Raw genomic sequence first — 57671 nt, 5'->3', positions numbered from 1 at the left:
GATCACTTTCCTGTCCAGCTTCTCCACAAACGCCGCTACATTGGACACCCTGGAGTTCGTCACAAATACCACCCTGATATTCGGATGATCTTTGAACATACCCGCCATCCCCTTTTCGATGGATTTCGGGTCGGTTTTATTGATATTGATCTTTAGTATCTGGTTGTCCCAGCGGTGCGTCCTGAAATAATTCCTGAAACCTTCTTCCTTTTTGAGCAGGTGATGCTGATCGTCCAGTTCCCTGGAGATATTCACGATCAGGATGCTGTCGTCTTTTCCCACGAGATAACTGATCAGGTGTGCAGCCAGGCTGCCGCTGGCATTCTGGTTCGGGCCAATGTAAGCCAGGCTGCCTTCGCCGGGCAGGTCTGAATCCATCAGCACGTAGGGAATCCCCTGCTTCTCGCATTTCTGCACAAACAATACGGATTCATCCATAAAGGCCGGGGCGAACAACAGCCCGTCCGGCTTGGATTTCAGTAACAGGTTGGCCTGCTGCTGGAAGGAACTCACCGATTCCTGGTCATAAAAAAACTTCTCCACCGTAGCGCCGTACTGGCTGATCTCCGCGGACGCCGTTTCGATGCCTTTCAGTGGCCCTTCCCAGAAACTCGTCTCTTTCGACCTCACAGGGATGAGCGTTGCGATCCTGAACTGCCGGGCAAGGCTCAGGCGGCGCGCGTGAATATTGGGCTGATAGTTCAGTTCCTTGATGATCTTCAGCACTTTTTCCTTCGTACTTGGGGCAAGACCCGGCCTGTCGTGAATCACACGGTCCACCGTAGCGATGGATACGTTCGCCCTCCTGGCAATCTCCTTGATCCCGGACAGTTGCTGATCCTTTTTTTCGTTATTGGATGATTTCATGGCTTTTTAGCGGTTACGGATTATTATCCCGGCCCGAAAATATGAAAAATTATCCCGGGAAGGCATACCTAGAGCTTCAGGAACTGCTTTGCGTTCAGGTGCCTGAACAATTCCCTGTCCGCCTCATCCGCCTCTTCTTTCCGCAGTGATTCTATCCGCAGCAGCCCGGTATAATAATCGAAAACAGGGAAATGCGTTCCGAACGCAAATTTATTCTTCCCGAACCTTTTGACATAATTCGCAAAGTGTGTAATGTACCTGCCGGACGTATCCATCAGCACATTCCCGTTTTTGATCGTCTTTTCGTCTCCTTCCGAAATTGCCAGGGGCGTGCTCAGGTTCAGCAGCATAAACCTTGCATCCGGCACGGAGCGCAGCAGCGGCACATAATCTTTCAGGCCCCATTCCGTGGAAAGGTCCATCCAGGAGCGCTGGCGGCTATCTACCACCCGCATGGTGAGCGCTACGGCTACATCCGCGTCCCTTGCCATTTTCACCAGTTCAACCAGGTTAGGATCGTCTATGGTGTAGTCGTGGTAGTTTGGGAAAACGCGGATGCCTTTCATGCCGTAGTTTTTCACACAGGTATTAAAATCATCTTTCCAGCCGGCATAAATGGGATTGATAATACCGAAAGGAAGAAAACGGTCGTTGAATGCCCTTTTGGAACGCACTTCCCCGTACAGCTCATCGTTCGCGGATTGTGTGTTTTTGTAAAACACGCCATTCAGGTTGGTGATAACAGACATATCCGTGCCGTACTCTTTCATCCTGGAGAGCAGGCCTTCGCAGCTATTGCCATGCAGCTGCTTGAATGGCCAGTGACCGGTATAAGCATTGATGTCAATCAACATGATAGCCTCCTTTCTTCAAAATGTTATGGTAATTGTCAAAGAATATTTTCTTTTTCTGCTCTTCTGTCAGGCGCGCGTCCATGATCTTACCGACGGACTGGTAATACATATTGTCCGAGCCGAACAGTACCCGGCCTTCGCCCAGCGTTTTCACGGCAAACTCCACCATATTGTTTTCATTGTTGCTGCCGGATACATCCACGTACACATTCGGGCTGTTGCGGAGCGCCTTGCAGGCATATTCCCAATCGGGGCCGCCGCCGGTATGCGCGTACTGAAGCATCGCTTCGGGATACCGCGCCGCTGCTTCGATAAAATCTTCGGGGATGGAAGCCAGCGGTTTGATCTTCTGATCGTATTTCATTCGATAGCCGCCAATGCCCAGCGAGGCTTCGGCATGCATCAGGATGATCATTTTCATCTCCGCCGCCTTCTCGATGATCGGGTAAAACAGCGGGTCGTTGATCTTCACCTGGTAATACACTTTGATGCCGATCATGCCCTCTCCTGTACAGCGTTTTATTTCTTCCAGCGATTCCTTTTTGTAGGTCGGGTTCAGCGTGAGCATGCCCGAGAGTTTACCGGGATAACGTTTCATTGCCGCCAGGATCACGTCGTTGCAGGCCCTGAAGTCCTCCGGAGCGCCGGGGCCGCGGGTAACGGGTTTGGAAAGAAACATCCGGTCTATGCCCAGCCGCTCCGCAAAATCCACGTTCAGTTCCGGCGGGTCGTTAGAAAGCCCAAGATGCACATGGGCGTCCAGCTTGCGGTAACTCATCATTTTTTTGATACGGCCTTCCGCCCCTGCATTGGGCGGTATCTGCGCATCCGCCTCCGTTGCCTGCAGCAGGCCGCTGCCCAGGATGATGCCTGAAGCGGAGGTAGCCATATTCCGGACGAAATTCCTTCTGTTCATGCGATGGTTTTATCAGGGCGTAATGGTAAGGTCCAGCTGGCGCACTACCGTTTTTACCCCGTCGATATTATGGTTTGTTGCTACAAAATAGACTTTATACGTACCCGGCGTTTTGTACGTGTAACTGTAATTGTCCAGCACGTCCAGGTTGATGCCTTTGATAGAAACCGCCTTGTCCGGGCCGAGGTTCACCTTGTCTTCAAAGACCGGTTTGGAGATCACCCAGGTTTCCGTCTCGGGATCATTGTACGGGCTGTTCGGATCGTATGGTACAAATACGGGGACCTTGGCAGTGGGTTTATAATCCGGACTTTTCGGATCATAGATAGCACTTTTTGGATCGTAAATAGAATATGCCGGATTGTAAATTGAATCCAGCGGGTCCTTGTATTTATTGCCTGCCAGCGTTACCCTCGTAGCCGTGATAGTAGTAAGTGAAGGCGCATCCGCCGGGTATTGGTTGATAGTTCTGAATCCACTGCTCTCCTGGTCTGTAAGCAACAGTTCTTTTGTCCCCAGGAATTCCGCCTTGCTTCTTACGGCCAGGCTCTGTATCCACCACACGCGGGCCAGGCCGTTCACAGCCTGCGGTTTGGTGATATATTTAAACCCGATATACAGCGGCTGTTCTTTGGATACTCTTGTGCTGACGTCCAGCTTGCCGGAAGCAACGTTCGTGGCCGCGGTGGCAAGCTTGAAGCTGCTGGTCACTTCCGTCCAGGTGGCGGCTTTTACGCTGGGCAGGTCACCCTTCCCGTTGTAGTTGTTGGACAGCCAGACGGTTACCTGCCCGGCTTGTGTACCGGTACCGGACAGTTGGGAGAAAAAATCCAGTGTGGCGCCCTGGCCTGTGAGGTCTATGGTACGGCCGTCTTTGAAAGCGTAGTCGTTGAAGACTTCGCCGGAATAAAAAGAAATATTGTTCTGATTGCCGGAAAAGGTAAATACAACCGGTTCGTTTACTTTAAAAGTTGTTTTATCCACCGTCACTTCCAATTGCGGCTCGTTCAGCTCTCCCAGCTCTTTGGAGCAGGCGCCCAGCATGAGCGTGAGGCATATCAGCCATATGAATTTGTACTGCATAGAATTACTTTTTATACATGTTTACCAACCAGGGTTCTGCAACATTTTATTGTTCGTCACCATTTCCGCGCTGGGAATGGGGAGCAGCAAGTGTTTCGGAACTTCCATGTTGGAATAGTAAGTGATAAATATAGACCCGGGAATATCGGTCGTCATGATCGCCGCCATATCCCTGTTCACCTGTTCATATATCCCCCAGCGTACCAGGTCCGCCCGGCGAATGTTCTCGAAGTTGAACTCCCGTAGTCTTTCATCCTGGATGAACGCGCGGAAAATTTCTTTTGAAGCGGTGAAGGCTGGTTTTACATCTGCATCCTGGAGCGTGAAGACCGCTGCTGTGGCCTGTGCGCCGGTGCCTCCGCCGCCACTCAGACTAACGGTGGGGGCTGCGGTATAACTTCCCGCCAGTGAGAACGTAACGCCGGTCAGGTCACGGTCCAGTTCAATGCTGGTCACAACGCCGTTGGTCAACACCGCCTTTGCGGAAGCGCCGCCATTGCCGGAAATAGCAACCGTGGGCGCAGTGGTATAGCCGCTGCCTTCGCTGGTAACGGTGAAGCTTTTAATGCCGGTGGACCAACTTCTGCGTCTCACCTGGTTTACCAGGTCCACGGCTTCCTGTACGGGGCCCTGCATTTCATTTAATGCTTCCGCATACATCATCAATACATCCGTATATCGCAGCAGCGGTACATTGATGGGAGAACGCGTGCCCATTTTAGGGATCAGAGTTTCATATTCCCTTCTGAATTTACCGGGCGTACGGGAGTATTTCGTCGCTTCGGTCATGTTTTCCGCAACCATGGTTTTGGTGCCGCTGGCCGCGGGAAGCGCCGCGTAGTTAAAGAACGGGATACACCAGTATTTACGCAGGTCCCCAGGCTCATAACTGTTGAACAGCTTAGCCGTCCATGTCATATAAGCATCAGCTTTCCCGGTATTGGTATTGGCCGTGGCAATACCGTTGATCCAGCCATTGCGGCCGGTTTCGGAGTATGCTTCCGTTCCATTGCCGATAAATTCCGCCTCCCATATGCTTTCTTTGATATCGTATTTCTCCTGCGCCATCGTGATAAAAATATTGGAGAAGCTCGGGTTCAGCGCATGACCGGACGCTCCGTCCTGCATGATCTTTTTACCCCAGTTGATCACCTCCTGGTAACGGGCGGTTTCTTTCAGCGGGTAACCGGCCATGTAGAGGTTCACCCTCATCAGGATGCCGCGCACGGCCGATTTGGACACTCTTCCGCCAAAACCTAAAGCAGCAATATCCTGCACCAGTCCTTCCGCTTCGGTCATATCTTTGATGATCTGGTCATAGGTTTCTTTTACGGAAGCTCTCGGGATGTGTACATCCACGGCGGATTTGCTGGAGGTAAGTTTGAGCGGCACGCCGCCATAGTTCTGCACCAGCAGGAAATAAAGATACCCGCGCAGGAAAAGCGCCTCGCCACGCACAGTCTGCCTTTTCGCCGCCGGAATGGACTCGTTGCTGTTCACATTCTCCAGCAGGATGTTCGCGCGGTTGATACCGTTGAAACATTCTCTCCAGAAGGCGGTCACATAGGTATCTCCGGGGGAATTGTTCAGCCTGAAAGCGCCTGTGGCAATACTGCTGCGGTTCATAAAACCCTCGTCCGCGGACCAGCCGAGGAGATACAGGGCATTGTTGCCATAGGTAGGATCGGAGCCTAATGTATGATATACCGCGGTGAGCGCAAAGTCAAGCTCTTCGGCGGTTTTATAATAGTTACCGGGAAAAAGTGCATCCTCCGGTTTGGTATCCAGGAAGTCTTTGCAGGAACCTGAAGTAAGGATGATAAAACCCAGTAAAATGAAATATCTGATTTTCATACCTGAAGATTTTGAGCGATTTAGAAATTTGCTTTCAGACCGAAAGTGATGGTTCTTGCCTGCGGATAAGCCGAATAGTCATACCCGGGCGTAAGAATGTTGCCACGCGTTGAAACCTCCGGGTCCAATCCTTTGTATTTCGTCCAGGTAAAAAGATTCTGCATCGCTACGTTCAGGGAGAGGTTTGTCATATACACTTTCTTCAGCAGTTGCGAAGGCAGCGCATAGTCCAGCGAAAGGGTCTTCAGGCGCAGGTATGATCCGTCTTCCAGGTATTTCGAAGAATGATACCCGATCACGCCTTCACCGCCTGCCCTGAAATGTTCGTTGGTCTGGTTTTCTGGCGTCCAGCGGTTAGCATAACTGGCAAACTGGTTCATGTTGCGGCGCCCGTTTGTGTTTCCTTCAAACGTGATACGGTTCGCATTATAGATATCCGCGCCGTATGACCATTGAAAAAATACATTCAGGCTGAAACCTTTGTACCTGAAATTATTGACAAAACCACCGGTATGAATTGGCTGGCCGCGCCCGATAATGGTTTTATCATCCGCGTTCACGTTGCCGTCGCCGTTCAGGTCGCGGTATTTGATATCTCCCGGCAGGATCGTATTGCGGGCCTTCCCGTTCGCGGGCACTTCTGGCTTCAGTACATACACACCGGGTGCGGGATTGTCAAAATCCGTGTACTGGTAGTTGCCTTCCCAGATATAGCCTACCATCATACCCGAAGGTTTCCCGATCTCGGAAGTGTACAGGTTATCGGAATAATTCACGTCGGTAGATACCGCATTATCCAGTGAGCGTTGGCCCTCGGTAAGGGCGAGCACTTTGTTTTTGTTGAAAGAAATATTGATACTGCTTTCCCAGTTAAAATCTTTTGATTCTATCACGCGGGCGTTCAGCGTCAGTTCCAGCCCTTTGTTCTCGATCTTCCCGATGTTTTTATATGCCGTACCAAAACCGGATGTGGGCGGAAGTTGTGCGTTCAGCAGGAGGTTATCCGTGGTGCGTTTGTACACGTCCGCCGTCAATTCGATCCTGTTGTTTAAAAGCCCCAGCTCATAACCGATATCGGTGGAAGTGGTGCGCTCCCAGGTCAGGTCTTCGTTTCCGAGGTTCGACTGGTACACCATCAGCAGCGGTGTTGCATTCTGGAAAGAGTACCCGTTGATATTGGTGGTGAGTGTGGAAATGTAACTGAAGTCGCCCACGCGGTCGTTGCCCACCACGCCAAAACTACCCCTGAGCTTTGAAGTGCTGATCAGTTTCTGACCGCCGAAGAATTTTTCGTTGTGCATGTTCCAGGCTACAGCAGCGCCGGGGAAATACCCCCAGCGATTACCGGGCGCGAACTTGGATGATCCGTCCGCTCTGAAAGTGAGCGTCAGCATATATTTCGATGCATAGTTATAATCCAGCCTGCCGCCATAAGACTGCCGGGTGTTCACAGACCGTGTTGCCACGGGGTTGTAAGAGATCCCATCATTCAGGCCTGCAATACCGATCTTTTCGTTCGGCAACAGTCGGCCGGAATAACCGTCGGATTCGAGATCGTTTTTCTGAAAGCTGAGTAATCCCAATGCGGTGAGTGTATGTTTCTGGCGGAGTGTTTTTGTATAGGTCAGGGTATTTTCGTTGGACCAACTGCTGGTTTCTGTATGCAGTATGGAGCCGTTCACGCCGTCCGGGTTGTTCGGATTGGTGGGGCTGCCTTTGGTGGTTTTGGTATTGAAGAACTTGTCGTACTGGTAGTTGTTCTTCCGCACGCCGCCACTCACTTTCAGCACAAGATCATCCAGGATGTTGATGCTTACATTGCCGAGGCCTTCAAACAGCTTATTGTAATTGTACTGGTATTGGTTCTGGAGGTCCACTACCGGGTTGATGCGGTAATCGCTGCCGTTCACGGCGGTTTCGTCCGCCGGGTCTTCCACGAGATTTTCGTCTGAGTCCGGGAAACCGATGGGGCGGTAAGCCCAGGTGCGGAACATCACATAGCTGGAAGTACTGTTGGTAGGCGTACTGCTCACCTGCTGGCCCCAGGTGGTCACATCGGAATAACCCGTTGTGAAGCCCACTTTGATGCGCTGGCTCACAGTATGGTCGATGGACATCCTGGCGGTGTATCTTTTCAGGCCCGTGTTGATGATGATCCCTTCCTGGTCGAACAGGGAGCCGGATATGGAATATTTCGTCTGTTCATTCCCGCCCCTGATGGCCAGGTTATAAATGTCCACCTTTCCTTTGGTGAACACGTGGTCCTGGAAGTCTTCTCCTTTTACATTTTTGTAATCTTCCAGCGACTTGCCATCCGCCAGGTAACGCCAGCCTTCGCTGGTGGTGGGGAACCTTTCCAGCTGATATCGGATGTACTCATAAGGGCTCATCAGTTCCATCTTCTTCCGTTCCAGCTGAAAGCCGGTGGAAACGCCGAAGGAAACAGAAGCCTTTCCGGCCTTCCCCCTCTTCGTCTGAATCAGCACCACACCGTTTGCTGCGCGGGAGCCGTAGATGGCGGTAGAAGATGCGTCTTTCAGGATAGACAGCGATTCGATGTCATCCATATTCAAAGTGGCCGGGTCCAGGTCTTCCACGGGAAAACCATCTATTACATACAGCGGGGCTACATCCTGCGTAAGTGAGCCGGGCCCGCGTATTACGATGTTCACCCCCGCTCCGGGCTGCCCATCCGCACTGCCTACCTGTACGCCCGCCACGCGGCCGGCCAGCGCTTCGGCAAAACTTGCCACAGGCGCTTTGGACATGTCTTTGACATTAGCCTGGCCCACAGCGCCCGTCAGGTCACCTTTGCGCACGGTGTTGTAACCTATCACCACCACTTCGCCCAATGCGGATTCTTTCGTCTGCATGGTGATGTTTACAGTGGCCCTTCCGTCCACTTTCACTTCCTGCGGCTCCATGCTGATGAAAGTAAATACAAGAATGTCTGCCGGACCGGCATTGATAGAAAACCTGCCGTCGTCCCCGGTATAGGTTTTACGGTTACTGTTTTTGACAGTCACTGTCACTCCCTTCATTGCACTGTTTGTACCTTTTTCTACCACAAGTCCTGTAACCACTGGCTGGGCCTGGGCATAAGACGTGATCGGGAGTATTAGGGTAATACACATTGCAAGGAGAAGTGCAGCAAAAAAATGAATAGACTTGCGTTCCATAGCAGAATAGTTATGATTGATAAAATTTTACCTACTACGGGTACGTACACGACAATGGAATAGGCAGTAGTTGAAAAACCTCTCTAAAATGACCCTCAGCGCTGATTAAATCCTTCTTTGATGATATTGTATTTTGCGGCGGACTTTACCGGGTCCTGGTGACAGTATATCAGCACCCCGTCAGCATATATTTTGCTGAATTCAAGCACCTGCTTCACATATTCGGGAGAAGAAGCCCCCAGCCTTGAATGTGCTGTGGCATAGATATCTACAAACACGGGCATGCCCGGTTTAAACAGTTTTCGGATAGACGCCACTTCGCTTTCCACCATGGAAGGGTCTTTCAGGTTAGAACCTGCCGATTCCGCCCTGTAAGGGAAAAGCAATCCGTCCAGCAGGCTGCCGTAAGCGGCGGCGAACTGTGGCGTGATCTGCCGGTAATACACGCAGGGCACAAATGACAGGCGTGGATTGATGCCTCTTGCCGCCTGGAGGCAGGAGTCCGTATAAGACGGTGTGAATTTTTTCAGGTTGTGTGCAAAATCATCAACACTCCAGGCTACGAGATTTGTTTCTTTCAGGCTCAGCCGTGCGAATTCCTCCGCCCAACGTTTGTAGTCCATCTGGTATGGCTCGGACGACCATCTTGCGATAGGTTTTGATTCGGTGGGCGGCACTACCGTCACCCAGACTTTGATATGTTGTTTGCGGGCCAGCGGCAGGAATGTTTTAAGATCATCCCAATCATTTTCACTCTGCCAGATCAGCCAGTGGTAAACCGTTACGTTCAATTCCTTCAGTTCGGCCAACAGCTGGTCCATATTCACATGACCGTTGGCAAGCCTTGGCGGTGCACCGTAAGTGCCGTAAGTATCTTTCAGCAGCTGCGTCTTACCGGCGGCAGCGTCCTGTTTGTGCACCTTGCTGCCGGAGCAGGATGTGAGCCAAAGCAGGCAGGAGAAAAAGAGCAATCGTTGTAACATTGCGTTATTTTTTATGAAGTCCGACCTTTTGCATAACTGTGCTTATCGCCGCGTTCACTTTTACTTCCACGCTTTTTTCGAACGGGCCGGGCATGCCGTAATACATCTGGCTGGACACCGGCTCGTAACCGCCTTCTTCAATGATCCTTTCCGTCGGGATATAACATACCACCTGGTTGCAATAGCCGGCTACAAAAAGATGTTCACCGGGATATTGTTTTTTCGCGTTCAGCGAATAATCTACTACCACTTCCCCGCTCAGGGAAAGAATGGTGAGTTTGTTGCCAATGCGCATGGCCTGCACCGGGTAGTTGTGATTGGATAAGTCCCAGCCCTTGTCCCTCGCCTCCATGATGAGTTTCGCCCTTCGTTTTTCGTATTTTGTGCCTTCCTGCAATTCCTTCTGAAATGTCTCTACCGTTACCGGCTGATAAGGCAATTCCGTTCTGACAAAGGCGCTGCGCAAAGGCGCGCCGATGTTTTCCATTTTTCCATCCACTACTTTTTCCACCGCGGCCGCCAGTTCTTTCCCATGTTGTTCTGTGTATTCCAGCGTGCCTCTCGGCATCGGGTTCTGATCGCCGGCACAACCTAATACGAACAGCGCCGTGGCATCAGGATATTTTTTCTCCACTTCGATCTGCGCAAACCCGGCATAGTCACCGTTGACGCTGTTGTGCTCGCCGGTCATCGTCGTATTGTGACAGGCATAACCGAACACTACTGCTTTCACCACACCTTTGGCATCCCTGGCCAGCAACACCGGCACATCATGATCGGACCGGTTGCTTCTTTCTTTACCGGTGGCGGCATCCGGGCCGGGCTTGTAGCGGCGGTTCAGGGCAAATCCCGCATTGCCGGTGCCATGACTGAGCTGCATGGGCTCCAGGCTTTGCATTGCCATATCCACCGCCGCTACCAGTTTGTCCGTCAGGCTGACCGTATAACTTGTAAATCTTTTTATCGTTTCCGCATCATAGTCCCCGATCACACTCAGCGCGGGCCAGATCATAGGCCCTGAATGCGTATGCGAAGAATTAAACATGATCTGCGATCTTGCGATACCATATTTTTTTTTCAGCCGCTCCGCCGCCGCCTCTGAAACAGCCGGCGTAAGCCCCAACACATCCGTAGTCACAATCACGATCCTGCTGGACGGGTTTTCTTCTATCACGATGGCTTTGGCCCAGAGGTCATGCACTTTGGTGGTAGCCATGGAATCCCTTGCGGCATAGCCCGTGAGGTAAAAAGGCAGCTCCGGCGTGATCACCATCCTTCCTGTTCCTACTTTCACAAATGCCGCGGACAGATCCAGCTGCAGCATCACCAGCAGCGCGAAGAGTACATATTTCAGTTTGATTGCCATCCGTTTTGATTTAAATCCTGCCAGGAAATGTATCCGGGCTTTTAGCATTCACATTTTTTATACCCGGCGCTCTTTCATTTTTACACCTGCTTTGCAAACGGGTTAGGAATGCGGATCAGGTCTGTGATCGTTCTGCCGTTCCGTTCTATTCTTGCCAGCGTGTAAACGGTCCCATCAGCGGCTACCGCTATCGAGTTCACGTACAAAGGCCGGTCGCCGTTTTCATAAAAGATCGGGCCATGGTCCCTGTAGGCGCCTGTCGGGATGTGATAGGTGACCAGGTGCAGGTTCTCCAGCCCTTTTGCCGCTCCTTTCCCGATCTCGTCCAGCCCGCCGAGGCGTTTGCCGTTGATGTAGATCGGGCCGCCGGTGAGATAATAAACCGTTTCATTGTCAGGTCCCAGCTGGAAACCAAGGTAGCCGTAGCTGAACTGGTCGAACATCCCGCTTTTCCGGGAAAGGCTTGAGGTGATCCTTTCAATCAACTCTATTTTCTGCGCCGCAGGATCGAATTTGAAGAGATACCCGGAATTCCCGTGAACGCCGTATGCCACTTCATCTTCTTCGTGCCAGCATATTTTCCGCCAGTTGTATCCCATGCTGCCAGGCTGCTCCGGCGTATATTTCCCGAAATAGTCAATGCGCAGGTTCACATCCTCCAGTTTCCCTAACTTTTTATCACCGGGAGCATACGAATAGATATCGCCCGCGGAGGTAGAGAAATACACCGTGCCTGTACGCCGGTCTACAAAAAGCGAACGGCAGAGCGAACGGAAATCTTTCCCCGGCGTACCGCCTTCGCCACGGCCCGCTGTAGGCCCAAAGCCTTCCATCTCCCGCGTATCCACGTTGAAGGCGATAAAATTGCCCAGCGGCCAGGAGATGCAGAAAATATTTCCTCTTTCCACATCCATCGTCATCGATACGGCTCCTTCACCACCCGGAAGTATCCCGAGATCTTCAAATGCGCCCGTTTTCATATCATAAGCCAGGATGTGCCCGCCGCTGTACAGTTTGTACCCTTCCGGCGCGTTCACCGGCAGGCGGTCCATCCCGTCAATCAACTCGTAATATCCCACGTGCGTGGAGAAATACAGTTTGCCTTTTCTTTCAAAGAACTCCACATGGCTCTTGCCCTGCGAGATATAATTTTTCCCTTTTTCCCCGCATATCTCCGTAAGATCGCCCAGCAGCTTTATGCTGTTGGCGCGCGGGTCGTACGAGTACATCCTTCCTGCCACATCGTGTTTGTCCGAAGACAATACATAATAAACCCTGCCGTCGCTGGCCACTGTAATGGCGTTGTAAGAATCGTGGGCCAGCTCAAAGCCGGAATCAAAAGTTTTTGCTATCAGTTTCTCCGTGTGTGGTGTATATGTCTCCAGAATGGTCTGCTCACCTTGCTTTTCTACTTGCATGAATATGTTATTCGACTATAATTTTTTTAGATCTTACCGGCATTTTTGCTGATGTTCCTGATGGCTTCAGCAATGCCTTCCATGTCTTTCCGGGAGCCCAGCAGCACGTTCTGCGTCATCCATACCGCATCGTTGCAAAGGGCGGCGTTTTCCGGGCAGTTGTTGCGTTGTTTGTAATCTTCAAAATCCAGCATTTTTTTGGAGTAAAAACCCTTGTACACCCGCGAATTGAATGTTTCGCGCATGAACTCCTGCGTATGCATCACCTTGTATCCGCCGGAGCAGGGCACTCCTTCTTTTCTCAATGCATCCAGGAATTTTGTCCTGCTCATGCCTTTGAACCCTTCCGGATTGTAGCGGAAGGAGTAGAGATGATACGCTCCGCGTGTCACTTTATCGTAGAGTTTGATCGGTTTGACGCCGTCTATGTCTTTGATCAGGGAACTGAGATAGGCTGCGTTTTCGTGCCGGGTATTCGTCTGGTCTTCCAGGCGTTTCAGCTGCGCAAGGCCAATGGCGGCCGCATATTCCGTAAGCCTGATCTTGGATGCCCGCATGAAACTGTCTCCCGCTACAGCCCCGGTGGAGGTGCCGTAAGCGTAACCCAGGTTGTGCGCAGCAAAACAATTGTCGATAAACTTGTCATCATTGGATACGATGGCGCCGCCTTCGCCGATGGGCAGGTTTTTTGAATTCTGGAAGCTGAAGCAGCCGGTCCTGCCGATGGAGCCCACCACTTTATGATCATACACCGCGAGATGCGCCTGGCAGGCGTCTTCGATCACGATGAGATTGTGTTTCTTCGCGACGGCCATGATGCGGTCCATATCCGCGGGCAGGCCCAGGATGTGTACCACCAGAATGGCTTTGGTTTTTTTGGTGATCTTGCTTTCAATCTTGTCAGGGTCTATCTGGTAGGTAGCCGGATCGATGTCCGCAAACACCGGCATGGCGTTGTTTGCCAGGATGGCCTGCACGGAAGCGATAAAGGTATAAGGGGTCGTGATCACTTCGTCGCCCGCGCCAATGTCCAGCTGATTAATAGCGGTAATGAGCGCATTGGTGCCGTTCACTACGGTGAGGCATCTTTTCACGCCAATGGCGGCGGCCCACTTGTTTTCAAATTCATCCACCAGTTTAGCCCTTGACCAGACTCCGCTCCGTACGCTTTCTATCAGCGTTTTTTCATCTTCCGACTGTACCCACATGGGCCATTTCACCCAGCTGGTCTCGTTGAAGAGCGGCTGTCCTCCGAGAATGGCGGGAGTACGGGACGGGGAGAATACGGAAGATGAGGCAAATGAGCTGTTTACAAGTCCGGAGGCGAATAAGTAGCCCGCGGCCCCTAATGAGCTTTGGCGGAGGAACTTCCTTCTTGAAGAGTGACCCATTGAATGATGTTTATACGTTGATAATATATAAGATACGAGTGTGGAGCCAGACGGCGTAATATCCGACTGTTGTCTTTGGTTGATCGGTAACGTACCCGAAAATAGTAATAATTTCGAATGGCTGGTAATTTTCTTCAACTTTTTTTTCGGTGACCCGGGAAAATAGCGTCAGAAATAATGGTCAATACCCCGGAATGAAATTTCAAATCCTGTTATTTTTACAGTTGGCCAAATATTGGCTGTAATGCTTATTAATAAAGGGTTACATAACATTAAAAAGGTTTGTAAAAAGTACGTTCTGCACTGTTGTTTCCAGGCCAGAAAAGAATTTCCAAAATTATCCGGGCTGACGCCATCACAAAATGTGTACGTTACCGGTAAATGTGTCAAAAGGACGTTGCCACTTCTAATATTTTTCTTCAGCTCACTATAGAATATCAGAAATAATATGCAATATTGTGTACGTTACCGGAAACTGGTCAATTCACAATACGTCTATTTTATCAATCAGGTTTAAATATGCTACCAACTATGCGGAATGTCCTCAAACTATGCACGGGCTTGCTTTTGCCTGTAGCTGTACTCACTTCCGGCGGTTGCGGGAACAAAGAAAAATATCCCGGCCCCCTCTCTCCTGACGAAGCGTTAAAAAGTCTCCAGGTCGTTGAAGGATTAAAAGTTGAGCTGTTTGCAGCAGAACCGCTGGTAACAGACCCAGTGACCATGGAGTTTGATGAAGACGGGAATTGTTATGTGGTGGTAATGTCCGACTACCCGGACAAACCCGCTCCCGGTAAAGAAAAAGGACATATCCGGGTACTCCGTGACACCAACGGGGACGGTAAAGCAGATACCGCTATTGTGTTTGCGGACAAATTATCGGAAGGCACCAGCATTCTCCCCTGGAAAGGCGGCCTGCTCGTTACCGCCGCTCCGGAGATATTATACCTGAAAGACACTACCGGCGATTTTGTGGCCGATACGCGCGAAGTGCTGTTCAGCGGATTTTTTAAAGACAACCCGGAAACACAGATCACCAATCTCCGTTTTGGCGTGGACAACTGGATCTATGCCAATAACCGCGGGCAGGACGGCAATATCACTTTCCGTGATAAACCCGATGCCAAACCCCTGTCCGTAAAAGGTGCTGATTTCAGGTTCAGATTGGATCGCGGGCTGTTTGAACCGGAGACCGGCCCCGGGCAGTTCGGGCAGGCCCTGGACGATTACCGGAACCGTTTTGTGACTGAAAACTCCATTCACATCCAGCAGATCATGATGCCCTGGCGTTACACGCACAGGCATACACACCTGCCTTCCGCACGCGCTATCCGGAATATTTCGGACCACGAGCCTATCATGTTCCAGGAATCCGCCACACCTTACTGGAGAGCGGAAAGAACAAAAAGAAGGAATGCGGAGTTCCAGGAGAAAAAACTGAAACGCGTGGAGTACGAGAGAGGTCATTTTACCGGTGCTTCAGGCGGCACTTTTTACAATGGTGATGCATTACCGGCAGAATTCTACGGCAACATATTCACCGGTGAAGTAGCGGGCAATCTTGTGCACAGGGATATCCTCATGTCTTCCAAAGACAGCGTACACTTCACCGCCAAACGCGCGGATGCTGAGACCAAACGCGAATTCATCTACTCAAAAGACAGCTGGTTCCGCCCGGTCAACTTCACCACCGGCCCTGACGGCTACCTATATATACTCGACTATTACCGCCAGCATATCGAAACGCCCGTATCCATCCCTGACGACCTGAAAGCGGACATGGACTTCTATGAAGGTTCGGACAAAGGCCGCATCTACCGGGTAATGCCGGCAAACGGCACCTACAAAAACGTTTCTCCCAAACTCAGTAAAACTTCTTCGGACAGCCTCGTACAGCTCTTTGCACATCCCAATCAATGGTATGCGCAACAAGCCCACCGCCTGCTGGTAGAGCGCCAGGACAAATCCGTTATCCCCGCGCTGAAACTGATGCTGGGCAACGCCGACCCGCGCGCCCGTTTACATGCGCTTTATGTGCTGGAAGCGCTCGATGCGCTGGATGTTTCCATCGTTAAAAAAGCCCTGGCAGACAGCTCCGCCAATGTGCAGGAACATGCCGCGATACTCGCTGAAGCTTATCCCGCCTGCCTGCCGGACCTGGCGGCGCTGGTAAAGAATAGTCCCGCCAAACTGACTATGCAGGTGACGCTGAGCCTGGGCCAGTTTAACAACAACCAGGTACAGCATGCATTTGTGCAGGCGCTTGCCCGGTATGGAGATAACAAATACATGCAGATGGCCGTGCTCAGTTCAGAAGCAGGGTCCGCGCCCGTTATGCTGGACCTCCTGCTTAAGAACAGCGTAGGCAAGGATACCCTGAAGATCGGCAACGATTTCATACATGACCTGTCATACATCATCGGATCGCGGAATGACGCGAAGCAGGTGGCGCAATACTTTGGGCTGCTGGAGCATGAGAGCATGCAGATCAATAACAGGCAGTCGTTTGCCGTGAAAGGCCTGCTGGGAGGCATGGAAAGATCCGTAGGCAGTTCGCCCGCGCTTAAGGCGGCATTAAAGGCATTCCGTCCCAAACTGAAAAATGTGACTTCACAAACGGTTGCAGAGCTGAAAACCCTGGTTTCAACGACAAAATAAACGAACATGAATACGCGCAGAGATTTTATCAGGAACGCGCTCGGCATGAGCGGCATGTTATTCGGCGGTATTTTTCTCATCAGCGGATGCGGTAATGGGAAAAAACCGGCAAACGATACGGGAGAAACCAAACAGCCTGCATCCTGCAAGGACCTCTCCGGCATCAGTGCGGAAGAAAAAGAAAAGCGGCAGAAACTGGGTTACGTGGAAGAAACGCCGATTGTAGACAGCAAATGCGGCAACTGCAAATTATACCTCCCTCCCGGGGAAAAAGAAAGCTGCGGCAGCTGCTCCCTGTTCAAAGGCCCTGTGGAGGAAAACGGCTATTGTACATATTATGCCCCGCTCTCATAGACGATAGACAGTGCGGTTTTATCAAAAACAAGCAGCAGCAGGCTGCCCCCATGGCTACTGGCGGGCGCCTGCTTTTTATTTGAACAGGTGCGAAAGATAATCCTGTAACACCACGGCCTGGTTATGCTCGGTGTCTTTTGCGGAATAGATGAGGGTGATCCGTTTTGTATGCCCGTGTGCGGTGACAAAATCCTCTACCGCTTTATTGTTCTTCAGTTCCGCTTTATATTTCTTTTGAAACTCCGCCCATAAAGCAGGGTCATGCCCGAACCACTTCCGCAGTTCATTAGTCGGGGCGAGATCTTTGGCCCATTCATCCACCGCGGCTTCTTCTTTTTTCAGCCCGCGCGGCCACAGCCTGTCCACCAGCACACGGAACCCGTCTTCTTCAGCAGGCGTTTCATACACCCGTTTGATATGTATTACCGGTTTCATGTTACGGAAGTTAAAACAAAAACCCCGGAAAGACGAGCTTACCGGGGTTGTATGATGGTCTATGAAGAAAACTATTTGTTCGGGATCTTATCCAGGTATATTTGCCGCACAGCAGGGTCCGCGCTGCCCATGTCATCCGTAATGCCCCATACCAGGCCCTGAATGTTAGACGAAGCCTCCTGGTATAGATCCTCATTCGCAAATTCGGACTTACTTGTTTTTTTGTTCCGCAGCAATCCGATCAGTTCTTTCATCAGCGGGCTGCTGGAAACAGGCCCCAGCGTGTAAGTTACAGAATACGAACTGGGGCTTTTGTGGGAATTGATACAATAAGCGCCCAGGCCTACCCTTGTGATCTTTTTAGCCTTCAGCAGTATGCGCGCTTCCTGTACAACAACACCGTGCTGGTATTCAGCATTGGTAGACAGAATAACAAGACCTGCCGGTAAAATAATCGTAGTGTCTTTGGTTTTGCTGTTGAGCAAGCCGACGCAAACAGCGGCGAATTCACCACTGCCTACCTGGTAGGTGGTATCACAATAGTCGCCTACAATAGTGCCGCTGAGTGTAATACCAGCGGGCAATACATACTGTTCGCCTTCCGGCGTCCCGGCAGTTTCACCCATCCCGGGTATTTTTCCAGGCTGTTCAGTAGGTTTATTATCATCATCATTAGAACCGCCTTTTTTACAGGCGTCAAAAGTAAGGGCCATACACACGGTGGCCGCTAACAACACAAAGGAATGCCGCATTTTCATTGTAGTCAGGTGTTTAATTTGGTTAGAATGTTTGGGTAAACATGGTCTCTGCTTTTCAAAGATAATGCCTGAGTAAGTGCGTAAAGGCTTTCAGGGGAAGTAATTGGGAAAAATACTGGTTTTCAGGTAGGCAGATTTCATTACTTCCAGTGATTTCAGGCAAAAAAACTCTTTCCTTGTGATGTCCCTCTTATATTCATTTGCAAAATCATTATTTAGATAAAGGAATTTTGATATAAAAATCAGGATTGTGAGCAGGGAAGTAAAAACTTTCCTTTCCTATTCTTCAGCTTCAAAAGCTCTGGAAGAATTGAAAAAACAAAACACTAGTATAAGTACTGGACCTTAATGCACATACATCTTGGTGTCATTGAATTTAGCCATAAAAATATGATAAATATATTTTTATACATTTGCATATACTATACAACCTTTAAAATATTATCCCTATGCGGTTATTTCTAAAGCATTTCTTCACAAGTATTTTTTTATTAATTGGCGTAGTAGCATACTCCCAAAATAAATATGGGTATCCTATAGACCCTAAAACAAGTAAAGTAACCTATGATAGTGTTATTACCCTAAGCAACACTTCTAAGGAAAAACTTTTCAAAAGAGCTAATCAATTTATTGCCCTTCAACATTTTGATAGACCTGCTAATATTAAAACCAAAGAGAAGGGAATTTATGATGGAATAATCATTGAGAAGCCAATTTTAGTTACTGATTTGGATGAAGGAAAAATATTCGGAGATGGGTTTGTCAACTTTAAGTATAGAAAATACAATTACTTTACATTGACCTTTTCCTTCAAGCTATATGTAGAAGATAGTAAATACAGATATGTGTTTAGCGACTTTGTTGTAAATGAATACATACATGCAGGAATGGAGTTAAGCAAAAATAAAATAGTTTCATATACAGGTGCCAGGAAAAGCTTTCAAAGCGCTCCTGATATTAGAAATTACCCCTTAGAGAAATTTATGAAAAAAAGTGCATATGACAGAAGTGACGATGATTTCACCAATGCTGTTAATGAACTTAAGGAACAGCTCAGTAAAGCCATGGAAGGTCTGTTATAAAGCCCAAATTATTCAACTATATTACCAAACCAGCCAGCATCTGGCTGGTTTTAATTTGTATTCAATAGTATCATTCTCAAAATCTCTCTTCGTAATAGTGCCATACATTTTACCAAGGAAAAAGTTAGTTCTTTCTTCGATAATATATCCCTTGGTTATTAAGTTTGTGAAATATTGCAGAGGATAGTACTCCATAAAAGGTGCAGGGTTTATTCGCCAGCACCTAATATACTGAAAATTTGTTATTTACCTTATAAACCTTCTTGTTGCCCTAACAATATTATATATCATGTAAGAAGCTGAAATTCTCATGAGAATGTCTATAGCGATCCAGCCCCCATGAAACAAGTCCTTATCAAAAGGGCGAATTGGATTTATTAGATATAAATAGTAATTAAACCCTTCCCCAAAAGCAGAAGATGAAAATTCCTTAACTGAGAATTCAAATCCTTGAAAAATATTCGAAAATAAAAGAAGTAAGAATAATACTGTATGAAACAGAAAAATAAAAAGTAGCGGGCGCCATAAACTTTGTCCAAAATCACTTGTAAGATGACTTAGCAAAATCACCATCTTAGTCCAAAAATCTTTTTTCCAGCTTAGGGTTTTATAATACATGCCCATTTCTAAAGAATGAAACTTCTGTTCATTTATTATATCCCCTTGTTTGGACATTGCATACTTTAGCTGCCTAAAAGTCTCCCTGCTCCTTAAATTAAAAACGTCATCTACATCCTTAACCCCAAGATGACTAAGGTGAGCAGAGGAACCAAATACATTATTCGACCAAAGTACATTATTAAATGTACAATCCACTAGATTCACTTCATCAATTATAACTACATTAAACTTCTTAAAATTTATAGAACTTAATTCAGCTTTCCCAAGTTGGGAATGACTTAAAAGAACATTCCCTTTCCCATTTTGAGGTTTTATATTTGATAGCTTAAATCTGTTTTCATTTACAAAGAGCTTTATTGCAAGTTGTCCAATTTCTATATTATACATAAAAAGTGACATTCCTCTTGCTATGCCTGAAATGTTTACATCCTCTATTAATTTTCCACCTCCATCAATGAAAATATCTCCTGTTATCTTTCGTGCTTCAATGTTCAATTGTCCTAATTCGCCTTTTAAATTTATATCTAGATTGTCAAATATCCCTCCAGCAATAGTCAATCTGCCAATTTTCTTTAAGCTCCATGTACAACTTCCAAATTGCCCTTTAGTCAATAAAATGCCATCCACAGTAGAATCAAATATTAAAAAACCACGATCAAAGGTGGTAACTCCTTCAGTATAAATTGTTCCATTCACATATGAGCTTGCAAGCGAAAAAGCTCCACTAAACTTAGCTCCCTTGAAGTAAAATCCTTTTTTGAAATAGCAATTGATAAAAACAAATTCTCCTGCATAATCTCCATTAAAAGATAAATCAACATCCAATTCAAAGATTTTCCTCTCAATGAAAACTGATTTATTACGCCCAAACACATCTTTCTCAATATTATCTTTAGCAAATTTTGTCCAATCGGTAACGATTTCAAAATTCTCTAATTCTTGCTTGGAATAGATCTCTTTATAGTTCATAATAATAGGATGATATAATGGAGGTAACTTCTTAGTCATCCCATTCAGTCTATAATTTACATAAAATTCCTATTAGAATCAGCGCAATTACTCCAAGTAATATTTCTCTTAGAAACTGCCATTTGTGGTTATTACAATGACCTGAATTCAAAAAGCACTGAATTCCTGCCCCAACTCCCCAGCACAATAAAACAAACAGTGGCACACTCAATATCAAGCTAAACAGGTGACCCATATTAATTATTTTTCGAACTAGTTGTTAATTTGATCTTCAACAATTGCATATCATTCGCAATCTTTGAATCCATCACCTTCGCATAAACCTGCGTAGTCTTCAAATTCGTATGTCCCAGCATTTTAGAACTGTATCAATAGGCACTCCATTACTCAGCGCCACACTGGTAGCAAAACTATGCCTGGCAAAGGTGAGTAGTAAGATTCTTCCCTATTCCAGCCAGCTCCTGGATCACCTTCAAATAATCATTCATTTTCTGGTTCCAAAGAACAGGAAACACAGGGCTATATTTCTCATCATCATTCAGGTATTTCTTCAGCACATTCAAAGCAGGCTCTAGCAAAGAAATAGAAAATGAAACATCGGTTTTCTGCCTTATCATTTTTATCCATAGCCCCCTTCCTGTCCAAGCTGAATATCAGCAGGTCTGAGCCTTTTTGCATCACTATAATCCAAGCCAGTGAAGCACTGGAAAACAAACACATCCCTTACCTGGTCAGTCACCTTCTTGCTGATAGGAAAATCTTTGATCTTGATAATTTCTTCCCAGGTCAGCACCTGCTTTTCCACTGCCTTAAATTGCAGGCTGAAAGTTACTGTAGGATTGGATTTGATATATCCTGCCCTAATAGCATAATTAATGATCTTTTTAAGCCTCTGAATGTGTTTACTCGCACCATTGGAGGTACAGGGCTTTTCAATGGTAAGGAAAGTGTAATAAGCCTCACAAAACTTATAGTTCACCCCCAGAAGAGGAATATCCTTTTTTGCGCAGAAAGCTGGCACGAACTCCTTCAGGTAACTGAGTGTAGTTTTATAGTTCTTATAGCTGCCAAAAGAAAAATTAATTCCCACGAGTTTTCAAACTGGTGATTGTGTTCTTCAGTAACAGAAATCAGCCCTTTCTGCCTGTCTATCCTGTTGCCATTTAAAGCCTCCTTCAAGGAGATAATACTCAAAGTGGCATCTGCCATCTGTAGCCTGGAATAAGTCTGGTAAATTTTTGTTTTGAAGGAGTCCCGGAACTGATTTAGTTCTTTATGCAGAGGGATAGATGTTTTAGCACACTGCTTACTTGCCAACCATTGTTGAGGATCAATATTCCTGTTGGTGGAAATTTCAGCCTTCTGCCCATTCAGGAAGATTTTTGCAAAGATGAGAACAAGCCCTTTCCTGTTGGTTTTATTGGTTTTAAGTACAAGCTGTACTTAAAAAGTGTTCAATTCCATGGTGCCTGTTTAAAGGCACCCAAATTAAAAGTGAAGCTGGGCAAGGATTACAAAGAAAAAAAATGGTATCAGGATGGGAGTACGAATGGGTGTCAGGCTATCCTTCAAAAACACCTATAGAACAGGCACAATAAAAAATAAACCTTTTTTATAATAACCATACCTGTCCTGCATTCAGCTAAATAAAAAAGTCTGCCTTATAGACAGACTTTTAAATAAACTGGATACTCGTCGGGATGGCAACCCGAACACCCATTTTATTGCCCCTATCTGATCTGATTCAAAAACACAGATAAAACTATTGATTTTTAACTACTTATATTGAATTCGAATTTCGAAGCAATAAAATCAGATAAGGAAAAATATACAGAAGTAAAGAAAAAACGACAACATAAACAACAACACTATTTGTTTTAATTACCTTTGCCTTAAATTTGAGGCAATGAAATTCAACGCTCGGTACAACCTCCGCAGACAGGACAGTAAGAAGCCCGAAAAAATATACCTAATCTGCCGTTTCGTTGGCGAAAAGTTTGTTTACCCGCTCGCTTTCAACGTATTACCCAAACATTGGAACATTAAAACCGGGGAGGTGCGCAATGTGATTGACGAACCCAACCGGGATATAATTAATAATTACCTGCGAGGACTGAAAGCGGCGGCAAAGGATATTTACGACAAGGCTATTGTTGCCCGGACACCAGTAACTAAACAGCTTCTAAAATCCGGGCTGGACAGATGGACAGGGAAAACAGTTGAAGATAAGCCCATCTTTTGGTCATGGACAGAAAAATATATTGAGGAAAGCCCAAAACGCATAAACCCCAAGACAGGCCGCGTTATCAGTCATAGAACTATACAGGAATATAATACCACATTTGAATACCTGAAAGAATTTGAAAAAGCTAACCGGGAAAAACTGGATTACGATAATATCAACCTGCATACGCTAAAGGACTTCCGGGATTATCTGACTACAGTAAAAGGGTTTTCCCTCAATAATATTGCAAAGCACATTGACAATTTACGGCAGTTTTTACGGGCTGCTGATGCTGATAAAATAAGTATAGACGCCGACACCATCAACCCCAAACGCTTTACAATAGCGCGGGAAGCTCCGCAAGACGTATACTTAAATGAAACGGAATTATTGTCTATTTCTGCCCTAGACCTTTCAGATCACACCAAGCACTTGACCTTTACCCAATTGCAAAATGGCAAGGAAAAGGCGGCAAAAGTCCAGTACGCAACATTAGACCGTGTACGGGACTTGTTTATTATCGGCTGCTATACAGGCTTAAGGGTAAGCGATTACAATAATATCAAGCCGCATCATATAAAAGGTGATTATTTAGACCTGTACCAGCGAAAAACCGGGCAAAGGGTAGTGATCCCGATACATGACACCGTTAGGCAGATCATGGCAAAGTATGGCGGTCACACGCCCCCGAAAATTTCGGATCAAAAGCTAAATATGTACATCAAAGAAATATGCCGGGAGGCTGGTATTGTTGAAACTATTGAGAAGCAGCAAACAAAGGGCGGCGAAAAGGTTGCTAATGTCTTGCAAAAATGGCAAATGGTCACCAGCCACACGGCCCGGCGTTCTTTTGCCTCAAACATGACTAAGCAGGGCATTCCCATTCAACAGATAATGCAGATTACCGGCCATAAAAAGGAAAGCGTTTTCCTGAAGTATGTGAAATTAACAGGCATGGAACACGCCGAAATAATGAGAAAACACATGATGACTGGAAATAATAATAAACACCTTTTAAATGCTCTTTAAATGGTAGATATAGAAAAAATTGCAGATAGCATAAGACCCAAAGAAATGCTTACAGCGCCTTATTCTGAATACTCCCCAGTTCTTGACAGGCAGATTTTTTTAGCTAGGGATATACAAGACCTTTCGGAAAGGAGAAAGTATATACTTGAAATAATTGAAACGGAAAGAGGCTACGACACAACACCGTACTTTATAGACCCACTTATAAAAGCGTTTGCTATTAATGGAAAGACCGTCAATTTAAATTTGCCGGAGAAAATAAGAAGATTGCCCGACCAATTATTAATAAGCCAGTGCGAAACTGAACTTACAATAATTGATGATCTTTTATACATTACTCAAATGGCAAAAGAGTATTGTGATATTCAGGGCACTAACCAAAGGCAACATTATTTGTTTTACGCAAAGGGAGGGCAAGTTGAAAAGCAATACCGTGAGCCGCAGTACTATTCTGAAAGTGAGTACGCACAAATAGTTAGCGAAATTGCTAAAGCAATAGACGAAACTAGCCAGCAGCCCGCAACCGATAAAAGCATGCAGACAACATTTCATGAAATCACACCTCGGGAAGCCCAAGAATCTGTTAAGGGAATTACAATACGCGCTATTGCTTTATACTATTACTACTTATCACTGCATGACCGCAATGAACAACTGACTGCAAATAATGCCGCAAAAATTGCCGCTAGGTTTGGCTTCAGGGCGGCTAATAGCGGAAATGATCTATTTAAAAATCATTATAGAAAAGTAATGCAAGATAAGGCGGAACGTGTAAGCATCAGCAATAGCAGACGATCAGACCAGACACGGTTAAATAATCTTGCCACTATCGTAAGTATGCTACAGGAACAAACGAAAATGGCAGCTTACAAAAGTGCATTACAAGAACTTGACGAAATGCAGCGCAAATTTGATTTAGAGTACCTCAAATAACCCACTTCCATTCGCTTACTTTTATAATATTTACCATGCTGTAAATCATTATTTTAATCCCCATCTAAACAATTGTAAGCACTTATAGCCACTTACCCCTTAACCAGTTTTTGAACTTTGACCCATAAAATGAATTTTTATGATTAAAGGTCAAATTTTGCAAGTAGAACAAATGAGCAGCAATACACTGCTTAACGAAGTTGAACGTCTTTTAGACAAAAAACTGGCGGCAATTTTCGATGTACAGGGAACTAACGAGCCGGACGAATTTATTACCCGGCAAGACGTAGCTGACATGTTCAAAATTACCCTTCCTACCGTTCACGCATGGATGAACGCGGGCATCCTCAAACCTTACAAAATCGCTAATAAAACCCGCTTCATCCGTGGTGAAGTTATTGCAGCGGTTACTTCCGTGAAGAAAAAAGGAGGGAGCCATGAGTAAGGCACTTTTCGCTAAGGAATGGGCGATTCAGGCGGCGTTAGACGAATGCGCCAGCCTGAAGGCCACCCCAGCCCGATCCCGGAAGAAAGGCGGTTGTTTGCTGCTGGCGGTTTTGCAACAGTACCCGACCCGGCGGCGAAACCTGGGCTTTGTCTTGGGCCTTCCGCACAACATTTGGGCGGCGGATTGCGCGGTAATTATCGCCGTGCATCTGATGCGCCTTTTCCTGCTGGGGGAATATGATCTGCAAACCACCCTCCGCAATGTGGATCATCTGCTATGTAAGGCGCTGGCCCGCGTTCAGGCTGAAATTTCCCAGCAGGTAAAATGCAAATAACCGGTTTTCTCCTTTCATTCCTTTCTCATGATTGACGGCATTAAAAGCGTACACCCGTACCTGACGGCGGGAACTTGGGAGGCTTCCCCCTTGCTGGGCTTTGTTATGGCCGTGGATCAGCAAACGGGGGAGCTGGCGGGGAACGGAAGCTATGCGGCCTTCAACGGCCTGCGGTTTGAGATCAGGCCGTCCAGCCTCCGCCCCGGCGCGGTCACCCACTGTTTGAACGGTTCCCTGCATAAGTACCATAACAGGGGAACGCATAATGCAAACAGTTTCCCATTTGCCGAGCTGGTAAAAACCGTGCAGGGATTGGAAGCGAGTTTTTCCGTGCTGCCGGATCGGGCCACGCTGCACGGGCTGGAAATCGGGGTGAATATCCGGTTACCCTTTTCCCCACTGCGGGTATTAAAGCAGGTGATTTGTTATATCAACAAGCCATTCACGCAAATTGACCGCAGGAATAAGCGGCTGGGGCTGGTCTGTTCCTTATGTGAATACGATGTAAAACTGTACGACAAGGGAGCGCAAAGCGGGGTTAAAACCGGTCATCTGCTGCGGTTGGAAGTCAAGGTAAAAAAGATGCGCTTTATCCGTGGTTATGGTATTGCGACAATGGCTGACCTGACCGAAGCAAACAAGGTTTTCCCTTTGCTGCGGCTGCTCTCCGATGTGTTACGCGGTATTGTGTTCATGGATTTAACCCTGTCCAAACAGCCTTTAAACGCCCATGAATACCGGCAATTCCTAATCCTGAGCAATCCTAAAGGCTGGGAACAAATGAGCAAATACCAGTTATCCCGCAACCGGGAACGGGCGGAATTACTCATGTGCAAGCATTCAAAAAGGCAGGTAAAGCCGCTGCTGTTCTCGCTTTTGGCTGAAACGTGGGCCGGTCTGTTCGGTATGGAAACGGAAGCTATTACCCTGCAACCTTTTCACCGGCTGGACGAATCAGGGGAAAGGAGCCAGCCTGCAACCTTTTCACACCTTGAATATAAGGGTAAAAAGGTTGCAGGGATTAAGGGAGAACACCCGCAGGAAAAGACCGGTATATATAGCGCAAAAAATGCACAAAAAAACGGTGCGAAGACCGCACAGCGATCTTGTAAAACCTGCCGCCGGGATATATCTACCCAGCATCCCCGGAGCCGGTTTTGTAGTGAGCGCCTGTACGGATCAGCCGGGAAAGCCTGCCGCAATAAGGACAGCAACCGCCGCCGGGATTTAAAACGAATCATCAACACAGCCATGAACACACAGCAATTTATCGCCATCACCTACAGCGTGGGCGGGGATAGCTATACGGATACCCTGCACCCTTCAGAGCTGGAAGTAACGCGCAATTGGTTAGACAAGATCACACGCATTGATTTACTGCCTACCGGCAAAGGGGATCAGTTAGAAACCCTTACCGGCAATAAGGCACAGGCATTTATTCAACAACACATAAACAGTATATCAAAATGAAAACATTAATTCAGATAGACACGCACAACGGACAGAATGTAGTATCAGCAAGGGAATTACACGCTTTCCTTTCCGTCAGACGGCACTTTGCCACATGGTGCAAAAGCATGTTTGAATATGGTTTTGAATCCGGGATAGACTTTACCCCCGTTTGGGGTAAAAGTACCGGGGGCCGTCCGGCGATGGATTACGCCCTTACGTTGGACATGGCGAAAGAAATATCCATGATCCAGCGGACGGAACGCGGTAAGCAGGCCCGCCGTTATTTTATCGCCTGCGAGAAACGTTTACAGGCCCAACGGCAGGGCAATGCGGAAACGTTGCGGCTGAAGGCCCGGTATTACGACATCGCTATTACCCGCATGGGACTGAACCGGGAAGCCGGGAAGATCAGGCACCGGTTAAAGCAAATAGAACCGCCTCGGATAATGGCGTACCTGCCGTTACATATGCAGGCGGAGTTATTTCAGGCGTAAAAACCTCCAATAAAGCCACCGAACACCTGAAAAGTCTACCGGGGGTGTGGTTCAATATCATATCAACAAAACCGACACTTCCCGGTATTCAAACTGCGACATAGCAAAGTACAATTTGCTTGTATTTAAGGTTAATTTATGGACAATAAAATAGTACAATCCTTTCCCGGCCCGTTAATCGCAAAGGCTTACAACTACTATCTAAAGGGCTTGACAGCGAAAGAAACGGCTAAGTTGCTGGATGTTTCAGCGCGTACGGTGCAGCGGTATGCAAAGGCTTACAAATTCGGGGAACGGGCCGTTCCTGCCACGATCCGGCAACGGGTGAAACAATTACATGAGCGGGGGTTTTCCTACCCGGAAATTGCCGGTATCATTCAAAAAAGCCGGTCAACGGTTTACAACTATCTGAAGATGGAAAAACAAAAAGGTTAGGTAAACACCTAACCTTTCGTTTTGTAAATATTCCCATTTGTATCAGGCTTCCCCCGCCTTTACCCATTGGTACAGGGTAGGTTCTTTGTGTGCTATCCTGAATATCTCCCGTTTCACTTCTTCCTTTCCGGGAATCGTATCGCAATACGTCAGCGGTGGAACGTATTTTTTTTCCGGGCATCCGGTTTTGATCCATTGGTTAAAGGTGGGCGGATCATTGAAATGATCGTAGCCGTAACCGTATAAGTCAATCAGTGCAATGATTGCATCACTCATTTGCGGTCGAAAGCGGTCATGGCCCTTTTTCTTATGCAAATAGCGTTCTGTAATGTTCATCAGTTTGGCGATTACGGAATAATGTAGTCCTGTTACATTTTTGAACTGATCTAATTGGTTCTTGGTGATCCCCTTTTTAATGATCGCTATCTTTTGCAGATAGATGAATCTTTGAAATTTCACGATAGCTTCCACCGTGTCAAAAGTGTAGTCGTGTTCTTGCATGTCCTTTTTCATTCTTGTATCATTTAAGGTCGCGCCCTTATGCTGGTTCCCGTGTTAAGGGCTTTAAAAGAAAAGTGATGTTGTTAAAAACAGTTGCCGGGACGGATGTATCTGTATGCAGGAAAGGCATTAGCCCATTTTCGCAAGCTGTTTCACCTGTCTTTAAATGCAGCGTGATAAAAACGCCTGTAATAGCTGTATTCGTTCCTTTCAGCTTGTCAATACAGTGCTGAAGGATTGATTCAAGTTTCTCCCTGTCCTCAATTAAATGGCTTTGTGAGGCTGATAGCTTTTGAAGTTGTTTCATTTAAACGAGTGGTTAGGACTTTTTCAAATACTAATAGTATGGCGGTGCATTCCGCGTTGCTTAGCGCCTTTGGTGTTTTCATGCGCCTGTAAAAAGTAGCTTCGCTCCATCCCATTTCCTCACGAATAAGTTCAATGAAAATTTTTGGCAGGACGGATAAATATTGATAAGTATGGAAAAGAGTGTTCCCCGTTTGCGGTGTCGTTTCTTCTTTCATGCCGGGATAATTTGGGCAGTAATGCAATGGGTTAGAAATACGCTTTGCGGCAGGAACTTGTAGAAATGAAAAATGGCGTGGGTTGGTTCCTACCGCTCCGAAGGGCTACGACACCCCACCACGAGATAAGAACGCCCACACCAATATGATGCAGGCGATTTACCTTATTCTCTCGTGGTTGTGAAAGGTCGTAGTTTTCGGGTACGAGATTAAAAGCAAATGCGCTTGATATTATTTATGCCTGCAAATTAATGCAGGTTAGGAACTGTTGCAATATGATTGAAATATTATCACTCTTGAGAATTTAGAATAAAGATAAAGCAAAATACATAAAATACCTATACCTGTATAGGTGATGCTGTCTTTTTGATTGTTTTTCTTGCATAAGTATGGTGAATAACAATGCAAAAAGCCCTATAGACTGGCATGTTGTCAATAAAGTAAGGGAAATCCGATTGAAGAAAGATATTTCCCAAGCGGATATAGCATTTCATTTAAATCTATCAATAGGGTTTATTGGGCATATTGAAAGCCAAAATTTCCGAGCAAAATATAACTCTATACATCTAAATGAGCTGGCAAAATTATTCGAATGTTCCCCAAAAGATTTTTGGCCAGAGAAACCATTATAACGCCTTTGGAAAATTACCAAAATAGAAAAGAGAGAATGGTGTAAGAAAGGATTAATAATTAAACGTATATCCTCTCACGTTATAGCCTTCATATTTCATTAGCCGAAAGACTGGTGAAAACACCAAAAGTAAGCAGCACAGTTTTTTCAACACCAAAAACGACAACACTAAAAACAAAAAAAGTTGCAAAATATTGATAAACAATACGTTGCAACTTCCTTCAGTCGGGATGGCAAGATTCGAACTTGCGACCTCCTGGTCCCAAACCAGGCGCGATGACCGGACTACGCTACATCCCGAGCCCTCAAACATTTATAGTTAAATTAACTATGGTAGTTCAGCGGTGAGAGAGGGATTCGAACCCTCGGTACAGTGTTACCCGTACGACGGTTTAGCAAACCGTTCCTTTCGGCCACTCAGGCATCTCACCATTCCCTTGCGGGGCTGCAAAAATAGGAATTATTTACAATTTTCCAAAAGCAGTTAAAAAGAAACCGGTAAATTTAAAGTACAAACCTTAATGTATGCCAGACGTTTCCACCATCCTCGCTTTTGTCACGGCAGCCCTCATTCTGCTCATCATTCCCGGCCCGGCAGTGTTGTATATTATCACCCGCAGCACCGAGCAGGGAACCAAAGCAGGCCTCATCTCCGTTTGCGGCATCCAGGCCGGCACCCTCGTACATGCCATAGCCGCTTCCCTCGGCGTTTCCGCCATCCTGATGGCCTCCGCCATGGCTTTTGCCCTGCTGAAGTACGCAGGCGCCGCCTATCTCATCTACCTCGGCTGCAAAAAGATCTTCGGGCCCAAAACCGCCTCCACGGAAGACCGCCAGCCCGTCAAACAGAGCATGCCGGCCATTTTCTGGCAGGGCACGGTCGTAAATGTGCTCAACCCGAAATGCGCCCTGTTTTTCTTCGCCTTCCTCCCACAATTCATCAAACCCGCCATGGGCAACGTCACCGGGCAGGTGCTGTTTTTCGGCCTGCTGTTCACCCTGCTCGCGTTTATGACGGACGGATTCTACGCCCTCGCCGCCGGGAAACTCGGCAAGTACCTGAAAACAAACACTTATTACCTCAAACTGGAAGCATATATCTCCGGACTGATCTACATCTCCCTGGGTGTCCTCACCTTTATGATGCAGCCGGTTTCTTCGTCCAAAAAATAGCCTGAAATAAGAATGTCCGGCAGATACTGCCGGACATTCTTGTCTTCTGTAAACACTTCCCCTATTTCAGCGGCTCCAGCAATACCTGCTTCAACCTGAACAATTCCTTGCCATCCTTCGCCGGCCTGATCCGCAACGTCCATTCCCCGGGCGCTGGCACGGTGATCACGGCCACCGCCTGGTCTATGAACAGCAGCGGTTTATGCGTATCATGTTTGCCGGTAAACAATACCTGGAAAGGATAAGGCTGTACCGCTTTTCCCGCCGGCGTAAGCTCCAGCAGGCCTTCGCGGCGTTCATTCGTGGTATCCGCAGAATATTGCAGCACGACTTTGTAATCGCCCGGTTCGGTAAAGCGCAGCTGGTAACTGATGCTGTCCGCCGTGGCCTGCTGGTTTACAATACACATGGCATGTTTCCAGTCCCCGAAATAATAACTGTGCGTGAGCGATTTCGTTTGCGCATTGCCGTTAAGTTTTGCACGCTGCGGCAGCAGTGAAAGCTGCTCGTACTGGGCGCTGATGGCGAATGAAACATTGTGCTGTTCTTTCAGTTCCCCGCTGTATTCCAGCACTACCACGGTATTCCGCTCATCGGGCAATGTGGCGGGGAGGTCCACATACACGTCTTTGCCTTGCTGGCGCAATGTCAGTGGCTTTTTGCCGGAGAGCAGGTAAGCTTTTTTGGCACTGCCGGTAAAATCGGGCACCAGCAGCTTGCCATTGTGCGGGCGCTGGAATACGTGCAGGTACAGCTTCCCCGGTTTGCTGGTCATCACTCCCCAGGGCTGTGGCGCAATGGGAGAAAAGCCTGTTCCGTAAATGGCTTCGCCGTTCAGTTTCAGCCAGTCGCCGGTAGCCCGGAAATATTTTTCTGACAGCGCGGGCAGTTTGCCGTTGCCCATCGGGCCGATATTCATCATCAGGTTGCCGCCTTTGGACGCTACCTCCGCCAGCAAACGGATGATCTCCTGCGGCGTTTTGAAGTTCTGGTCAAAGGCGGAGTATCCCCAGCTGTCGTTATGCGTAAAAATAGCCTCCCAGGCGCCTTTAACGACGCCGGCGGGCACTTCCCCGTCCCCAAAGTCCTTGAAATCTCCAAGCCCGTTACCCACCCGGCTGCTCACCAGGCAGTTCGGCTGCAGTTGATGCACTTTTTCAAGGAATGCGGCGGATTCTTCTTTGTTCATATTTCCCGGCGTGTCAAACCAGATGATGCCCAGCTCCCCGTAATTGGAGAGCAGCTCCGTGATCTGCGGCAGGGATTTACCGCGGTAATAACTGGCGTAGTCCTTTTTCTTCGGGTCAAAATCCCAGCTGTTTCCGCCACCATTGGGCTCATGCCAGTCCTGGAACTGGGAGTAATAAAAGCCCAGCTTGATGCCTTCTTTTTTACAGGCCGCGGCCAGCGCTTTGATCGGGTCTTTTTTGTACGGCGTGGCGTCCACGATATCAAAATCCGAAACTTTAGAATCCCACATGGCAAAACCATCATGGTGTTTGGCGGTGAGCACGATATATTTCACACCGGATGCCTTGGCGATGCGCACCCATTCTTCGGCGTTGAATTCGCTGGGATTAAACCCTCCGGCCAGTTGTGCGTATTCGGCGGCGGGGGTTTTGTCGCGGTTCATGATCCATTCGGTGATACCGTAATATCGTTTCCCCCGGATGTCGCCCGCAAAGTGGGAATAAGGGCCCCAGTGAAGGAACAGGCCGAATTTGGCCTCGGTGAACCAACGGGTCTTTTCTCCTTTTCCCGCGTCGGCATTTTGTCCCCAGAGCTGATCCGGCTGCTGGGCAAAAACGGAATTATGAAAGGAAAACAGGCCGGCAGCAGCTATGACGGCTTTTAAACAAGCGTGGAATCTCATACCTCGGAATTTTGTACAAGGATAAGAAAGCCTGGGAAACAGATTAACAGTTAATTGCTGCTTATTGATAGTATTTGCGCCATTAGCGCAATGCCCGGGTATAGGCGGGCTGAAATTATGTATGGTTAAGAAACAACTGAAGCATGGTAAGCCGTTGGTGCCGGCACAGGTTGTACGGGAACCTGCACCGGCCGCCAGGGAAATTGGGGTCACAACGGTGGACAGGCCGGTGGGCTGCCGGTTGCGAAATTCTTTTAATTTCATTCGGGATACCTACGTATCGCTTCCGGCTATAGACCGATTAGATCCAATTCAAAGGTCTGATATTCATAAGGATTATGAAAGCGTACTAGTACCTGAAATCCCTCGTAGAAATACGCATTTCAGCCGGTACGGGCATCTAACAACTATTGCAACAGGCTGATTATCAGATAAAAACAAAAAGGCCGTTCCGGTATATCCGGAGCGGCCTTCGTTATGATGTATGATAAGGATTACCAGATCACCACGCGCTGCGTAGCAGGCAATACCATTTTACTGCCTTCGGTGCACTGCCATGCGTCTTTAAACTCAGTCAGGTGCGGCATCGGGCCGTTGATGCGGTAGCGGGCCGGGCTGTGTGGGTCCGTTTGTATCTGGTTCCGCAGGGCCGCATCTGTAATGTTGGCGTGCCATACCTGCGCCCAGCCCAGGAAAAACCGTTGTTTCCAGTTGAAACCTTCTATCTGCGCAGGCTCAGGCTTGCCTTCCAGGCTTTTCTGCAAGGCGTAATACGCCAGCGTCAATCCGCCAAGGTCCGCGATGTTTTCACCGATCGTGAGCGCACCGTTGATCTTGAAGCCAGGCAAAGGCTCCAGGCTGCTGAAATAGTCGATATATTTTTTAGCCAGCGCATCGAAGTTTTTACGGTCGTCTTCCGTCCACCAGTTCTGCAGGTTGCCGTCCGCATCAAACTGGGAACCCTGGTCATCGAAGCCGTGGGTGAACTCGTGACCGATCACCGCGATGATACCGCCGTAGTTGATCGCATCGTCCGCATCCGCGTTAAAGAACGGCGGCTGAAGGATACCCGCGGGGAATACCACTTCGTTGTTCAGCGGGTTATAATAGGCGTTTACAGTCTGCGGCGTCATCAGCCATTCTGATTTATCCACTTCCTTGCCTACTTTTTTATTGCGCTCTTCGTTACGGTAATGGGCCGCGCTGATTATGTTGCTGATCAGTTCGTCCTTCTTAATATCGATACTGGAATAATCTTTCCATTTGTCCGGGTAACCGATCTTGTAAGTAAAGGCTTTGAGTTTTTTATGCGCCATTTGTTTGGTGGCGGGGCTCATCCAGGCCAGTTTGTCTATTCTTTCGCCGTATACCGCGCGCACGTTTTCGATCATCTCGGAGACCTTCTGTTTGCTGGCTTCGGGGAAATATTGTTTGGCGAACAGTTTACCCAGCGGCATACCGAGGATACCGTCCGTGGAGCGGATAGCTCTATCCACACGGGGGCGCTGCGCTTTACGGCCGGTCATAACCGTGGCGAAAAAGCGGAAATTCTCGTCATCAAAACGTTTGGGCAGGTAACCCGCAAACGTAGACAGGAGCTGGAATTTGGTATATGTCTTTAATGTATTGATAGGCGTGGCTTTCAGCAGTTTGGCGCCGTTGGTGATATACGCCTTGTCCTGGAGCACAACGGTATCCGTATGCAGGCCCTGCTGTGCGGCGAATGTTTTCCAGTCAAACTCGGGGCCCAGCTCCAGCAGCTGTGCAAACCCTACTTTATTGTATGTTTTCACCGGGTCGCGCAGTTCCACGTTGGTGAGTTGCAGTTTGGCTACTGCTGTTTCGAAGTCCAGGATGGTTTTGCCGGGGTTCTGTTCTTTGAAACCGGCCAGGCTGAACATTTTATTGATATGGCCCTCAAACTCCTTACGGACGTTTTTGGTGCTTTCGTCATCCCGTTCATAATAACTCCTTTCGCCAAGGCTCAACCCGTCCTGCCCGCCATATACCGCGTTCACTTTGCTGTCTTTTGCATCGGCTTCCACGGCAAATCCGGCCCAGGTGCTCACGCCGATCACCTGGAGTTCACCGCAAACCCGTGCCCAGTCTGCGAGGGTTTTGATCCCGTCAATTTTTTCAAGATAAGGCCGCAGTGGGGTAATGCCTTTTTTCTCAATAGTGGCGGAATCGAGGAAAGAGGCGTAATAGTCGGCGATCTGCTGCTCTTCGGTTCCTTTTGCAAGGCCCTGGCGGCGGGTGATCTCATTGATGATGCTTTTCAGGCGTACTTCCTTATTTTCTTTATCCAGGATGTTAAACGCGCCCCAGCGGCTCTCCGTGCCGGGGATAGGATTGTTCTTTTTCCAGCCGTCGTTCGTAAAACCGTCAAAATCCGCGCAGGGCTGAATATTGCGGTCCAGGGAAGAAACCTCGAATGCCGGGACTTTCTGTTGGGCCCGGGCGCCAGCTGAGCATAGGGCGATCAGCATGCCGGCCGCCATCCATTTGCCGGCGGTTTGGAGTTTATGCATATTTATCAGGTTTAGACGGATAAATTTATCGAAGATTTGGCACTTCCGCTCACCGGTTTGTTATAAATGGTAAATTCGTAGGTTTGCAAGGATTAAAACACCAAGGGCTTATGTCATTTTTATTCGGGTTCTTCCGTTTTCTTACATGGGGAAACATTGTCGTAGTGGGCTTTTTCCTCTTATTCGTAGTAATGTCGTTGCTCCTGGCTCCCTCACCGCTCGAGGTACTGATGACCCTGCTGCTGCTCGGCTCAGTGATGTATCACAACATTTTGTGCACGCAACTGCAAAGAACGCTGGACAGGCCGGAGGTACCGCTGCCCAAAAGCCTTCCGCGCACCATTCTTTTCACCGGTATCGTCGCTTTTGTATATGCTCTCCTGGTCACTGTCAACCTCATTCTCATGGGCCGCGTTACAGACGCGGAGTTCATGAAAATGGTGAACCAGAACCGTATGCAGGGCGGGGAAGGCGTTACGGCTGAAATGATCAGTGTCGTGCGCAGGCTGGTGTTCATCCTCGCCGGCATCCATGCTTTTGCCATCGCGGCAAATTGTGAGTTGAGCCGCATTTTCTTCAACAAATGGAGAAAAGAGCAGCAAAACAAAGAAGACGATACATTCCTCGATATCAACTCGTAGCTATGATGCGCGCACCATTGGCAGAACGACTAAGACCCGCTGTGCTGGACGATCTTGTAGGGCAGGAACATCTCACCGGGAGCGGTAGCATTCTCCGGAAGGCCATCCAGGCGGGCAAAGTGCCCTCCATGATACTTTGGGGACCGCCCGGCGTGGGCAAAACCACCATTGCGAACATCATCGCCAATACGCTGCAGGTGCCGTTTTACACGCTCAGCGCCATTTCATCCGGTGTAAAGGACATCCGGGAAGTGATCGAGCTGGCCAAACACAAACATTCCGTACTGTTCATAGATGAGATCCACCGGTTCAATAAAGGCCAGCAGGACGCGCTGCTGGGCGCGGTGGAGAAAGGCATCGTGACGCTGATAGGCGCCACGACTGAAAACCCCTCTTTCGAAGTGAATGCGGCGTTGCTCTCCCGTTGCCAGGTATATGTGCTGAAAGCGCTCGGCAAGCCGGAACTGGAACAACTGTTGCAGCAGGCCATGGCGAAAGATGAATGGCTGGCGGAAAAAACGATCGAACTGCAGCAAACGGAGGCGCTTTTTAATATCGCCGGTGGCGATGCCCGCAAGCTGCTGAACCTGTTTGAACTCGTGGTGGATACCCTGCAGGAAGAACATCCCGTCGTGATCACGAATGAAAAAGTGATGGAGATCGCCCAGCAAAGGGTTGCCATCTACGACAAAGCGGGCGAGCAGCACTACGATATCATTTCCGCCTTCATCAAATCCATCCGGGGCAGCGATCCCAATGGCGCGGTATATTGGCTGGCCCGTATGCTGGAAGGCGGGGAAGATGTGAAGTTCATAGCCCGGCGTATGGTGATACTCGCCTCGGAGGACATCGGTAATGCAAACCCCAACGCCTTGCTGCTGGCTACCAGCACCTTTACCGCCGTTAACCTGATCGGGCATCCCGAAGGGCGGATCATTCTTTCCCAATGCGCCACCTATCTTGCCTCCTCACCCAAAAGCAATGCGTCCTATATGGCGATCGGCATGGCGCAGAACATGGTGTCACAAACCGGCGACCTATCCGTGCCGCTGCACATCCGCAATGCACCCACCAAACTGATGAAACAGCAGGGTTACGGCAAGGACTACAAATACTCCCACGACTTCTCGAATAATTTTGCGCCGCAGGAATACCTGCCGGAAGAAATTGCCGGCACCAAGTTCTACGAACCAGGGAAAAATGCGCGGGAAGATGAACTGCGGAAGTACCTGAAGGCTTTGTGGAAAGAGAAATACAACTACTAATTCCCCACTTCGTTGAAGTATCCTGCTTCAATAAATGCCCAATAAACCGGCCAAATATCTGTTTTACAGTCCCCGAAAAGCCCCGACAGTAGCGGAACAAGCTCTCATAATGATAGTATTTTATCTTCACACCCTGTGATTAGCCATACAATAGGCGTATCATACCGGGAAACAGCTATGGTGGCTATAGGAGAGATACAGGGTAGGCGGACTTGAGGTGGAGATGAGGCGGACTTGATCCGAAGTTGATCCGGTGAATATGCTATCAGCCTGGGAGGAAACCCCGTACCTACTTGGCTTTCGCCTTATCCAATATTTCAAATCCCTGCCTGATCTCCTCTCCCTCTTCATCCACCAGTGTGATCGTATGCCTTCCCGGCGCGGGCCGCATGGATATCTGGTGAAAATCCGTGGTAACGCCGATAAAATGCTGGTCCAGGTGCCAGAATATCTTTGCCGACTGCTGGCGGTGGGTGGCTTTGAACACCGTTTCCCCCAACGCCCCGTCTATCTCCACCGGTACAAATATCCTCGCTGAAGGGCGCGGATAGATCAGTTCCATCGATTTGCCCTGTTCCATGATGTCACAACCCGGCTTAAAAGGCGGCAACGGCTCGTAGGCATGCGTGGTGCGGTAAAAATGTTCCATCGCGGGCGGCAGTACAAACCAGGGTTTGTGCTGCATCAGGTGCGGCGCTTCGCAGTCCGCGGTCACGCGGTAGCGGCCCGTTGCATCGAGGTGGATCAGCTGGTGATAAGGACAGGCGGGCGAGCGCAGCCCCGCGGCAGGCACGGGCAGCGTGTCTTTCTCCATACAATATTCGCCGGCCCTGTACCCGCTTTGCCGGCAAACCAGCACGGGCAGCAGTTTACCAGCCGGCGCACCAGCCGAAGCGGCGCCTGGCAGCAAACGGAAAATATCAAACATAACAGGCGCGGCGGTGGATACACCGGTAAGCCCCGGCCTTCCTTCTCCATCCGCATTGCCCACCCAAACACCTACCACATGCGTAGGCGTAACCCCGATCGCCCAGCCATCGCGGAAACCAAAGCTGGTACCGGTTTTCCAGGCAATCCTTTTGGAAGAGGCAAACGCCTGCCAGATAAACTCTTCACCGGGCCGCATCACTTCTTCCATCGCCTGGAAAGTATACCAGATGGCGCCCGCATCCAGCACACCGAATGGTGAAAGGGAGTTCCGGGAAGGGAGCGTTTCCTCAAGCCGGTAACCGGGAGAATGATAATCGTCCGCATCGTATTTGCCGTTGTATTGTTCAAGATGCAATAGGCTGCGGGCCATGCTGGCATATACGCCCGTCAGCTCCCAGAGCGTGGTTTCGCCGCCGCCCAGGATCATGGACAGGCCGTAGTGCGCCGCCGGTTTGTTCATGGTATTGATACCGAGTTTTTTGAGCAGCAGCAGGAAACGGTCGCTGCGGTACTGTTGCAGCAGCTTCACCGCCGGGATATTAAGCGAGCGGGCCAGCGCGCGGGATGCGGGCACACCGCCGTCGTAGGACTGATCGAAGTTTTGGGGAGTATATCCAGCGATCTGTGTGGGTACGTCCGGCAGGAGGGTATTGGGCAGCATCAGGCCGTCGTGGAGCATACCCGCATACAGTAGCGGTTTCAATGTGCTGCCAGGGCTTCGCGGCGCCTGGATGATATCCACGAAAGATTCCAGTTCGGGATTGGCGGGGTTGTATACGTTGCCCACATAAGCCAGTGCATGGCCGGTCTCCACGTCAAGCACCAGTGCGGCGGCATTGTTGATGCCATTGGCGCGGAGCTGCTGGTGATGGCGCAGCAGGATGTCATTCACGTTTCCCTGCAATTCGCCGTCCAGCGAAGTTTTCAGGCGGGTGCTGCCTTGTGATTTTTCACGGGCGTAATCCTGCCGGAAACGGTTCAGCAAATGCGGGGCAAATTGCGGGAGCACATGCGGTCTATCAGGTAAGGGCTCAATGCTGGAAAGCGCGCAGGTGCTGCTGTCTATCGTGCCGTTGCGCCAGAGTTTTTGCAGCAGTGAATTACGTTTGTTAAGCAATGCCTGCCGGTTTCGGCCCGGGTGTATCAAAGCGGGGCTGTTCGGCAATACGGCCAGCGTGGCCGTCTCCGCCCAGGAAAGCTGATCGGGCTTGCGGCCGTAATACCGCCAGGACGCGGCTTCCAATCCCACTACATTCCCTCCGAAAGGCGCATTGCCCGCGTATAACCCGAGAATTTCCTTTTTGGAATACCGGAACTCCAGCCGTGTAGCCAGTATCATTTCGATGGTCTTCTGCCAGATGGTGCGGGGTTTGTTGCGATACAGCCTGATCACCTGCATCGTGATGGTGCTGGCGCCGCTTACCACTCTGCCGCCGCCAAAGTTCTGCCGGATAGCGCGGCCTGTGGCCAGCGGGTCCACGCCCCAATGATAAAAGAAACGTTTATCCTCATAAGCCACGATACATTTTTCAAACTTCTCCGGCACCAGTTTATCCGCCGGAAACCGCCACTGCCCATCTTTTGCAATGGCCGCGTTCATCAGTTCCCCTCCCTGGTCTTCAATCACAAAAGAAGTAGGCGTGGTGAAAAGCCTGGCCGGCAGCAGGAAATAATACCACAGCAGCAGCCCCGCCAGTATAACAAGGCGCCATTTTCTTTTAACAGCCCACTTTTTTATTCGTTCCCACATATGCTTCATTCCGGCATCATTCTTTGTTCCTGTAAAAAATTACAAAGCCGGTGGTAAAGGATCACAACCCCTTACCTGCCGGCCTTGTTAAAAGTGATCTGATCATTTCGTTACTTCCACCCACTTGCCCGGCACAAATGCATGGATGGTGTTGTCGTACATCGCTTCGCAGGAGGCGGCGGGCAGGTAATACCTGCCCAGGTACGCCGCATTCAGCAGCACCTGGTAAGTCACCGTTTTTGATTCTTCCACGTTGAAGTAAGTGAACACGCGGTCGTCCCTGATATCGCGGTAAGTGTAAGGCGATGAGGTGACCGTGCTGTCGTTCCCCATGAGGCGGGTATTGATGATCTCCCAGCCTGAAGGGAACACCTGCGTGAGCGCCATCTGCTCGTAGAAGCCGCGTTTGCCGGGGTTGCGGATCGTCACCGTGGCTACGAAGTCCGTGCCCTGTTTCAGCAGGTCGGGGTTGAGCGGTTTGCCGTTGCGCGTGTTGTATTGTACGTTCATGGAAAGTATCTCGGGATTGTTGTCCGCGTAGGGGTTCTGCCCCGCTTCCGGCTGCCCGCGCAGGATCAGGCGTGCGTACAGTACGTTCTGCCCTTTGTTCTGTATGCTCACGGTGCCTGTGCCGGGTTTGAATGCCACCGGCGTCTGCGAGAGGTATGAGCTTGCGTTCACATTGCCCAGCGTGCCGTTCAGCGTATAACTGAAAGCCATTTTGCTGCCTTTGTTCACCCCGCAGAATTTCGCGATGGCTACCAGTGAATACGCGGTGGTTTGTGTGCTGTACCAGGATTCTTTACCAAGTTCCGCGGCCACCTGTTTCAGCAGGCTGTTTGCGGTACTGCGCTGGCCCATGATGGTGAGCGTTTCGAGTATCATGGCTTTGTCGCGGAGGTCTGAGCCGAAGGTACCGCTCAATTGTGTGTAAGGCGCTATGTTGGTACTGAGGCCTTTGATGAGTGCGTTGGCCGCTTCCGTCTGCCCTGCCATTTTATACGCGGCCGCAAGGCGCCAGCGGGCGGGGATAGACAAATGCTGGAATTCTTTCAGCCTGTTCATCGCGCCCAGTTCGGGCGTTTTAGCCATTGCCAGCAGGAAAAGACGGTAAGCCTGCACCAGGTCCCCTCCGTAATAGGTGTAGCTGCTCGGTGACCAGCTCTGCGCCCTGTTCCGCTGGAATTTTTTCCACTGGTCCAGGAAGCCCGGCGGCAGGGAATAACCCGCGGTCTGCGCTTCAAGCATAAAATGACCGGCGTAGTTCGTGCTCCATTCATCGGCGGAGCTGGCGCCCGGCCAGTAACCCATGCCGCCGTCCGTGAGCTGGAAGCCCCTCAGCCTGTTGATGCCCGCTTTGATATTGCGGTCTATTTGCGCTTTCTGCCGGTCTGTAAGGTCCATCAGGTTGCCCAGTGTCAACTGCGGGAATACGCCGGAGGTGGTCTGCTCTACGCAGCCGTGCGGGTACTCTATAAGGTATTCAAGGCGTTTGCCAAGGTTCAGCGCGGGAATGGTGGATACTTCCAGCACACCGGTATTGGTGCCTGTCATGCCCACCGGCATAAAGTTCGTATTCCACGATGCGCCCGGTTCCAAAGTATGCTCTACTACATTGGTGAGGTACGGGTTCGGGTTGCGCACGTCCAGCTCTACATTTTCTTCCGCTCTTTCTTTCCCGCTGGTGGCAATGATCTTGAACTTGCCGATGCCCACCTGTGGCCTGATCTTTACGTCAAAATAAACGACCTGCTCACCCGGTTTCGGGAAACTCACCTGTTTGGTGCTTTCGCCCACTACCTCGAAATATGGATTGGAAGAAAGCGTCACATTCGCCTGGCGTACGTGCGGCTCAAGACCGAACACGGTTACGGGCAACTGGATCGTTTCGCCGGGGCCTAATACCCTTGGCACGGTAGCCAGCAGCATGAGCGGCTTTTTCACGGAAGCGGTTTTGTCCGCATTGCCGTAAGCGCCTTCCTGGCCCGCCACCACCATAGCTTTCACGGAACCGATATAAGGGGGAAGTTTGAAGTTATGTGTTTGTTTTTCTCCTTTTTTAAGGTAGAAGGGGCCCATGAACTGCACCACGGGTTTAAAGCGGTTGGCTTTGGCTGTGCTGGCATTTTTGTTCAGCCCTTCGTCACCGCCAATGCTCAGTATCCGCTCCAGGTCCGCGCCCCAGGCGCCTATCACGTAATCGAACAGGTCCCAGGTTTTTACACCCAGCGCTTCTCTGGCATAAAATGCGCTGTGCGGGTCAGGTGTTTTGAAACGGGTGAGATCCAGCAAACCTTCATCCACGATGGCGATGGTATACGTCATCGCTTTGCCCGTGGATTCCGTTACGGAAATGGATGCCCCCGTCTCGGGCCGCAGCGTGGCGGGCAGGCTGATCACGGGTTTGAGGATGGTATTCGGATCTTCCACCAGCACGGGAATGGTACCGTACATGCGGATGGGAAGGTCGTTTGCGGTTTGTGCGTGCGGTTGCAGCAGGCTCACGTTCACATAAATGTTCGGCGCCATGTTTTTCTCTGCTTTGAAGCGGTACACCGTTTGACCTTTTTCAGTGCCTATCCAGTCCGTTTTCAGCACTTTGCTGCCGGACTCAATGCTGATCAGGCCGCGGCCGCCTTCGCTGCTGGGGATGGTGAGCACGATGTCTTCCCCTACGTTGTATTTTGTTTTATTGGAGGTGAACACAAGCATGGCGGCCTCCGCGGGGTTTTCCTTCTGTAGTCGTTCCGCGTAGTTCGGCCAGTCTATGTACACGCTCTGGCCGGTAATATGCCCGCTTTCCTTGTCTTTTACACGGATGAGGTAACGGCCCCATTCAGGCTGACGGATCAGCAGCGGCCAGGTGCCTTTACCGTTCTGCAGCGTCACGGTTTGTGTTTGTAGAAGCTGGTTGTAATTATCGTCGGTGAAATTGCTGTAGTCGTTATCGCTTTCGTCCCACCACCAACGCCAGCGGATCTTGTACAGCTGCACTTCCACTTCGCGGGTGCCGCCGATGTACTTGCCCTGCGCGTTTACGTTCACGATGCTTACCTGGTGCGCTTTATCGGTTGTCAGCATGCCGGTGAGGCGGTCGCCTTCCGGCGCGGCCACGCCCACGTAGGAATCAAATACGTGGTACGGCATGGAGAAATGGTCGATGCTGAAATCGCCTCCGGGCTCAAATACTTTTACTTCAAAGTTTGCTTTTAATACACCCGGCGCGCGTTCGCCCACAGGGATACTGGCGGATACCGGCGCCACGCCTTCGTCATTCAGGCTGGCATCGAAGATGGTTTTATTTTCAGTGCTGAAACGTTCGGTGGGATCGTCAAAGGAATAACCGTCGAACTTGGGGAAGGCCGTCCTGGAGGAGGTGAGGGACACGTCCACCTTCGCTTTGAGGCTCTGGGCCGGCGCGCCGAACAACCAGGCGGCGGTAAGCGTGCCTTTCGGGCTTTCGTCTTTCACCAGCGAGGTCTGGTTCCCAAAGTCCAGCCGCACTTTCAGGCGGTTGGGTTTCACGGTTTCGATACGGATGTTTTTGGTGAAGATCGCGCCGCCTACTTTTACTTTCGCCAGCCAGCTGCCGGTGGGTGCGTCCGCATCGGTCATGGTGTGGAAGTTGTACACGCCGTTGAGGGAAATATGCTGGTTGAGACGTTTGTACAGCTGGCCTTTCGGGTTGTACAGCTCCAGCATTACCGGGTGGTTCGGCGGCAGTTTGCCTTCTTTGTCTTCCAGCATAAACGTGAGGAACAGCGAATCTCCCGGCCGCCATACGCCACGTTCCCCATACAGGAACCCTTTCATGCCCTGCTGTACTTCTTCGCCTTTTACGTCAAAACGGCCGAGGGGCAGGGAACTGCCGTCGTCCAGCTTCAGGTAACCGCGCTCGGTATCTTTTTTGGCTACGAGCAGGTATGGTTTGCGTTTCAGTTCAAATTTCGCAAAACCGTCCCCATCGCTGCGGCTGGTGAAGATCACCTGCTGCTGGTAATCCAGCAGCTCCAGTTCCACGCCGGAGATCGGCTTCGCATCGCGGATGTCCGTAACGGCCACCACCATGGTATTGTCGTTGCCGCGTTTGGCGATCAGGCCGATGTTTGAGGATATGATGTTCCGGGAAGCCCAGCGTTCTTTGTTGTAGTAGGAATTGGTGCAGGGATTGTCCCTGTCGCTCCACCGGTAACCGTAAGGATAATAGCTGTCGTAGCGGCGCCAGAAGGCATCATCCCCGTCGATCTTTTCCCCGTAATATTCTTCTTCCTCTTCCTGCGCTTCTTCTTCATCGGTCGTTTTATCATCAGGACAGCTATACATCGCGTATTCTTTCCTGAACCCGATGGTGACGCGGTAAATGGCGCCGGGCTCAGTTTTCACCAGCTGTTCCAGGTCCAGGCTGAAGCGGGTGCGTTTGTGCAGGTTCACGGATTTGTCCGCATCCAGCCGGATGGTTTTCTGTACCACGGGGCTGCCTACACGGCGCAGCTCTTCGTCGCCGTTGAGGTTATTTCGCTGGAGATATTGCGGGATGTTGTTTTCATAGATCTTCACCACGATCACGTCCACGGCTTTCAGGCCGGCGGCGTCAAAGGGCATCACGAGTTTCCCGCTTTGCGGCATGATCACGCCTTTGCCGGGAATGCTCACGGAAGGCTGCCGGTTCTCGAAGTTCACACTGCCGGTAAAGGATTTGTCCAGCCGGTCGTCAAACGCGCTCTGGATGCCTTCGTTCACCACCACGGTATAATTTCCTTCCAGCCGCTCGGGCGAATAGACCCGTACCTCGCTGCCGTCTATGGTATAACGCAGCTCGCTCAGGCCGCTGATGCCGATGAGGCCGTCAAGGTTCTGCGAGCCGTTCAGCGGGCAGCTGAACTGCACCAGTACATAATCTTCGGGGTCATACACCGGCTTGATGTCCAGCACTTTAAAATCCCCGATGGCGGGCACTTCTATCTCGCGGTCGTCTTTAAGGTCCGAGCCGATGCTCTGCCCGTTCCAGCTCACATGCATTTTTGCCGCCACCGGTTTGCGCATGATATTGCCGATGGTGAATTTATAGGTGCGCTGCGCCACATCGTGCTGCCAGGTAATATTGGTTTTGGATCCGTCGTATTTTACGGCGATGAGTTTTTCCACCGCCTGTACATCTTCCGCGTCGGCGGTATATACCACGCCGGAGAAATTCATACGGTCTTTGCTGTTATTGGCGCTTTTCAGGCCCATCAGCTCCACCTCAAAGGAAGGTTTTATCACCTGGAAGCCGAACTCAAACACTTTCAGGTCCGACGGTACCGTCATCACTTTGCCCAGCCTGAACTTCGCCTCGTAGGTTTTGCCCGGCTCCAGGTTCTGGTCCGGCCTGAATTCCAGCGTGGTGGCGTCTACCCAGAAGGCTTTGCCTTTGATGGAAGGGGAAAAGGAGAATACATCGTCCGCCACGGGTTCATTCTGGGCGTGGGTTACATTCACTTCTCCGGCCAGCTGGATGCGGATGGCGCTTTGTTTGGAAATAACGCCGGTGGTATAGGCGGCAATGTATTTCGCAAAAGCGGGGTTCACTTCCTTGGCCTTGCTGGTACATCCGGCCACGAGGGCGGCCATGGCGGCGCAGAGGAACAGGCATGCAAGTACGAGGGGCCGATTGTTCGGGTGCATAGTGTAGGTTTTTTAAAAGGACGAGATAAAGGTATCTGAAATTAGATCATTTTCCCATTGCGGATGCGTAAAAAACGGTTCACAGGCGCGGGTAGTTCTTCCTCGTAATGCGTCACATAGATCAGGGTTACGGGGAGGTATTCGCAGAGGGATTCGATCACTTGTTTGAAATGTAGTTTCTGGTGTGCGTCAAGCCCCTGGCAGGGCTCGTCGAAGATGAGCAGCGGCGGGTTCTTCACCAGCGCGCGGGCCAGCAGCACGAGGCGCTGCACGCTTTCGGGCACTTGTTTGAACTGCGTGTCTGCATGTCCGTTAATTTCCATCAGCTGCATCCAGCCGCGGGCTTTTTCCAGCTGTCCGGGGGTGCAGGCGCGCATATAGCCGATGGTGTCGTAAAAGCCGGAGCCGGCCACCTGCAGGCAGGTAGCGTTCGAGTGGAAGTACTGGTGCAGCTCGGGGGATACAAAACCGATCTTCTTTTTGATGTCCCAGATGCTCTCTCCGCTGCCTCTCCGCCGGTCGAACAGGCTGATGCGGTTGGCGTAGGATTGCGGGTTGTCCGCGTTGATCAGGCTCAGTAAAGTGCTTTTCCCGGAGCCGTTAGGCCCCAGCAGCGCCCATTTTTCGTTCGGGCGGATGGCCCAGTTTATTCCGTCGAGGATGGTATTTTCGCCGTATTTTACGTGAATGTCCTCCATTTGCACGATGTGCCCGTATTCGCGGGGCTGTGCATCGGCGGTGAGCTGCCGGAGCAGGGCCAGGTCCATTTCCAGTACCGGCGCGGGTGTTTCGGGTTCATATTGGGCCAGGAAGGCTTCCCGGGTAAAGGTGCCGGCTACACGACCGTCTTCCAGGCTCAGCACATGGGTGATGCTCTGAGGGATCTCTGTGGGGGAAGTGACCAGCACCACCGTGGCGCCTGAAGCGGCCACATGGTCCACGATCCCGTGAAATGCTTTGCGGCTCTGTACATCCAGGCCAATAAAGGGATTGTCCAGCAACAGCAGTTCCGGCTTTTGCAGCAGCGCCCGGGCTATCATCACGCGGCGGGTTTCACCGTTGGAGAGCTTGATCAGCTCCTTTTCCCGGAGATGCCCGATCTGCAACGGTTCCAGCGCCGGGTCGGCCACCTGGCCGTCCAGGTATTCGTTTACTGTCGGTGCATCGGAGGAATCCATACTGTTGAAACGCTGCTGATAATAAAAATCGGAGGTGTGCGACAAATTTTTAAAATCATGGTGATGCCCTACCATGGCTATTAAGCGGCGATAATTGAAGTATGGATCGGTAATTTCGTGCGTTTCCCGGTAGCGGTCGTAAAAATAATGCCGAATACTGCCGTTGATCACATTATTTTTGCCGAGAATTGTATGTAGAAGGCTGGTCTTCCCGGAGCCGCTTTTCCCGGTAATAGCCCAGTGCTCGCCGGAGCGGATATGCCAGGTAAGATCGGGGAAAAGAGTGACGGACTGGTTGCGCACGGTTATGTGTTCCAGGGACAGAAAAGGCTGCATACTACTATTCATCATTAACGGGGGAGGTTTCCGAGGACCAATTTCGGCACTCTCTTTCATAAAACAAACCCCAAAGGTTGTAATTTTATCTTAAAGTTTATTCGTGTCATGGGAATCAGCTGGAGTATCAAAACGTTTACTGAACTAACCAACGAGGAACTATACCAGGTATTACGGCTCCGCAGCGAGGTATTTGTGGTGGAGCAGCAATGCTGTTACCTGGATATGGACAATTATGACCAGAAAGCGCTGCATTTACAGGGGGTAAACGAGCATGGACTGGTCGCCTACACAAGGTTGTTTGCTCCAGGCGTTAAATTCGATATGGCCTCGATTGGGCGGGTCATTTCTTCTCCATCCGCCAGGGGAAAGGGTTTTGGCCGGGAATTGATGGAAGTTTCCATCGCCGGGGTGGAATCCAATTGGGGGAAAATCCCCATCAAGATTGGGGCGCAGTTGTATTTACAGAAATTTTATGAATCTTTGGGTTTCGTACAGAGCAGTGAGATGTACCTGGAAGATCATATTCCGCATATAGAAATGATCAGAGCTTAACATAATATAGATAATTCAAACACATGACGCCACTCGAACAACTGAATGCGATGTTGCACGAAAAGTACCAAACGCATCAGAAAGAGGAATACTCGGTAGAGCTGATGCCGGGACTTTCCGACTCCGAAATTGACAATATCGCCAAACAACTCCGCACCAGAAATATACCGGAAGACATCAGGGAGTTGCTGCAATTCAGCAGCGGGTTCCTTTTTTACGGATTGGACGCCATCACTTTCGATGGCACCCGTGATTTTGACCTTTATAACCTCATCCCCAACTCTATCCGCATCGCGGGAGACGGGTACGGCAACTATTGGGTACTGGACGTGGACCGCAACGGCACCTGGGGCAACGTGTTTTACGTGTGCAACGACCCCGCCGTAGTGGTAAAACAGTCCGAAAACATCACCGAATTCCTGGGACAGCTGCATGAATACGGCAAAGAGATCAAAAAATCCAGCATAGACGTAGTGCACGAAATAGTGGTGAACGACATCTGGAACCGCGATGACGGGTTAATTTCCCGCGACGAGGCCCGTTACTCAGAAGATGCTGAACTGGCGGAATTCGCCAAACAGCTGCCTTTTAACTACGTGATCGGCGACCTTCGTAATAAACCCGTAGGCAGCGGTTTTGCCTGGGGCAAATACGGGGCGGACAACCGGGGCATCATCCGTTTCAGGGAAGGTTACCTCTGGGGGATCGAGAAAAAACAACCCCGTGGCGGCTTTGGCGGCGGCGGTGGTCGTGGTTTTGGTGGCGGCGGCGGCCGTCCTGGCGGAGGCGGTGGCTTCAACCGTGGCGGTGGAGGCGGTGGCTTCAACCGCGGTGGCGGTGGCGGCGGCTTCAATCGTGGCGGCGGCGGCGGTGGTTATGATCGCGGCGGAAGCGGCGGTGGTGGCTACGATCGTGGCGGCGGCGGACGCGGCGGGTTTGACCGTGGCGGAAGCGGCGGCGGTGGATATGATCGCGGCGGTGGCGGCCGTGGTGGTTTTGACCGTGGCGGCAGTGGCGGTGGTGGTTACGATCGCGGCGGAAGCGGCGGCGGTGGCTACGATCGCGGTGGCGGCGGTTACGACCGTGGTGGCAGCGGCGGTGGCGGTTATGACCGTGGCGGCGGCGGCAACGATGACAAGGCACCCGAAGAATTCGACAGCTAAGAACCCGGCGCCTCCGAAAGGCGGGCGCTCCAAAGTTCTCCCAATAACAAACCGGCCCGGTGACAATGAATGTTACCGGGCCGGTCTTTTTATGCCTGAGAAGCGGATTATTCTGTTTTTAAAACGCGGTTACAACGTCATTTGAGCTTCATTTGCTGCTTCACCTTCCACATCGGGAAAAGATAGGAGATCGTGTATTGCATATCAAAAGCGCTGCCCTTATACCCCTTGCCGTAACCCGGAATGATCAGGGGAGGGAAATCGCTTTTCGCCACCGCACTGTTCAACAGGATGCGCTCATGAAGGCTCCAGCCAAGATACAGGTTCTTTAAAACCTCCACCTTTATCCCCAGCGACAACTCCACCCAATGCCCCGTTTTGGTCACGGAAGGCATGCTGCCCTGGTAATTCCCCCAATATGTACTGTGAATGGTGTAACTGGGTATCTCGTAACTGAACAATGAAAAACCATATTTGAACCCGCCATAAAGCATAAAGTTCTCTTTGGGTATCTGTTTTTTCAGCAGGTTGTAGTTCGCGCCGATGGAAATACCCACGCCGCTGCCTTTATAGGTGTAGTTGGAATCCGAATGGCTCGTACGGTTATAACTGATATCCGCCGCGAAATAGATCCTGTCGTTATACCGGGCGTCCAGCACAACAGTAGCGTCCCTGCGGTACGGCTGGAAGAAAGGAATGGCAAAGCGGGTCAGGTCCACTCCTACGCGCAGGCCGGCGGGCACCTCCAGCATCACGGTTTTCACCGAATCCTTTTTGGACTGGGCCGTGGCGGTTGCTACACACAGCAGCAGCGCACTAAAAATGGAGTATGATCGTATTTTCATTTTCTTCCGTTACTTGCTTACTGGAGATCACTAAAGATTTTATAACATGCTGGGTGGAATACACCGTGTCGATATTAAAATACATCACTACCCCGCAGCCCGCGGAAATAAAGTGCGGCTGGCGCGTGTAGAAAAAGGTAATTGTATCTGCTATCCTGGTTGAATCCGTCTGGAAATAGAACTTGCTGCTGTCCGTCAGCCTGTCCAGCTGGAACTGCATCCCGCTGAGGCCGGTTTGTTTTTTGTAAATACTGTCTTTGTTGAGCGCAAACAGTGTCACCTTGGGCATCGTGGTATCTTCCTCCACGTTGTTATTGTTAGGGTCCTGCCAGCGGAACCGGGCGCGCGCTTCCGTGCGCGTATCCAGGTCGCAGACCTTGGTATCATCGTCGCAGGCCATGAGCACCGTGACAAAACATGCTATCAGCAAAAAATATTTCATACAGAAATTTGTTGGCACAGCCGCCTATCTCTTTAATTCCTTTTTCAAAAACAGGGCGGTATGGGAATCTTTGCATTGGGCAACCTCTTCGGGTGTACCGGTGCAAAGTATCCGGCCTCCGCCTTCACCGCCTTCCGGCCCCAGGTCCACCACGTAATCCGCGACTTTTACCACATCCAGGTTATGCTCTATCACGAGCACCGTATTGCCGCGTTCCACGAGTTTGTTCAGTACGTTCAGCAGCAGCTGGATGTCCTGGAAGTGCAGGCCCGTGGTAGGCTCGTCGAGGATGTAAATGGTTTTGCCGGTATCTTTTTTGGACAGTTCGGTCGCCACTTTCACACGCTGGGCTTCGCCACCGGAAAGGGTTACAGCACTCTGGCCGATCGTGATATAACCCAGCCCCACATCCTGAAGGGTCTTGATCTTGCGGTAAAGATAAGGCACAGGCTGGAAGAACTCAACGGCTTCCTCCACCGTCATGTCCAGCACATCGCTGATGGATTTGCCTTTATAACGTATTTCAAGGGTTTCGCGGTTGTACCGGCGGCCGTTGCACTTTTCGCAGTGTACGTACACATCCGGCAGGAAGTTCATCTCTATCACGCGTACACCGGCGCCTTCGCAAACGTCGCAGCGGCCGCCTTTTACGTTGAAGGAAAAACGCCCGGCGTTGTACCCCCTGATCTTGGCTTCGGGCACCGCTGCAAATAACTGGCGTATTTCCGTAAAGAAACCGCAGTAAGTGGCGGGATTGCTCCGCGGGGTACGCCCGATGGGGCTCTGGTCTATTTCAATCACCTTGTCTATCTCCTCCAGGCCCTTGATGCTTTTGTAGGGCATCGGTACGAGTTTGGAATCGTAGGCATGTTTGGAAAGGATCGGGTAAAGGGTTTCGTTGATGAGGGTGGATTTACCGCTGCCGGACACGCCCGTCACGCAGGTGAATACACCCAGGGGGAGCTTCAGTGTCACGTTCTTCAGGTTGTTCCCCGTGGCGCCTTTCAGCTCCAGGAACTTGCCGTTGCCTTTGCGTCGTTTCTCCGGAATGGGTATTTCGCGGATGCCGTTGAGATAACCCGCGGTGGCGGTATCCAGCTTCAGCATTTCTTCCGGGCGGCCCTGCGCCACAATGCTGCCGCCGTGTATGCCCGCGCCCGGCCCGATGTCTATCAGGTGGTCCGCGTGCAGCATAATGTCTTTATCGTGCTCCACCACTATCACGGTGTTGCCCATGGTTTTCAGGTTGCGGAGCGCGTCTATGAGCCGCATATTGTCCCGCTGGTGCAGGCCGATGCTGGGCTCGTCAAGAATGTAAGTGATGCCCATCAGCTGGGAACCGATCTGCGTGGCAAGACGGATACGCTGGCTTTCCCCGCCGCTGAGCGTGCGCGTGGCGCGGTTCAGCGTGAGATAGGTGAGCCCCACGTCCAGCAGGAAGCCGAGGCGCTCGCGGATCTCTTTCAGCACGTCTTTGGCAATCACGTTCTGCTTCTTGTCTAACCGTTTCTCTATGTCCGCAAACCATACGGCCAGCTTGCTGAGGTTCATTTCGCCCAGCTCGGAAATGTTCTGCCCGTCTACCTTGAACATCAGGCTTTCTTTTTTGAGGCGGGCGCCATTGCATTCCGGGCAGGTGGAGAGTTTCATAAACCCTTCCGCCCAGTTGCGCACCGCGTCGGACGAGGTGTCGTTGAAATAACGGCGCACCATGTTCACCACGCCTTCGTATTCCGTGGCGTAGGTTTCGGCGCCGTTTTCTTCAAAGCCCATATCTACTTCCAGCTTACCGTTTTCATCGCCGAACAGGAGCACGTTCATGGCGTTTTCCGGTATCTTTTCGATGGGGGCGGTGAGGGAAAATTTATACTTTTTGGAGAGCTGCTGTATCTGTTTGAAAGTAAAAGTATCCCTGGCTTCGCCGAGCGGCACCAGTCCGCCGTCGCTGATGGATTTGCTGCGGTCCGGCAATACCTCGTCCATATCGATCTGGTAAATGGTGCCCAGGCCTTTGCAGCGAGGGCAGGCGCCATAAGGGGAATTGAAGGAAAAGGTATTGGGAGAAGGTTCTTCGTAGGAAATACCCGTGTCCTCGCACATCAGCTGGCGGCTGTATTGTTTCACCTTGTTGCTGTCGTGCTCCATGATAAACATCAGGCCTTTGCCCATCTGCAGGGCTTTCTGCACGCTCTGGCTGATGCGGGTGCGTGCATCGTCCTGCACCTGCACACGGTCTATCACCAGCTCGATGTCATGGATCTTGTAACGGTCCACCTGCATACGTTCCTTCAGGTCCAGCACTTCACCATCCACCCGCACTTTCAGGTAACCCTGCTTGCGTACCTGCTCAAACAGTTCGCGATAGTGGCCTTTGCGGCCGCGCACGAGGGGAGCGAGTACTACCAGTTTCTTTTTAGGGAAATTGGCGAAGATGTGGGCCATGATCTCCTCTTCGGAAAAACGCGCCATACGTTTACCCGTGTTGTAGGAATAGGCTTCACCCACGCGTGCGTAAAGGAGACGGAGAAAGTCGTATATCTCGGTGATGGTGCCGACGGTGGAACGGGGGTTCTTGTTCGTGGTCTTCTGCTCAATGGAGATAACGGGCGAAAGGCCCATGATCTTATCTACATCCGGTCTTTCCATATCGCCGATGAACTGGCGGGCGTAGGCGGAGAAACTCTCCATGTACCTGCGCTGCCCTTCGGCATAGATGGTGTCGAATGCGAGGGAAGATTTGCCGCTGCCGCTGATGCCGGTGATCACCACCAGGCTGTTCTTCGGAATGCGGATATCCACGTTTTTAAGATTATGCTCCCGGGCTCCGTACACTTCGATCATTTCCTCCTGTTGAGCTGCCGGGGCGGGTTGTATTGTAGTTTTTTTGCTTTGTTTTGCCATATAGTTCCCGAACACGAAATTCAAAGTACTAAACTACGTATTTGTGGGTTCAATGAAAAATAAAAACGGGCCGGGAAAACCGGAATGACAGCAAAATCGCAGCAGAAAGGCATACATTGAATATTATCTTTTTTAGAATACGTATTATCCTGTGATTGTATTAAAGGGAGTTCGGAAATCTCCACTCAAATGGTACTGTCAGGGGCAAAAATGCCCCTGACCAGGTTCACGATTGCAATGGCAGTATTTATTTACGCGGAGGCGTTTTCTGACAACTCCAGGTTAACGCAAAGGTACCGTCCCCCTCGTAACTTACCAGCCGCTGGCCGCTGAACACATGATTGCTGTAGGCAAAGGAAGCTGTTTGGTAGTCACCTATCCATGATCTTGAAGTCAGGCGCAGGTTACGGGGCATCAGGTCAATATGGCCGAGGTATTCCAGCATTGTCAGCGGGTTCATCCGTCTTTCCCTGACTTCCGCATACGTCACGGTTCCTTTCTCCACAGGCCTGGCATAGTCATACGTATACTCGAACGCAAGATCTCCCGCGGCGGATATTTTCAACAGGTTACCCCGCTGGTCATAACTGAAATTTTGGGCGCTTCCCAAATCTCCTTCAATCGACTCATACCTGCTCAGGCGGCCCTGTGCATTGTAAAAATAGCGGGACGATACCGGTACGCCGGGAAGGTGCATTGTTTCCGCAAAAAAAGATTGTACCGGGCGGCCGCATTCGTCCAGCTTCACTGCCAGTACCGTATCCTGCGTCACAACATCTGTCAGGTAAAGTTTCCTGCCCTGGTAATGCACATCCAGTACTCCCTCATAAATAGCGCCGGCTACACTTCTTTCATAATATTCAAGTTTCACGGGCACATTCATGTAATTCCTCTGCACGTAACAAAAGGGCAGGCTCTCGTTCGTCTTTACAATAGATGCTACCGGGCATTGCGGTACAGGAGGGCAATGCCAGCCCGGGGAAGGATATTTTTTACAGGATGCCAGGGCAAACAAAACTACAGGTAACAATAAAAGTTTGATGGGATTAATCCATTTCATAACAGGGAGTTTAATAGTGAATACGTACCGCGTTATAAGGAACCGGCAATTCAGGAAAACAATATGTGTAGGTGTAGTTAAAAGGGGTGTGGGGTTAATAGAGGACAAAAATAGCGCATCCGGAACACATGGCACAAAAAAAATAGGAACAGCATCAAAAACGGAGCGCGGGCCGGTAAAATCAACAGCCCAATCCCTCATTTTTAAATATCAGGAGCAGAAGGACCACTCTTCCGCTCCTGTTTTAATAGGTTATCTGTTATCGACCTGTGGTAATTTCTGCACTTGCAGGGACTGGCCATACCGTATCAGGTTCCCGTTCCAGGTGCCGCTTTGCTGCGTCACGCTGCCGCCGGAAGGCGGCGGGCAAAGGATCAGTACAGAATCCGGGTCCAGGTTTTCCAGGAAATTGTACTTGATCGGTTTTACTAATTCATGCTGGGTTTGACAGGATACGGTTAACATAACAACTGCGGCTGCGGTCAGCCGGAGAACGTTTTTCAAATGTTTCATTTTTGACATGAGGGGTTTAAAAGATTAAAGAAAAATGGACTAACAAATGGCTTCTTCAAGCCGGGTTTAACAAACGAATCATTATACATCTATTATGGAGCATACTCACCCATATGCACACGCTTGCAAAGACTGCATGTAAAAGACGCCTGATGCTGCCGAAAAAAGGATATCGTAATGATGAAAATGTCTTCTGCAAAAGGATATCATGAGCATGGAAAATCGTATCCTGCAAAAGTACATCAGGCCCGGAAAAGGCATTACATCCTGCTGAACAGCCAAACACAAACGGCCTGTGAACATGCGCGCAAACGCTTGCCAGGTAAGGCATTCACAAACATCTGCAAATATGTGCTGAATAAAAAACGGTGAGTACGCGGGTACACTAACAAACAAATTAAAACATCATTTCAGAATTAAGGTTAACGGACGTAAAATTAGCAAATGTTTTCATTCGCCGGGTACAAAAACCGGGATATTTGATTTGATAATATGTAAAAATATAAAGGGGTGGAAGTTTTAAATTCCCACCCCTTTTTAGTGTCGTATAAACGTATTTTTTATCCCTGGAATTTCGCGAACGCTGCAATCGCATTGTGCCCGCCAAAACCAAAGGTATTGCTCAGCGCAACATTGATCGTACGCTTCTGCGCCTCTCCCAGCGTGAGGTTCAGCCCCGCGGGGATATCTTCGCCCAGCTCAGTGGTGTTGATGGTCGGCGGTACGATATCTTCCTGCACGGCTTTGATACAGGCAATCGCTTCTATCGCGCCGGCAGCTCCCAGCAGGTGGCCTGTCATGGATTTGGTAGCGCTGATATTCAGCTTGGATGCATGATCGCCGAAGAGGGTTTTGATCGCTTTCAGTTCGCTGATATCTCCCAGCGGTGTAGAGGTCGCGTGTGCGTTGATATAATCCACATCGGTGAGGGAAAGACCTGCATCCGCCAGCGCTTCTTTCATACCCAGCTGCGCGCCCACGCCTTCGGGGTGAGTGGCGGTAAGGTGATATGCGTCGCAGCTCATCGCGCCGCCTACCATTTCTCCGTAGATAGTGGCACCGCGTGCAATGGCATGATCGTAATCTTCCAGGATAACGGCGCCCGCGCCTTCGCCCATTACAAAACCATCACGGTCTTTATCGAAGGGGCGTGAAGCATGCAAAGCATCGTCGTTGCGGGTGGAAAGCGCCTTGAGGGCATTAAAACCTGCTATACCCGCACGGGTGATCGGGCCTTCGGAACCGCCGGCAATGATCATATTGGCCTTGCCGAGGCGGATATAGTTGAAAGCGTCTACCAGCGCACTGTTGGACGATGCGCAGGCGGATACTGTACAGTAATTTATGCCCATCAGGCCATATTTAATGGCGATCTGACCGGCCGCAATGTCTGAGATGAGCCTCGGTATAAAGAAAGGGCTGAACTTCGGTACAAAGTTCGCCTGGGTGAACTCCACGATCTGGTCCTCGAACGTCTGCATACCGCCGTTGCCGGATGCCCAGATCACGCCAAACTTGCTGCGGTCTATCTTCTCCAGGTCCACCCCGCAGTTCTGGATCGCTTCCTGCGCTACCACCATGGCGTATTGCGTGAAAGTATCCATCTTGCGGGCTTCCTTCTTTTCTATAAACGCTTCTATATCCAGTCCCTTCAGTTCACAGGCAAATTTCGTTTTGAATTCCGTGGTGTCGAACTTCGTTATCGGGCCCGCACCACTCTTGCCGGCTTTCAGATTATTCCAGAACGTGTTCACATCATTACCGATCGGTGTGATAGCTCCCATTCCGGTTATCACGACTCTCCTCAGTGTAACAGTACGCATAAGTTTTACTTTAAAGACAAAAGTTAGGACGCAAAGGTAGTCACTTATTATCAGGTTTGTGCATACGCATGTAAAAAAATCTGCATACACTTCAGATTTTAAATGTGCTCAGTATGAAAAACCCTTAAAACTGCAAGTAGATCGGGATCATCGGCTCCAGTGTCTTTACCTCGTTCAGGAACCAGATAAACAGGATCATTACGGCCACGGACGCCCAGACGGGCATTACCTGGAGCCTGCCCTCCAGCTTCTTTTCCGCCACCTCGGGCAGGAAATGCAGGAAATAACCAGTAGCCATCAGCGTGAACACCTGGGGATAGGCATTCAGCAGCTGCGGCAGCAGGTGGCCCTGGAACTCAAAAACGACCTGGTGCAGCAGCGCCCAGGCGCCGCTGAAGTGCTCCATCCTGAAAAAGATCCAGCAGAAACAAACCAGGTGGAAAGTGAACAGTACCCCGCCGGCTTTCCAGAGACGCGCCCGCAAAGGCGTACTCCGCATCCAGGTACGGGTTTTCTGCCATTGTATCCATATTTTATCTATCCCCAGCGCCCCGCCGTGTACGCCGCCCCAGAAGATAAAATTCCAGCTGGCCCCATGCCAGAAGCCGCCGATCAGCATGGTCAGGAACAGGTTGACATATTGCCGGAACGTGCCCTTGCGGTTGCCCCCCAGCGGGATATAGATGTAATCCTTCAGCCAGGACGATAAAGAAATATGCCACCTCCGCCAGAATTCGGTAATGGAACTGCTCTGGTAGGGTTTATTGAAGTTGGGCGGCAGCTTAAAGCCCACCCAGCGGGCAATACCAATGGCCATATCGGAATAACCGGAGAAATCGCAGTAGATCACCAGCGCATAGGCATACACGCCAAACAGGCACTCCAGGCCGGAGTAACGCCCAGGGTCGTCAAAAATATACTGGACAAAATTCTGGTTGATAAAATCGCTGAGCACCACTTTTTTGAACAGTCCGCTGATGATCAGGAACATCCCTTTCCCCACATCTTCCATATTCAGCACATACGCCTGCCTGATCTGCGGGATAAAGTCCGCCGCCCGCACGATCGGGCCCATCATCAGTTTCGGGAAAAAGGACAGGAAAAAAAGATAGTCCATGAACTTGTCCACCGGTTTGATCTCTTTCCGGTACACGTCCACGGTATAACTCAGGTTCTCGAAAGTGTAAAAGGAAATACCGATGGGCAGGATCAGGTTCACCGGGCTGATGTTGCCC

General features: G+C 50.0%; 47 protein-coding genes and 2 tRNA genes (2 of these 49 cut by a window edge). 16 read left to right on the top strand and 33 right to left on the bottom strand.

All coding sequences use genetic code 11. The features are described 5' to 3' along the window. From EG028_RS20915 to EG028_RS20870, 10 genes are all read right to left on the bottom strand, one after another. A protein-coding gene (locus EG028_RS20915; protein WP_120518280.1) for a LacI family DNA-binding transcriptional regulator crosses the window boundary here: on the bottom strand, positions 1–867 show its 5' portion. Its footprint begins 210 nt before the window's first position; 867 of the gene's 1077 nt are visible here — the first part of the coding sequence; it begins with the start codon at positions 865–867; its stop codon lies beyond the left edge, outside the window. 68 nt (positions 868–935) lie between these two features. Beyond that, a complete protein-coding gene (locus EG028_RS20910; protein WP_120518279.1) occupies positions 936–1721 on the bottom strand; it encodes an amidohydrolase family protein in 786 nt (261 codons plus the stop codon). Further along, entirely contained in the window at positions 1711–2637 is a 927-nt protein-coding gene (locus EG028_RS20905; RefSeq protein ID WP_120518278.1) for an amidohydrolase family protein, read from the bottom strand. Before EG028_RS20905 ends, EG028_RS20910 begins: the two co-directional genes overlap by 11 nt. Positions 2638–2649: 12 nt before the next feature. Further along, positions 2650–3720, bottom strand: coding sequence for a DUF5017 domain-containing protein (locus EG028_RS20900; protein WP_120518277.1), 1071 nt, complete (start codon positions 3718–3720; stop codon positions 2650–2652). A gap of 21 nt (positions 3721–3741) precedes the next feature. Beyond that, complete coding sequence (locus tag EG028_RS20895) at positions 3742–5574, bottom strand: RagB/SusD family nutrient uptake outer membrane protein (RefSeq protein ID WP_120518276.1); 1833 nt, start codon at positions 5572–5574, stop codon at positions 3742–3744. A 20-nt stretch (positions 5575–5594) separates the two neighbouring features. Further along, the gene (locus EG028_RS20890; protein WP_262707121.1) at positions 5595–8708 is read right to left on the bottom strand and encodes a SusC/RagA family TonB-linked outer membrane protein; all 3114 of its coding nucleotides are present in this window, start codon (positions 8706–8708) and stop codon (positions 5595–5597) included. A gap of 140 nt (positions 8709–8848) precedes the next feature. Further along, positions 8849–9736 carry a hypothetical protein gene (locus tag EG028_RS20885; protein ID WP_123864745.1) on the bottom strand — a complete coding sequence of 296 codons (888 nt, stop codon included), beginning with the start codon at positions 9734–9736 and terminating at the stop codon, positions 8849–8851. 4 nt (positions 9737–9740) lie between these two features. Beyond that, the gene (locus EG028_RS20880; RefSeq protein ID WP_162946592.1) at positions 9741–11102 is read right to left on the bottom strand and encodes a neutral/alkaline non-lysosomal ceramidase N-terminal domain-containing protein; all 1362 of its coding nucleotides are present in this window, start codon (positions 11100–11102) and stop codon (positions 9741–9743) included. 80 nt (positions 11103–11182) lie between these two features. Next, a complete protein-coding gene (locus EG028_RS20875) occupies positions 11183–12520 on the bottom strand; it encodes an NHL repeat-containing protein (RefSeq protein ID WP_206614488.1) in 1338 nt (445 codons plus the stop codon). 26 nt (positions 12521–12546) lie between these two features. Next, the gene (locus tag EG028_RS20870) at positions 12547–13911 is read right to left on the bottom strand and encodes a DegT/DnrJ/EryC1/StrS family aminotransferase (RefSeq protein WP_120518272.1); all 1365 of its coding nucleotides are present in this window, start codon (positions 13909–13911) and stop codon (positions 12547–12549) included. A gap of 531 nt (positions 13912–14442) precedes the next feature. On the opposite strand from EG028_RS20870, the gene EG028_RS20865 reads away from it, so the two are divergent. Next, positions 14443–16569 (top strand): PVC-type heme-binding CxxCH protein, encoded by a 2127-nt coding sequence (locus EG028_RS20865; RefSeq protein ID WP_241559187.1) that lies wholly within the window; start codon positions 14443–14445, stop codon positions 16567–16569. 6 nt (positions 16570–16575) lie between these two features. Continuing rightward, positions 16576–16923, top strand: a complete 348-nt coding sequence (locus tag EG028_RS20860; protein WP_206614487.1) for a high-potential iron-sulfur protein — start codon at positions 16576–16578, stop codon at positions 16921–16923. Between the two features lie 75 nt (positions 16924–16998). Here EG028_RS20860 and EG028_RS20855 read toward each other — a convergent pair whose 3' ends face one another. Together EG028_RS20855 and EG028_RS20850 are read right to left on the bottom strand one after the other, a co-directional pair. Continuing rightward, a complete protein-coding gene (locus EG028_RS20855; protein ID WP_120518270.1) occupies positions 16999–17358 on the bottom strand; it encodes a DUF488 domain-containing protein in 360 nt (119 codons plus the stop codon). Positions 17359–17429: 71 nt separating this feature from the next. Beyond that, positions 17430–18116: a hypothetical protein gene (locus EG028_RS20850; protein WP_123864744.1), complete on the bottom strand. Its 687-nt coding sequence runs from the start codon at positions 18114–18116 to the stop codon at positions 17430–17432. Positions 18117–18565: 449 nt separating this feature from the next. Here EG028_RS20850 and EG028_RS20845 point away from each other — a divergent pair, with 449 nt between their 5' ends. Then, positions 18566–19198 carry a DUF4468 domain-containing protein gene (locus EG028_RS20845; protein WP_120518268.1) on the top strand — a complete coding sequence of 211 codons (633 nt, stop codon included), beginning with the start codon at positions 18566–18568 and terminating at the stop codon, positions 19196–19198. A gap of 246 nt (positions 19199–19444) precedes the next feature. On the opposite strand, the gene EG028_RS20840 is transcribed toward EG028_RS20845, so the two are convergent. From EG028_RS20840 to EG028_RS28110, 4 genes are all read right to left on the bottom strand, one after another. Next, positions 19445–20827, bottom strand: coding sequence for a hypothetical protein (locus EG028_RS20840; protein WP_120518267.1), 1383 nt, complete (start codon positions 20825–20827; stop codon positions 19445–19447). Between the two features lie 371 nt (positions 20828–21198). Then, complete coding sequence (locus tag EG028_RS20835; RefSeq protein WP_120518266.1) at positions 21199–21405, bottom strand: site-specific integrase; 207 nt, start codon at positions 21403–21405, stop codon at positions 21199–21201. Positions 21406–21407: 2 nt separating this feature from the next. Then, the gene (locus tag EG028_RS20830) at positions 21408–21878 is read right to left on the bottom strand and encodes a site-specific integrase (protein WP_120518265.1); all 471 of its coding nucleotides are present in this window, start codon (positions 21876–21878) and stop codon (positions 21408–21410) included. Continuing rightward, positions 21818–22162 (bottom strand): Arm DNA-binding domain-containing protein, encoded by a 345-nt coding sequence (locus EG028_RS28110; protein WP_394364029.1) that lies wholly within the window; start codon positions 22160–22162, stop codon positions 21818–21820. Before EG028_RS28110 ends, EG028_RS20830 begins: the two co-directional genes overlap by 61 nt. Here EG028_RS28110 and EG028_RS20820 point away from each other — a divergent pair. From EG028_RS20820 to EG028_RS20785, 8 genes are all read left to right on the top strand, one after another. After that, positions 22109–22372, top strand: coding sequence for a hypothetical protein (locus EG028_RS20820; protein WP_120518263.1), 264 nt, complete (start codon positions 22109–22111; stop codon positions 22370–22372). The two genes, EG028_RS28110 and EG028_RS20820, sit on opposite strands and share 54 nt — an antisense overlap. A gap of 322 nt (positions 22373–22694) precedes the next feature. Continuing rightward, entirely contained in the window at positions 22695–24041 is a 1347-nt protein-coding gene (locus EG028_RS20815) for a site-specific integrase (protein ID WP_120518262.1), read from the top strand. Then, positions 24042–24974, top strand: coding sequence for a hypothetical protein (locus EG028_RS20810; RefSeq protein WP_120518261.1), 933 nt, complete (start codon positions 24042–24044; stop codon positions 24972–24974). It abuts the gene before it with no gap. 139 nt (positions 24975–25113) lie between these two features. After that, positions 25114–25419 (top strand): helix-turn-helix domain-containing protein, encoded by a 306-nt coding sequence (locus EG028_RS20805; protein WP_120518260.1) that lies wholly within the window; start codon positions 25114–25116, stop codon positions 25417–25419. Beyond that, a complete protein-coding gene (locus EG028_RS20800; RefSeq protein ID WP_120518259.1) occupies positions 25412–25756 on the top strand; it encodes a hypothetical protein in 345 nt (114 codons plus the stop codon). Before EG028_RS20805 ends, EG028_RS20800 begins: the two co-directional genes overlap by 8 nt. Positions 25757–25783: 27 nt before the next feature. Beyond that, positions 25784–27226 carry a hypothetical protein gene (locus EG028_RS20795; RefSeq protein ID WP_120518258.1) on the top strand — a complete coding sequence of 481 codons (1443 nt, stop codon included), beginning with the start codon at positions 25784–25786 and terminating at the stop codon, positions 27224–27226. After that, complete coding sequence (locus EG028_RS20790; RefSeq protein WP_120518257.1) at positions 27223–27702, top strand: antA/AntB antirepressor family protein; 480 nt, start codon at positions 27223–27225, stop codon at positions 27700–27702. The genes EG028_RS20795 and EG028_RS20790 overlap by 4 nt, the downstream gene beginning before the upstream one ends. 210 nt (positions 27703–27912) lie before the next feature. Continuing rightward, positions 27913–28137, top strand: coding sequence for a helix-turn-helix domain-containing protein (locus EG028_RS20785; protein WP_221198111.1), 225 nt, complete (start codon positions 27913–27915; stop codon positions 28135–28137). Between the two features lie 42 nt (positions 28138–28179). Here EG028_RS20785 and EG028_RS20780 read toward each other — a convergent pair whose 3' ends face one another. The 5 genes from EG028_RS20780 to EG028_RS20755 form a co-directional block, all read right to left on the bottom strand. Beyond that, positions 28180–28650 (bottom strand): hypothetical protein, encoded by a 471-nt coding sequence (locus EG028_RS20780; protein WP_120518255.1) that lies wholly within the window; start codon positions 28648–28650, stop codon positions 28180–28182. A 25-nt stretch (positions 28651–28675) separates the two neighbouring features. Beyond that, positions 28676–28945 (bottom strand): hypothetical protein, encoded by a 270-nt coding sequence (locus tag EG028_RS20775; protein WP_123864743.1) that lies wholly within the window; start codon positions 28943–28945, stop codon positions 28676–28678. Continuing rightward, complete coding sequence (locus EG028_RS20770) at positions 28899–29162, bottom strand: hypothetical protein (protein WP_120518254.1); 264 nt, start codon at positions 29160–29162, stop codon at positions 28899–28901. The genes EG028_RS20775 and EG028_RS20770 overlap by 47 nt, the downstream gene beginning before the upstream one ends. A gap of 856 nt (positions 29163–30018) precedes the next feature. Next, positions 30019–30093 (bottom strand) — tRNA-Pro (locus EG028_RS20760). 42 nt (positions 30094–30135) lie between these two features. Continuing rightward, positions 30136–30224: transfer RNA gene (locus EG028_RS20755), tRNA-Ser, on the bottom strand. Positions 30225–30318: 94 nt separating this feature from the next. On the opposite strand from EG028_RS20755, the gene EG028_RS20750 reads away from it, so the two are divergent. Then, a complete protein-coding gene (locus EG028_RS20750; protein WP_120518252.1) occupies positions 30319–30966 on the top strand; it encodes a LysE family translocator in 648 nt (215 codons plus the stop codon). Positions 30967–31027: 61 nt separating this feature from the next. Here the strand turns inward: EG028_RS20750 and EG028_RS20745 are convergent, their stop codons facing one another. Both EG028_RS20745 and EG028_RS20740 read right to left on the bottom strand, forming a co-directional pair. Then, the gene (locus EG028_RS20745) at positions 31028–32839 is read right to left on the bottom strand and encodes an alpha-L-fucosidase (protein ID WP_120518251.1); all 1812 of its coding nucleotides are present in this window, start codon (positions 32837–32839) and stop codon (positions 31028–31030) included. A gap of 494 nt (positions 32840–33333) precedes the next feature. Beyond that, positions 33334–35370: a M13 family metallopeptidase gene (locus tag EG028_RS20740; RefSeq protein ID WP_120518250.1), complete on the bottom strand. Its 2037-nt coding sequence runs from the start codon at positions 35368–35370 to the stop codon at positions 33334–33336. Between the two features lie 110 nt (positions 35371–35480). Here EG028_RS20740 and EG028_RS20735 point away from each other — a divergent pair, with 110 nt between their 5' ends. Further along, on the top strand, positions 35481–36011 hold the full coding sequence (locus EG028_RS20735) for a hypothetical protein (protein ID WP_123864742.1): 531 nt from the start codon (positions 35481–35483) through the stop codon (positions 36009–36011). 2 nt (positions 36012–36013) lie between these two features. Then, the gene (locus EG028_RS20730; protein ID WP_120518248.1) at positions 36014–37276 is read left to right on the top strand and encodes a replication-associated recombination protein A; all 1263 of its coding nucleotides are present in this window, start codon (positions 36014–36016) and stop codon (positions 37274–37276) included. 289 nt (positions 37277–37565) lie between these two features. Here EG028_RS20730 and pbpC read toward each other — a convergent pair whose 3' ends face one another. The 3 genes from pbpC to EG028_RS20715 form a co-directional block, all read right to left on the bottom strand. Beyond that, entirely contained in the window at positions 37566–39956 is a 2391-nt protein-coding gene (gene pbpC, locus EG028_RS20725; protein WP_120518247.1) for a penicillin-binding protein 1C, read from the bottom strand. Positions 39957–40058: 102 nt separating this feature from the next. Beyond that, positions 40059–45620, bottom strand: coding sequence for an alpha-2-macroglobulin family protein (locus EG028_RS20720; RefSeq protein ID WP_120518246.1), 5562 nt, complete (start codon positions 45618–45620; stop codon positions 40059–40061). Between the two features lie 41 nt (positions 45621–45661). Further along, positions 45662–47149: an ATP-binding cassette domain-containing protein gene (locus EG028_RS20715; protein ID WP_241559185.1), complete on the bottom strand. Its 1488-nt coding sequence runs from the start codon at positions 47147–47149 to the stop codon at positions 45662–45664. 93 nt (positions 47150–47242) lie between these two features. Here EG028_RS20715 and EG028_RS20710 point away from each other — a divergent pair, with 93 nt between their 5' ends. Next, positions 47243–47689: a GNAT family N-acetyltransferase gene (locus EG028_RS20710; protein WP_120518245.1), complete on the top strand. Its 447-nt coding sequence runs from the start codon at positions 47243–47245 to the stop codon at positions 47687–47689. Positions 47690–47712: 23 nt separating this feature from the next. Further along, positions 47713–48852 carry an SMI1/KNR4 family protein gene (locus EG028_RS27780; protein WP_162946591.1) on the top strand — a complete coding sequence of 380 codons (1140 nt, stop codon included), beginning with the start codon at positions 47713–47715 and terminating at the stop codon, positions 48850–48852. A 137-nt stretch (positions 48853–48989) separates the two neighbouring features. Here the strand turns inward: EG028_RS27780 and EG028_RS20695 are convergent, their stop codons facing one another. The 7 genes from EG028_RS20695 to EG028_RS20665 all read right to left on the bottom strand — a co-directional run. After that, entirely contained in the window at positions 48990–49697 is a 708-nt protein-coding gene (locus tag EG028_RS20695) for a DUF6048 family protein (RefSeq protein ID WP_120518244.1), read from the bottom strand. Next, positions 49669–50139, bottom strand: a complete 471-nt coding sequence (locus tag EG028_RS20690; protein ID WP_120518243.1) for a DUF6452 family protein — start codon at positions 50137–50139, stop codon at positions 49669–49671. Before EG028_RS20690 ends, EG028_RS20695 begins: the two co-directional genes overlap by 29 nt. 24 nt (positions 50140–50163) lie before the next feature. Further along, entirely contained in the window at positions 50164–52980 is a 2817-nt protein-coding gene (uvrA, locus tag EG028_RS20685; RefSeq protein WP_241559184.1) for an excinuclease ABC subunit UvrA, read from the bottom strand. Between the two features lie 307 nt (positions 52981–53287). Beyond that, positions 53288–54100: a hypothetical protein gene (locus tag EG028_RS20680; protein ID WP_123864741.1), complete on the bottom strand. Its 813-nt coding sequence runs from the start codon at positions 54098–54100 to the stop codon at positions 53288–53290. A 252-nt stretch (positions 54101–54352) separates the two neighbouring features. Next, the gene (locus EG028_RS20675; RefSeq protein ID WP_123864740.1) at positions 54353–54613 is read right to left on the bottom strand and encodes a hypothetical protein; all 261 of its coding nucleotides are present in this window, start codon (positions 54611–54613) and stop codon (positions 54353–54355) included. Between the two features lie 560 nt (positions 54614–55173). Continuing rightward, the gene (fabF, locus tag EG028_RS20670; RefSeq protein ID WP_120518239.1) at positions 55174–56436 is read right to left on the bottom strand and encodes a beta-ketoacyl-ACP synthase II; all 1263 of its coding nucleotides are present in this window, start codon (positions 56434–56436) and stop codon (positions 55174–55176) included. A 124-nt stretch (positions 56437–56560) separates the two neighbouring features. Beyond that, positions 56561–57671: the 3' portion of an MBOAT family O-acyltransferase gene (locus EG028_RS20665; RefSeq protein ID WP_120518238.1), read on the bottom strand. 374 nt of this gene lie beyond the right edge of the window; the window shows 1111 of its 1485 coding nt (coding positions 375–1485); its start codon lies beyond the right edge, outside the window; its stop codon occupies positions 56561–56563.

Origin of the sequence: Chitinophaga barathri, from assembly GCF_003807585.1 — a bacterium.
GTDB classification, from domain to species: Bacteria; Bacteroidota; Bacteroidia; order Chitinophagales; family Chitinophagaceae; genus Chitinophaga; species Chitinophaga barathri.
This window is presented reverse-complemented; position numbering and strand designations above follow the sequence as displayed.

Coding starts and splice junctions, on each gene's coding strand:
- EG028_RS20800 (WP_120518259.1), top strand. CDS start 25,412: ATGAGTAAGGCACTTTTCGCTAAGGAATGGGCGATTCAGGCGGCGTTA.
- EG028_RS20715 (WP_241559185.1), bottom strand. CDS start 47,149: ATGATGAATAGTAGTATGCAGCCTTTTCTGTCCCTGGAACACATAACC.
- EG028_RS20850 (WP_123864744.1), bottom strand. CDS start 18,116: ATGAAAATGCGGCATTCCTTTGTGTTGTTAGCGGCCACCGTGTGTATG.
- uvrA (WP_241559184.1), bottom strand. CDS start 52,980: ATGATCGAAGTGTACGGAGCCCGGGAGCATAATCTTAAAAACGTGGAT.
- fabF (WP_120518239.1), bottom strand. CDS start 56,436: ATGCGTACTGTTACACTGAGGAGAGTCGTGATAACCGGAATGGGAGCT.
- EG028_RS20720 (WP_120518246.1), bottom strand. CDS start 45,620: ATGCACCCGAACAATCGGCCCCTCGTACTTGCATGCCTGTTCCTCTGC.
- EG028_RS20870 (WP_120518272.1), bottom strand. CDS start 13,911: ATGGGTCACTCTTCAAGAAGGAAGTTCCTCCGCCAAAGCTCATTAGGG.
- EG028_RS20910 (WP_120518279.1), bottom strand. CDS start 1,721: ATGTTGATTGACATCAATGCTTATACCGGTCACTGGCCATTCAAGCAG.
- EG028_RS20775 (WP_123864743.1), bottom strand. CDS start 28,945: ATGAAACAACTTCAAAAGCTATCAGCCTCACAAAGCCATTTAATTGAG.
- EG028_RS20840 (WP_120518267.1), bottom strand. CDS start 20,827: ATGACTAAGAAGTTACCTCCATTATATCATCCTATTATTATGAACTAT.
- EG028_RS20690 (WP_120518243.1), bottom strand. CDS start 50,139: ATGAAATATTTTTTGCTGATAGCATGTTTTGTCACGGTGCTCATGGCC.
- EG028_RS20695 (WP_120518244.1), bottom strand. CDS start 49,697: ATGAAAATACGATCATACTCCATTTTTAGTGCGCTGCTGCTGTGTGTA.
- EG028_RS20815 (WP_120518262.1), top strand. CDS start 22,695: ATGAAATTCAACGCTCGGTACAACCTCCGCAGACAGGACAGTAAGAAG.
- EG028_RS20780 (WP_120518255.1), bottom strand. CDS start 28,650: ATGAAAAAGGACATGCAAGAACACGACTACACTTTTGACACGGTGGAA.
- EG028_RS20880 (WP_162946592.1), bottom strand. CDS start 11,102: ATGGCAATCAAACTGAAATATGTACTCTTCGCGCTGCTGGTGATGCTG.
- EG028_RS27780 (WP_162946591.1), top strand. CDS start 47,713: ATGACGCCACTCGAACAACTGAATGCGATGTTGCACGAAAAGTACCAA.
- EG028_RS20805 (WP_120518260.1), top strand. CDS start 25,114: ATGATTAAAGGTCAAATTTTGCAAGTAGAACAAATGAGCAGCAATACA.
- EG028_RS20875 (WP_206614488.1), bottom strand. CDS start 12,520: ATGCAAGTAGAAAAGCAAGGTGAGCAGACCATTCTGGAGACATATACA.
- EG028_RS20865 (WP_241559187.1), top strand. CDS start 14,443: ATGCGGAATGTCCTCAAACTATGCACGGGCTTGCTTTTGCCTGTAGCT.
- EG028_RS20895 (WP_120518276.1), bottom strand. CDS start 5,574: ATGAAAATCAGATATTTCATTTTACTGGGTTTTATCATCCTTACTTCA.
- EG028_RS20740 (WP_120518250.1), bottom strand. CDS start 35,370: ATGCATAAACTCCAAACCGCCGGCAAATGGATGGCGGCCGGCATGCTG.
- EG028_RS20735 (WP_123864742.1), top strand. CDS start 35,481: ATGTCATTTTTATTCGGGTTCTTCCGTTTTCTTACATGGGGAAACATT.
- EG028_RS20795 (WP_120518258.1), top strand. CDS start 25,784: ATGATTGACGGCATTAAAAGCGTACACCCGTACCTGACGGCGGGAACT.
- pbpC (WP_120518247.1), bottom strand. CDS start 39,956: ATGTGGGAACGAATAAAAAAGTGGGCTGTTAAAAGAAAATGGCGCCTT.
- EG028_RS20855 (WP_120518270.1), bottom strand. CDS start 17,358: ATGAAACCGGTAATACATATCAAACGGGTGTATGAAACGCCTGCTGAA.
- EG028_RS20750 (WP_120518252.1), top strand. CDS start 30,319: ATGCCAGACGTTTCCACCATCCTCGCTTTTGTCACGGCAGCCCTCATT.
- EG028_RS20905 (WP_120518278.1), bottom strand. CDS start 2,637: ATGAACAGAAGGAATTTCGTCCGGAATATGGCTACCTCCGCTTCAGGC.
- EG028_RS20790 (WP_120518257.1), top strand. CDS start 27,223: ATGAAAACATTAATTCAGATAGACACGCACAACGGACAGAATGTAGTA.
- EG028_RS20860 (WP_206614487.1), top strand. CDS start 16,576: ATGAATACGCGCAGAGATTTTATCAGGAACGCGCTCGGCATGAGCGGC.
- EG028_RS20710 (WP_120518245.1), top strand. CDS start 47,243: ATGGGAATCAGCTGGAGTATCAAAACGTTTACTGAACTAACCAACGAG.
- EG028_RS20745 (WP_120518251.1), bottom strand. CDS start 32,839: ATGAGATTCCACGCTTGTTTAAAAGCCGTCATAGCTGCTGCCGGCCTG.
- EG028_RS20845 (WP_120518268.1), top strand. CDS start 18,566: ATGCGGTTATTTCTAAAGCATTTCTTCACAAGTATTTTTTTATTAATT.
- EG028_RS20885 (WP_123864745.1), bottom strand. CDS start 9,736: ATGTTACAACGATTGCTCTTTTTCTCCTGCCTGCTTTGGCTCACATCC.
- EG028_RS20900 (WP_120518277.1), bottom strand. CDS start 3,720: ATGCAGTACAAATTCATATGGCTGATATGCCTCACGCTCATGCTGGGC.
- EG028_RS20810 (WP_120518261.1), top strand. CDS start 24,042: ATGGTAGATATAGAAAAAATTGCAGATAGCATAAGACCCAAAGAAATG.
- EG028_RS20730 (WP_120518248.1), top strand. CDS start 36,014: ATGATGCGCGCACCATTGGCAGAACGACTAAGACCCGCTGTGCTGGAC.
- EG028_RS20680 (WP_123864741.1), bottom strand. CDS start 54,100: ATGAAATGGATTAATCCCATCAAACTTTTATTGTTACCTGTAGTTTTG.
- EG028_RS20675 (WP_123864740.1), bottom strand. CDS start 54,613: ATGAAACATTTGAAAAACGTTCTCCGGCTGACCGCAGCCGCAGTTGTT.
- EG028_RS20835 (WP_120518266.1), bottom strand. CDS start 21,405: ATGATAAGGCAGAAAACCGATGTTTCATTTTCTATTTCTTTGCTAGAG.
- EG028_RS20770 (WP_120518254.1), bottom strand. CDS start 29,162: ATGAAAGAAGAAACGACACCGCAAACGGGGAACACTCTTTTCCATACT.
- EG028_RS20890 (WP_262707121.1), bottom strand. CDS start 8,708: ATGTGTATTACCCTAATACTCCCGATCACGTCTTATGCCCAGGCCCAG.